The 57,671-nt window shown below is 66.8% G+C and carries 35 protein-coding genes (1 of these 35 running past the window's edge); 9 read left to right on the plus strand and 26 right to left on the minus strand.

The window, feature by feature from the left end; all coding sequences use genetic code 11:
* Window positions 1–302: 302 nt before the first annotated feature.
* The 4 genes from ACFXIV_RS27125 to ACFXIV_RS27140 form a co-directional block, all read right to left on the minus strand.
* Window positions 303–989, minus strand: a complete 687-nt coding sequence (locus tag ACFXIV_RS27125; RefSeq protein ID WP_379404166.1) for a DUF6875 domain-containing protein — start codon at window positions 987–989, stop codon at window positions 303–305.
* On the minus strand, window positions 986–18,133 hold the full coding sequence (locus ACFXIV_RS27130; protein WP_379404165.1) for an amino acid adenylation domain-containing protein: 17,148 nt from the start codon (window positions 18,131–18,133) through the stop codon (window positions 986–988). The genes ACFXIV_RS27125 and ACFXIV_RS27130 overlap by 4 nt, the downstream gene beginning before the upstream one ends.
* A gap of 375 nt (window positions 18,134–18,508) precedes the next feature.
* A complete protein-coding gene (locus ACFXIV_RS27135) occupies window positions 18,509–19,378 on the minus strand; it encodes an SDR family NAD(P)-dependent oxidoreductase (protein WP_379404164.1) in 870 nt (289 codons plus the stop codon).
* 30 nt (window positions 19,379–19,408) lie between these two features.
* The gene (locus tag ACFXIV_RS27140; protein ID WP_379404168.1) at window positions 19,409–21,043 is read right to left on the minus strand and encodes a GMC oxidoreductase; all 1,635 of its coding nucleotides are present in this window, start codon (window positions 21,041–21,043) and stop codon (window positions 19,409–19,411) included.
* A gap of 107 nt (window positions 21,044–21,150) precedes the next feature.
* Between ACFXIV_RS27140 and ACFXIV_RS27145 the strand changes: the two genes are divergently transcribed.
* The 6 genes from ACFXIV_RS27145 to ACFXIV_RS27170 all read left to right on the plus strand — a co-directional run bounded on the left by ACFXIV_RS27145 (window position 21,151) and on the right by ACFXIV_RS27170 (window position 31,990).
* Complete coding sequence (locus tag ACFXIV_RS27145) at window positions 21,151–22,434, plus strand: cytochrome P450 (protein ID WP_379404163.1); 1,284 nt, start codon at window positions 21,151–21,153, stop codon at window positions 22,432–22,434.
* Between the two features lie 166 nt (window positions 22,435–22,600).
* On the plus strand, window positions 22,601–24,346 hold the full coding sequence (locus ACFXIV_RS27150) for a fatty acyl-AMP ligase (RefSeq protein WP_379404162.1): 1,746 nt from the start codon (window positions 22,601–22,603) through the stop codon (window positions 24,344–24,346).
* 33 nt (window positions 24,347–24,379) lie between these two features.
* Window positions 24,380–24,661 carry an acyl carrier protein gene (locus ACFXIV_RS27155; RefSeq protein WP_379404161.1) on the plus strand — a complete coding sequence of 94 codons (282 nt, stop codon included), beginning with the start codon at window positions 24,380–24,382 and terminating at the stop codon, window positions 24,659–24,661.
* 71 nt (window positions 24,662–24,732) lie between these two features.
* Complete coding sequence (locus tag ACFXIV_RS27160; protein ID WP_379404167.1) at window positions 24,733–28,980, plus strand: type I polyketide synthase; 4,248 nt, start codon at window positions 24,733–24,735, stop codon at window positions 28,978–28,980.
* Complete coding sequence (locus ACFXIV_RS27165; RefSeq protein WP_379404160.1) at window positions 28,977–29,735, plus strand: thioesterase II family protein; 759 nt, start codon at window positions 28,977–28,979, stop codon at window positions 29,733–29,735. Before ACFXIV_RS27160 ends, ACFXIV_RS27165 begins: the two co-directional genes overlap by 4 nt.
* Window positions 29,732–31,990 (plus strand): MMPL family transporter, encoded by a 2,259-nt coding sequence (locus tag ACFXIV_RS27170; protein ID WP_379404159.1) that lies wholly within the window; start codon window positions 29,732–29,734, stop codon window positions 31,988–31,990. Before ACFXIV_RS27165 ends, ACFXIV_RS27170 begins: the two co-directional genes overlap by 4 nt.
* A gap of 288 nt (window positions 31,991–32,278) precedes the next feature.
* Here ACFXIV_RS27170 and ACFXIV_RS27175 read toward each other — a convergent pair whose 3' ends face one another.
* From ACFXIV_RS27175 to ACFXIV_RS27200, 6 genes are all read right to left on the minus strand, one after another.
* Entirely contained in the window at window positions 32,279–34,033 is a 1,755-nt protein-coding gene (locus ACFXIV_RS27175) for an MFS transporter (protein WP_379404158.1), read from the minus strand.
* An 11-nt stretch (window positions 34,034–34,044) separates the two neighbouring features.
* Entirely contained in the window at window positions 34,045–34,965 is a 921-nt protein-coding gene (locus tag ACFXIV_RS27180) for a class I SAM-dependent methyltransferase (RefSeq protein ID WP_379421340.1), read from the minus strand.
* A 139-nt stretch (window positions 34,966–35,104) separates the two neighbouring features.
* Window positions 35,105–36,367: a beta-ketoacyl-[acyl-carrier-protein] synthase family protein gene (locus tag ACFXIV_RS27185; protein ID WP_379405789.1), complete on the minus strand. Its 1,263-nt coding sequence runs from the start codon at window positions 36,365–36,367 to the stop codon at window positions 35,105–35,107.
* Entirely contained in the window at window positions 36,364–37,251 is an 888-nt protein-coding gene (locus ACFXIV_RS27190; protein ID WP_379405787.1) for a cupin domain-containing protein, read from the minus strand. The genes ACFXIV_RS27185 and ACFXIV_RS27190 overlap by 4 nt, the downstream gene beginning before the upstream one ends.
* Complete coding sequence (locus ACFXIV_RS27195) at window positions 37,251–37,508, minus strand: acyl carrier protein (protein WP_379405785.1); 258 nt, start codon at window positions 37,506–37,508, stop codon at window positions 37,251–37,253. The genes ACFXIV_RS27190 and ACFXIV_RS27195 overlap by 1 nt, the downstream gene beginning before the upstream one ends.
* Window positions 37,509–37,892: a TcmI family type II polyketide cyclase gene (locus tag ACFXIV_RS27200; protein WP_379421341.1), complete on the minus strand. Its 384-nt coding sequence runs from the start codon at window positions 37,890–37,892 to the stop codon at window positions 37,509–37,511.
* A gap of 191 nt (window positions 37,893–38,083) precedes the next feature.
* On the opposite strand from ACFXIV_RS27200, the gene ACFXIV_RS27205 reads away from it, so the two are divergent.
* Entirely contained in the window at window positions 38,084–38,368 is a 285-nt protein-coding gene (locus tag ACFXIV_RS27205; protein ID WP_379405781.1) for a zinc-ribbon domain-containing protein, read from the plus strand.
* On the opposite strand, the gene ACFXIV_RS27210 is transcribed toward ACFXIV_RS27205, so the two are convergent.
* The 9 genes from ACFXIV_RS27210 to ACFXIV_RS27250 form a co-directional block, all read right to left on the minus strand.
* Window positions 38,300–38,647 carry a hypothetical protein gene (locus ACFXIV_RS27210; RefSeq protein WP_379405779.1) on the minus strand — a complete coding sequence of 116 codons (348 nt, stop codon included), beginning with the start codon at window positions 38,645–38,647 and terminating at the stop codon, window positions 38,300–38,302. The two genes, ACFXIV_RS27205 and ACFXIV_RS27210, sit on opposite strands and share 69 nt — an antisense overlap.
* A gap of 88 nt (window positions 38,648–38,735) precedes the next feature.
* The gene (locus ACFXIV_RS27215) at window positions 38,736–39,656 is read right to left on the minus strand and encodes a class I SAM-dependent methyltransferase (RefSeq protein WP_379421342.1); all 921 of its coding nucleotides are present in this window, start codon (window positions 39,654–39,656) and stop codon (window positions 38,736–38,738) included.
* A 45-nt stretch (window positions 39,657–39,701) separates the two neighbouring features.
* Window positions 39,702–40,418: a class I SAM-dependent methyltransferase gene (locus ACFXIV_RS27220; RefSeq protein ID WP_379399246.1), complete on the minus strand. Its 717-nt coding sequence runs from the start codon at window positions 40,416–40,418 to the stop codon at window positions 39,702–39,704.
* Window positions 40,419–40,482: 64 nt separating this feature from the next.
* The gene (locus tag ACFXIV_RS27225) at window positions 40,483–40,842 is read right to left on the minus strand and encodes an antibiotic biosynthesis monooxygenase family protein (RefSeq protein WP_379399038.1); all 360 of its coding nucleotides are present in this window, start codon (window positions 40,840–40,842) and stop codon (window positions 40,483–40,485) included.
* Window positions 40,839–42,092: a beta-ketoacyl synthase N-terminal-like domain-containing protein gene (locus tag ACFXIV_RS27230; RefSeq protein WP_379399039.1), complete on the minus strand. Its 1,254-nt coding sequence runs from the start codon at window positions 42,090–42,092 to the stop codon at window positions 40,839–40,841. The genes ACFXIV_RS27225 and ACFXIV_RS27230 overlap by 4 nt, the downstream gene beginning before the upstream one ends.
* Window positions 42,089–42,508, minus strand: a complete 420-nt coding sequence (locus ACFXIV_RS27235; protein ID WP_379399040.1) for a cupin domain-containing protein — start codon at window positions 42,506–42,508, stop codon at window positions 42,089–42,091. Before ACFXIV_RS27235 ends, ACFXIV_RS27230 begins: the two co-directional genes overlap by 4 nt.
* Before the next feature lie 63 nt (window positions 42,509–42,571).
* A complete protein-coding gene (locus tag ACFXIV_RS27240; protein ID WP_379399041.1) occupies window positions 42,572–43,039 on the minus strand; it encodes an SRPBCC family protein in 468 nt (155 codons plus the stop codon).
* The gene (locus ACFXIV_RS27245) at window positions 43,039–43,296 is read right to left on the minus strand and encodes an acyl carrier protein (protein ID WP_379399042.1); all 258 of its coding nucleotides are present in this window, start codon (window positions 43,294–43,296) and stop codon (window positions 43,039–43,041) included. The genes ACFXIV_RS27240 and ACFXIV_RS27245 overlap by 1 nt, the downstream gene beginning before the upstream one ends.
* The gene (locus ACFXIV_RS27250; protein WP_379399247.1) at window positions 43,297–43,800 is read right to left on the minus strand and encodes a TcmI family type II polyketide cyclase; all 504 of its coding nucleotides are present in this window, start codon (window positions 43,798–43,800) and stop codon (window positions 43,297–43,299) included.
* A gap of 177 nt (window positions 43,801–43,977) precedes the next feature.
* Here ACFXIV_RS27250 and ACFXIV_RS27255 point away from each other — a divergent pair, with 177 nt between their 5' ends.
* Window positions 43,978–49,446 (plus strand): biotin carboxylase N-terminal domain-containing protein, encoded by a 5,469-nt coding sequence (locus tag ACFXIV_RS27255; protein ID WP_379399043.1) that lies wholly within the window; start codon window positions 43,978–43,980, stop codon window positions 49,444–49,446.
* Window positions 49,447–49,465: 19 nt separating this feature from the next.
* Here the strand turns inward: ACFXIV_RS27255 and ACFXIV_RS27260 are convergent, their stop codons facing one another.
* The 3 genes from ACFXIV_RS27260 to ACFXIV_RS27270 all read right to left on the minus strand — a co-directional run bounded on the left by ACFXIV_RS27260 (window position 49,466) and on the right by ACFXIV_RS27270 (window position 54,079).
* Complete coding sequence (locus tag ACFXIV_RS27260) at window positions 49,466–51,736, minus strand: serine/threonine-protein kinase (protein WP_379421343.1); 2,271 nt, start codon at window positions 51,734–51,736, stop codon at window positions 49,466–49,468.
* Between the two features lie 156 nt (window positions 51,737–51,892).
* Window positions 51,893–52,852 carry an amidohydrolase family protein gene (locus ACFXIV_RS27265; protein WP_379399045.1) on the minus strand — a complete coding sequence of 320 codons (960 nt, stop codon included), beginning with the start codon at window positions 52,850–52,852 and terminating at the stop codon, window positions 51,893–51,895.
* Between the two features lie 78 nt (window positions 52,853–52,930).
* Window positions 52,931–54,079, minus strand: a complete 1,149-nt coding sequence (locus ACFXIV_RS27270; protein ID WP_379399046.1) for an amidohydrolase family protein — start codon at window positions 54,077–54,079, stop codon at window positions 52,931–52,933.
* Between the two features lie 99 nt (window positions 54,080–54,178).
* Here ACFXIV_RS27270 and ACFXIV_RS27275 point away from each other — a divergent pair, with 99 nt between their 5' ends.
* Window positions 54,179–54,826: a TetR/AcrR family transcriptional regulator gene (locus tag ACFXIV_RS27275; protein ID WP_379399047.1), complete on the plus strand. Its 648-nt coding sequence runs from the start codon at window positions 54,179–54,181 to the stop codon at window positions 54,824–54,826.
* A gap of 2 nt (window positions 54,827–54,828) precedes the next feature.
* Here ACFXIV_RS27275 and dmpG read toward each other — a convergent pair whose 3' ends face one another.
* The 4 genes in view from dmpG to ACFXIV_RS27295 are tightly spaced (each overlapping or abutting the next) and all read right to left on the minus strand, a layout consistent with a single transcriptional unit that may run on beyond the window.
* Window positions 54,829–55,842 (minus strand): 4-hydroxy-2-oxovalerate aldolase, encoded by a 1,014-nt coding sequence (gene dmpG, locus ACFXIV_RS27280; RefSeq protein ID WP_379399048.1) that lies wholly within the window; start codon window positions 55,840–55,842, stop codon window positions 54,829–54,831.
* On the minus strand, window positions 55,839–56,786 hold the full coding sequence (locus ACFXIV_RS27285; RefSeq protein ID WP_379399049.1) for an acetaldehyde dehydrogenase (acetylating): 948 nt from the start codon (window positions 56,784–56,786) through the stop codon (window positions 55,839–55,841). Before ACFXIV_RS27285 ends, dmpG begins: the two co-directional genes overlap by 4 nt.
* Window positions 56,783–57,601: a 2-keto-4-pentenoate hydratase gene (locus tag ACFXIV_RS27290; protein WP_379399050.1), complete on the minus strand. Its 819-nt coding sequence runs from the start codon at window positions 57,599–57,601 to the stop codon at window positions 56,783–56,785. Before ACFXIV_RS27290 ends, ACFXIV_RS27285 begins: the two co-directional genes overlap by 4 nt.
* Window positions 57,598–57,671, minus strand: the 3' portion of a protein-coding gene (locus ACFXIV_RS27295; protein ID WP_379399051.1) for a bifunctional 3-(3-hydroxy-phenyl)propionate/3-hydroxycinnamic acid hydroxylase. It continues 1,684 nt past the right edge of the window; 74 of the gene's 1,758 nt are visible here — the last part of the coding sequence; its start codon lies off the right edge, out of view — the gene reads right to left on this strand; the stop codon is at window positions 57,598–57,600. Before ACFXIV_RS27295 ends, ACFXIV_RS27290 begins: the two co-directional genes overlap by 4 nt.

Below are 57,671 nucleotides of genomic sequence, written 5' to 3' on the forward strand. Positions count from 1 at the left end.
GCTGGGCAGACCAGCAGCTACCGGCCACCCAAAACCCCGCTGTCCGCGCGCCGCAGGCGCCCGGACAGCGCAGAAACCTCATCTGTGGATCAAGGCTAAGAGCTGCTCCTTTACTTCATCATCAGCTCATAGAGCCGGTCTTCGGACCGGCTCTACTTGTATCTGTACCGGGTACCGAACGTCTTCTCTCAATCACGTTCGCGGGTCCAGACGGGCCGGATCTGCGATGGCGGTGCGTTCTCCCGATTCGGTTGCAGCCAAACCTTTTTCGCACCACACAAGTCGGCGGTTGCAAGGGTCCGTCACCGGCCGTCCGGACCGAGGTCGGGTGGGGCGTCTGGGGTTACGACGAGTCGGTTGGACATGGCGGTGGCGATGAACTTGGGGATGGCGGGGGCGAAGATTTTTAGATAGAAGTTCATCCATTCGTGGCGGGAGCTGAGGAAGGGGAAGTCGGTGGGGGCCATGTAGCGGATGGCGAGCATGGGGAGGGGGGCGTCGAGCGCAGGGAAGGACGGGTTGTGGAGGCCGGGGACGGTGCAGCCGGGGTAGAACTGGCCGAGCATCAGGCCCTGTTCGACGAATTTGGTTTTCTGGTCGTGCTGAACGGTGTCGATGTCGGCGTATTCGGCGAGGTCGGGGAAGACCGCGATGACGGCCTTGAGTTTGGAATCGGGTTCGGTCCGGGGTGGCAGGGTGGGAAACAGGTCGTAGAGGTCGGCGACTATTGCGGTGATGCGCGAGCGGTCGATATCACGACCGGGGATGAATGCGGCCCACAGGGATCGCAGTGCGATGGCGTGGCTGGTGTAGGGGCAGACATTGCCGGGCCGGCCCAGGTCGGGGTGGGATTGGCACAGGTAATCGACCATCCATCGGCGCAGTTCGGCAAGGTGAGGGTGCATGCCGTTACCTGCTGCCACATCGGGGGCGAACAGGTTGACTGGCTCGACGCCGGAACGGGTTCCGACGATTCGGTCGGTGTTCATGATCGGCTTGTCCTTGCTGGGGTTTGTGACTCCGTGGGGGCGGCGTGGATGGACCGGAAGTGCTCGGTGAGGACGAAACCGATGGTGCGGAGCGCATCCTGATCGGTCATCCGTTCGTGCTGGACGGGAATCCGGTGCTCGCTGATGCGACCGGTGATGTGGTCGTTCCAGGCATGCGCAGGAGAGGACCCGTCGACGTGGTGGTCGGCGGCGCTGAAGTAGATCAGATCACCGTCGAACAGTCCCGGCCGGTGGTTCCAGGTGAGGTCGATGAGCCGGGTGTAGTCGCGTTGCAAGCTCACGAGATGCTCGGAGGTCACCTCGGTGAAGAGTCCGCCTTGCCGGTGCAGCAACTCGGTCGCGGCCTCGACGGTCAGCTCGGTGTGGCCGTCCGGAACGGCGAAACCGCCGAACTCGGCGAGCATCGTCGCCACCGAGGGTGTGGGACCCCGGAAGCTGTCGGCCGTGACGATGCGGGTGTCCATCATGGCCAGGGTGGCGACGGAGTCGCCGCCGCGGCGGAGCTGGACCGCGATCGCGTGCGCGATGGTGCCGCCCAGCGAGTAGCCGAGCAGATGGTAGGGGCCGTGCGGTTGGACGGACCGGATCTCCTGCACATAGCGGGCGACGAGTTCGTCGAGGGTGTCGAACCGCACGGTGGGGTCGGACAGCGCGGGAGATTGCAGCCCGCAGACAGGACGGTCGGGATCGAGGTACTGCACGAGTCCGCTGAAACCCCAAGCCAATCCGACCGCCGGGTGGATACAGAACAGTGGCGGATCGGTCCCGGCAGCGCGCAGCGGCAGCATCACAGCGAGCGCCCCTGCGAGATCCTGTCCGTCGACGTCCTGCCCTGCGAGACCGTCGCGGCGGCTCTCGATGCGGCGGGCCAGCGACTGCGGCGTCGGATCGGTGAACAGCCACTGCAGCGGCACCGTGACGCCGGTGGACTCCGCGAGCCGCGCCACCAGTTGGGTGGCGGCCAGCGAGTTGCCGCCGAGAGCGAAGAAGCCGTCGTCGACTCCGACTCGTTCGATGTCGAGGGTTTGGCCGAAGGCTTCGCACACGGTGGCCTCGAGCGGGGTGGACGGCGCCCGGAACCGAGCCCGACCGCGCAGGTCGGGTGCGGGCAGGGCGTTGCGATCGAGTTTGCCTGTGGTCGTGAGCGGTATCCGGTCGAGCGCCACGATGGCGGTCGGGATCATGTGGGTGGGCAATCGGGTAGCGAGGTGCCTGGTCAGCGCCGCGACATCCGGTGTGGTGTGCGGGGCGGGCACCACATAGCCCGTGAGCTGGTCGACACCGTCGAGCCGGGTGTGGACCGCGACGGCGGCACCGGAGACGTCGGGATGGCTGCACAACGCGGTTTCGATGTCGCCGGGTTCGATGCGATGGCCGTTGACCTTGATCTGCAGATCGCTGCGGCCCAGGTATTGCAGTCTCCGGTCGCTGGTCCAGGTGACCAGATCGCCGGTGCGGTACATGCGGGTCCCGGCCGGCCCGTACGGGTCGGGGATGAATCGTGCTGCCGTGAGCGCGGGTTGCCCGTGGTAGCCGCGGGCGATGCCCGGTCCGGACAGGTACAGTTCGCCGACCACTCCGGGCGGGACCGGGCGCAGTCTGCGGTCGAGCACGACGGCGGAGAACCCGCGCGCCGGGCCGCCGATCGGCGGTGGACCGTCGGCGGTTGTGGTCAGGAGGACGTCGGTGCAGCTCTGGATGGTGGTCTCGGTCGTCCCGTAAGCGTTGATCAACGTGCGGTCCGGGGCCCATCGGGTTGCCAGATCCGGTGAGCATGTCTCGCCGCCGAGGATCAGGGTGTGGAGGGTATCGAGTCCGTCCGGGCGCAGCGATGCGAGCACGGTCGGAGTGACGGCCGCATGGGTGACCTGTGTGGCCCCGATCAGCTCGGCCAGTTCGGCGCCGGCGACCACACGCTCCGGTGCGAGCACCAGGGTGCCTCCGGCGGCGACAGCGCTGAGCCATTCGAGGATCGACACGTCGAAGGTCGGCGAGGCCGCGGCCAGCATTCGAGAGGACGAGGTGAGGCCCAACTGTTCCCGCGCTTCGGCGGCCAGATTCGCAATCCCGGTATGGGTGACCACGACGCCCTTGGGGGTCCCGGTCGAGCCCGAGGTGTAGATCAGGTAGGCGGGATGCTCCGGCCGGAGCGTGTCCGTGCGCTCGGAATCGTCGATCGCGTTGGCGGACAACGACATTGCCTTCGCGGCGAATCCGGGACTGTCGAGGCTGAGCCACGTGGTGTTGTCCGGCAGCCGGTCTCGATAGGTCTCGGCGGTCAGCCCGGCGATGGCACCGGCATCGGCGAGAATGCCGCTGATTCGGTCTTCGGGCTGGGTGGGGTCGATCTGCACGAACGCGGCGCCGGTCTTGGCGACCGCCCAGACGGCGATCATGGCGTCGATGGAGCGCGGTAACGCCACGGCCACAAACGATTCCGGTCCTGCTCCGGCGTCGATCAGTATCCGCGCCCACCGGTTCGAAACTTCGTCGAGTTCGCGGTAGGACAACCGTTCACCGTCACAGACCAACGCGTCCGCGTCGGACCTCGCTGCGGCCGCGAACACCTGCGGCAACGTCGATGTCGCCACGCTGGGCCCACCGCGAACGGGTGCGAGGGTGGCCAGCTCATCCGACGACAGCAGTTGGACGCGCAGCAGTGAGAGATCGATGTCATCGGTGATGGCGTCGAGCACGCGCAGCACCCGGCCGGCGAGGGCGTCGATCTCGTCTGGCGAGAAAAGTCCGGGCTGGTATTCGAAGGTCAGCTCCAGCCGGGTACCGAGATGGACGATCAGGCCGAGCGGGTAGTGCGCGGCGTCTCGTCCCTGCACGTCGAGGACATGCATCCCGGCGATGTCGGTGTCTGCGGACAACCCGGCCGTGTCGACCGGGTAGGACTCGAAGACGGTCACGGTGTCGAACATCGCGCCGAACCCGGTCACTCGCTGGATCCGGGCGAGTCCGAGGTGGTCGTGGTCGAGCAGCGCTGCTTGTTCGGCCTGGATTCGCCGCAGCAGCTGAGCGAGACTTTCGCCGTAGTCGAGCCGGACCCGGACGGGCACGGTGTTGACGAACAGGCCGATCATCGATTCGATGCCGGGTAGCTGCGGGGGGCGTCCGGAGATGGTGGTGCCGAAGACGACGTCCTCGCGCGCGGTCGCGCTCGCGAGCACGATCGCCCAGGCGGCTTGGACGACGGTGTTGAGGGTGCTCTCCTGCTGGTGAGCCACCGTGACCAGGGCCGCGGTGCGGTGCTCGCTCAACCCCACCCGGACTTCGCGCGCGGCGGCGGTGTGCTGGCGGCCGCGGTCCGCATGCGCCAGCAGAGTCGGCTCGGTGACGCCCTCGAGTGTCCGTGCCCACGCCGCTTCGGCCGCATCCTGATCCTGGGCCTGCAGCCACATCAGGTAGTCGCGGTAGGGACGCACCGGGGGCAGTGCACCGGGGTCACTGTCGCCGGCGTAGAGGATCAGCAGTTCCCGGATCAGCAGTGGGGTGGACCAGCCGTCGATCAGAATGTGATGCATGCTCAGCAGCAGTGTGTACCGCTGGGGGGCCGTGCTGATCAGTGTCAGTCGCAGCAGCGGTGCCGCGGTCATGTCGAAGTGCCGGTCGGCGGCCATGATTTGATCGAGCGCGGCCGCGGTGTCGGCGCCTTCTGCGAGGTCGATCCGGGTGAACGGCACGTCGACACGGCGGTGTACCACCTGGACGGGCTCGCCGGTGCCGTCTTGAACGAACACGGTCCGCAGGTTCGGATGCCGTCCGATGAGAGTCTGTGCGGCGCGGCGTAATCGGTCCGCGTCGATGCGCCCACCGAGTTCCATCCGGAGTTGCACGATGTAGTCGTCGCGGGTGCCGTCGGCGAGCTGGGCGTGGAACAACAGCCCCGCCTGGAGCGGCGTCAGCGGCCAGATATCGTCCAGCTCCGGGTATTTGGCCTCGAGCCGGTCGATCGCGGCCTGGTCGAGGTCGACGAGGCCGACATCGGAGGGCGTCAGCCCGCCCGCGCCGGGCCGGGACGCGTGGGCCGCGAGAGCCGTCACCGCGTCGCGCCACAGTTCCGCGAGGTCGGTGACCTCGGCGGCGGTGATCAGGCCGGCCGGGTAGTCCCAGGTCGCGGTCAGGGCAGGTCCGTCCGGCGTGTCCTCGGTGGCCGCGTTGATGCCGAGGACGGCCGCCGCGGATGCATCGGGGTGCTGGGTGCCGCCCGCGGCATCGTCACCGGCGGGCAGCCACCCGGTGTCGCGCAACGCATCGGGAATCGTGTCGAATCGGCCGAGATAGTTGAAACTCACCTGGGGGTCGGGCAGCGCGCCCAGGATGCGGGCGGTATCGGTGTTGAGGTAGCGCAGCAGCCCGTAGCCGATCCCGTGGCCGGGGACCCGCCGGAGTTGTTCCTTGACCGATTTGACGACCGCCCCCGCGGCGGCGCCGGCGTCGAACGCGTCATCGATGTCGATATCGGACAGGTCGAGCCGCACCGGGGAGGTGGTGGTGAACCATCCGACAGTGCGGGTGAGGTCGGCACCGGGGAGAACCGTGTCGTCGCGCCCGTGGCCTTCGAGAGTGAGCAGCGTGTCGGTGACGTCGTCGCCGTGGCGGCGCCGCCACCGGGTCAGCGCCAGTGCGAGCCCCGCGATGAGGGCATCGTCCACATTGCCGCGGAACGCCCGGGGCAGGGTGGTGAGTACTGCGCGGGTCACCGCGGTGGGCAGCGTCACCCGAACGGTGGCAACGGTGGCCTGCAGGTCCACGACCGGGTCGAGCGGGCGCGTCCCGATCGGCGGATCGGCGGCGGCGAGTGTGGAACGCCACCAGTCGAGTTCATCGAGGTTCGTGGCAGCGGTCTCGAGGCCGTGCGCCCAGCGTCGCATCGACGTACCGACGGGCATGAGCTGCGGCCGTTGCCCGGCGCTCACCTGGGCGCCGGCGACAGCAAGGTCGGGAACGAGGATCCGCCACGACACGCCGTCCACCACCAGGTGGTGTGCGACGACCAGGAGCCGGCCCGGCCCGCCTGCGCAGTCGAACCAGACCAGCTGGAGCATGACTCCCGCGGCGGGGTCGAGGCGTTCGGCGGCCGCGCGTGCCTCGGCGTCGGCAATCGCGGCGAACGCGCTGCTGTCCGGTGCCGCATCGACAGACACCTGCCGGATCAGTCCGGCGGCGGATACCCCGGTCGGCTGCACCTGCACTGCCCAGCCCGATGGATGTGCGGGGTCCGGTTGTAACCGGGCCCGCAGCATGTCGTGATGATCGACCACCGCTTGCACGGTCGCCGCGATGGCAGATTGCTCGATGCCGGCCGGCAGCGTGAGCATCACCCACTGGCAGAAGCGGTCGAATTCGCCACGCTCGAACATCCAGCACATGATCGGCGTCAACGGCATCGGACCCACACCCCCGCCGGGCAGTTCTGCCGGGAGGGAGGCTGCCGCGGCGCTGTCGCGGACCGCGATCTGGGCCAGTCCGGCGACCGTTCTACGCTCGAACACCTCACGCACGGACAGCACCAGACCCGCCGCCTTGGCCCGGGTCACCAGCTGGATCGACATGATGCTGTCTCCGCCGAGGGCGAAGAACGAGTCATCGAGCCCGATCGTGTCGACCCCGAGTACCTCGGCGAACAGTCTCGCGAGCGTCGTCTCCGTCTCGGTGACCGGCGCCCTGAATTCGGTTCGGCCCGTGCTGAAGTCGGGCTCGGGCAGCGCCAGGCGGTCGATCTTGCCCGTCTCCGTCGTCGGCAGCGCGTCGAGCACCATCACGGCCGCCGGCACCATGTGCGGGGCCGATCGCTGCCCGGCGAACGCGAGGATCGCGACCGGATCCAGGTCGGCGCCGGGCTCGGGCACCACGTACCCGATCAACCGATCGCTGGTGGCCGAGCCGCGGTGCACGGTCGCCACCGCACCAGCCACTCCCGGGTAGGCCAGCAAGCCCGCTTCGACCTCACCGAGTTCGATGCGGAAGCCACGGATCTTGACCTGGAAGTCCGCCCGGCCGACATAGTCGAGGGTCAGACCTCCTTCCGGTAGCCGCAGCCACCGCACCAGGTCCCCGGTCCGATACATGCGCTGCCCGGGGCCCGCGAACGGATCGGCGACGAACCGCGACGCTGTCAGACCCGTCCGGTTGCGGTAGCCGCGAGCCAGTCCGGGACCGGTGAGATACAACTCGCCGACGACGCCGAGCGGCACCGGACGCAACCACGCGTCGAGCACGACCTCACCGACGCCGCGGATCGGTCCGCCGATGGTCGCGGCCTCACCCGGCACCATCGGCGCACCGGCATCGGTCTGGATCGTGGCCTCCGCGGGACCGTAGGTGTTGAACAGTTTCCGGCCCGGCGCCCACCGTGACACCAGTTGTGGTGGGGGCTCCTCGCCTCCGATCACGACGGTCCCGAGGTTCCGCAGCCCGGCCGGGTCGACCGTGCTCAGGGCCGTGGGTGTCAGCGCGGCGTGGGTCACCGAGTTCTGCGAAATGATCTGCGCCAGTTCGATTCCGCCGAGAACGGTCGGCGGCGCGATCACCAGCCGCCCGCCGGACGCGAACGCCCAGAGCAGTTCCAGGACCGCCGCGTCGAAACTGGGAGACGCGGCATGCAGTACCCGCGCGCCCGGCCCGAGGTCGAACCGCGTGCACTGCTCGGCCACCAGGTTCGCCAGCCCCCGGTGCGAGACCACCACGCCCTTCGGCACACCCGTCGAGCCGGACGTGTAGATCATGTACGCGGCGTGATCGACCCGCACCGGCCGAATTCGCTCGGCATCGGTCACCGGCACCGCCGGCAACCCCGCCGCCTCCGCTTCGAGCGCCGGCTCGTCGAGGACCAGCCACCGCACCGATCCGGGCAGTCGATTCCTCCACTCCGACAGCGTGATTCCTGTCGCGACGCCCGAATCGCTGAGCATGTGCTGGATCCGGTCCCCCGGATTGCGCGGATCCACCGGGACGAATGCCGCCCCCGACTTCGCCACCGCCCACACTGCGAGAACTGACTCGTAGGAGCGCGGCAACGCAACCGCGACACTCGTCTCCGGCCCGGCACCTCGGCCGATCAGCAAGCGCGCCAGCCGATTCGACTCGGCATCGAGCTCGCCATAGGTCCACTGCCGGTCTCCGCACACCACCGCCACCGCCCCCGGATCCCGGGCCACCGTCGCCGCGAAGAGCTCCGGCAACATCCGCTCCGGTATCGCGGGATCACCTGATACCGGCGCCAATTCGCGGTATTCCCGCGGCGAGAGCAGATTCAGCCGGGTCAGCGGCAGATCCGGGTCTGCGGCAATGTCGCCCAGCACGCCCACGAACCGCCGCAGGGTCGCCGCGATGGTGTCGTGGTCGAAGAACTCGGGCAGGTACTTGATCTCGAGGTGTAGTCGCGAGTCGACGCGCCCGACGACGCCCAGCGGATAGTGCGCCGCGTCGGCGCCGGTCACGTCGACCAGCCGCATGCCGGCGATGTCGGTGTCCGCGGTCAACCCGTGGCGGTCGACCGGGAAGGACTCGAACACCGTCACCGTGTCGAATGCCGCCCCCGGCCCGGCCGCCCGTTCGATGTCGGCCAGACCGATGAACTGATGATCGAGCAGCGTGGCCTGCTCGGCCTGGATGCGGTCGAGCAGTTGCCCGAGGGTCTCGGTGGCGTCGAGACGGACGCGCACCGGGACCGTGTTGATGAACAGCCCGATCATCGATTCGATACCCGCGATCTGCGGGGCCCGTCCGGAGACCACGGCACCGAACGTCACGTCCTGCCGGGATGTCAACGTGCCCAGCACGATTGCCCATGCCGCCTGGATCATGGTGTTGAGCGTGATTCCGCGGGATCGTGCGCGGCCGGTCAACTCCGCGGTCTGCGCCTCGGTGAGTTCGCCGAGCACCGCACGCGATTCGGTGTAGTGACGGCGAGGATCGGCCGCAGCCACCAGGGTCGGCTCGTCGGCGCCGTCGAACGCCCGGGCCCAGGCGTCGAGCGACGGGGCCGGGTCCTGCCGGGCGACCCAGGTCAGGAAGTCCCGGTAGGGGCGCACCTGCGGCAGCATCGTGGCGTCGCAGTCGGTGGCGTAGAGCACCAGCAGCTCCTGCAGGAGCAGCGGCGTCGACCAGCCGTCGAGCAGCAGGTGATGATTGGTCAGCGCCAGCCGGTACTGCTCCGGCCCGGTGGTGACCAGCATCCAGCGGAGCAGCGGGGCACGCGCCGGGTCGAACCGGGTGGTGCGGTCCGTGGCCATGAGCCGCTTCCACTCGTGTTCGCGTGCACCATCATCCAGCCCGGACAGATCCAGCTCCGTCCATGGCGCCTCGGCGTCGTCGTCGACCACCTGTACCGGTCCGGCGTCGGTGACGAAGGCGGCGCGCAGATTCGCATGCCGGTCGAGCAGCATGTGCACGGCTCGGCGCAGCCGCGGTGGATCGACCCGGCCGCGCAGCTCGAGGACTAGCTGCGTGATGTAGGCATCCACCGACTGCTCGGACACCAGCGCATGGAACAGCAGCCCCTGTTGCAGTGGAGCCAAGGGCCAGACGTCGCTCAAGGCCGGATATCGGTCCTCGAGCTGCTCGATCTCGGATTGGCCGAGCCCGGCCAGCGCCAGATCCGACGGCGTCCGTCCCCCGCTCCCGGCACGGCGGACGTGCGCCGCCAGCGCGGTCAGTACCGAGTGCCACGACTCCGCCATCTCGCGCACCGCATCAGCGCTGAGCACCCCGGTGGGATACGACCAGATCACTTGCAGCCGTGGCCCGTTCGCGTCGTCCATGACGAGGGCATTGATGTCGAGCACCGCCGGCACCGGCATATCCGGAGGCTGTGTACCGGCGAGCTCTGCCGCACCCGAGGCATCGCCGACGTCCACCGGCACCCATCCGGCCGCCGGAATCGCTTCGGCGCCAAGATAGTTGAACGCGATCTGCGGCGGCGCAGTGGCGAGGATCGGTCCGGCGTCCTCGTCGAGATACCGCAGCAGGCCGTAGCCGATCCCGTGGTCCGGGACGGCTAGGAGCTGTTCCTTGACGGATTTGACCGCTGTCCCCAGCGCCGGCCCGCCCGCGTACGCGTCGTCGAGATCGATGCCCGAAAGATCCAGGCGCATCGGGAAACTCGTGGCGAACCAGCCGACCGTCCGTGCCGGATCCGAGCCCGGGACAATGCCTACCGCGCGGCCGTTTCCTTCGAGACGGATCGCCACGTCCGCGGAAGTCGCTGTGTCGTGCTCGCGCCGCCACCTCGCGATCGTCACCGCCAACGCGGCCAGCAGCCCGTCGTCCACACTGCCGTGGAAAGCCGCGGGCACCGTGGTCAGCAGGGCCTCGGTCGTCTCGGGGTCGATGTCGACCTGGACCGTGCGGGCGGTCGCGACCACGTCGATCGCGGGGTCGAGGGGCCGTGACCCGAGCATCGGATCGTTCCCGGCGGTCATCGCCTGCCACAATGCGAGCTCGGCGGCGCGCTCCGGGCGTTGGGCCGCGTCGACCAGCCCGTGCGCCCAGCTGCGCATCGATGTGCCGGTCGGGGCCGAATCGGGTGGCTCGCCGGAGGCGCTCCGCGTCCACGCGGCCGTGAGATCCGGGACCAGCACGCGCCAGGAGACGCGATCGATCGCCGACCGATGCACCACCACCAGCACCGTGCCCGGATCCGCCGTGTTCACCGGGTCGAACCAGACCACCTGCGTCACGATCCCGGCTCCCGGATCGAGCCGGTCCGCAGCGGCATCCAGCTCGGCCGCCGCCAACGCACGGAACTCGCCGCGCCCCGCTTCCATCGGCACCCGCACGAGAACGTCGTCGGCGCGAATCATTCCGGCCGGCAACACCTCCCACGCCCACTGCCCGTCGGTACCCGGGGTCAGTTGCGAACGCAGCATGTCGTGGCGATCGAGTACCGCCTGTACGGCGTCGGTCAGCTGCCGCCGGTCGATCCCCGCCGGCAGGCCCAGCATCATCGCCTGCGAGTAGCGGCCGCAGGTCGGCCCCGCCCGCTCGAGCAACTCTCGCATGATCGGCGTCAGCGGTAGCGGGCCCACGCCTGCGCCGGGCGGTTCGGCCGGAAGGGATGTCTCCGCAGCGCCCTCGTGGATGGCGACCTGGGCGAGTCCGGCAACCGTCTTGCGCTCGAACACGTCGCGTGGGGAGAACACCACGCCTGCGGCTCTGGCCCGATTCACCAGCTGGATCGACATGATGCTGTCCCCGCCGAGGGCGAAGAAGGAGTCGTCGATACCGATGGCGTCCAGGTGGAGCACACCGGCGAATGCATCGGCGATGAGGTGCTCGATCGAAGTTCGGGGCGCCCGGTACGGTTTGTTGTCGGCGAATACCGGTTCGGGCAACGCCTTACGATCGATCTTGCCCGCCGGTGTCAACGGAATCCGGTCCAACACCACGATCGAGGACGGAACCATGTACGACGGAACACGATCGGCGACATACTCCGCCAAAAGCGCGGTATCGATCGAATACCCCGGCGCGGCAACAACATACGAGACCAGCGACTGAGCTCCCGAGTCGGCGCGATAGCCGATCGTGACGGCTTGACCAACACACTCGTGCGCCGCCAGCGCCGAATCGATCTCACCCAACTCGATACGAAGACCCCGGATCTTCACCTGGAAATCGGACCGGCCCAGATACTCGATCGCACCATCGGCCGACCAGCGAACCACATCACCGGTCCGATACATCCGCTCACCCGGCAACCACGGACACGCCACGAAGCGCTCCGCCGTCAGACCCGCCCGGCGCAGATACCCACGCGCCAATAGACCACCGGCGATATACAACTCACCCGCCACACCGACCGGCACCGGCTGCAATCGCTGATCCAGTATCCATGTCGAGGCGCCCGGCACCGGTCCACCGATCGTGACCGGCTCCCCCGCTACCAGGGGGGAACTCACTGTCGCGGTGATGGTGGTCTCGGTGGGCCCGTAGTCGATCGTCAGCCGAAGATTCCCACTCCACCGCTCGACCAGTTCGGTGCGACAGCTCTCGCCACCGACGATCACATGCCTCAAATCCGGCAATGGCCAGCGGGTGTGGTCGATCGTGGACAAGACAGAGGGTGTAATACACACGTGGCTGACGTGTTCGCGGTCGAGGAGTTCGGCGAGTTCGTCGCCGCCCACGGCGTCGCCGGGTGCGATGATCATCGCCGCGCCCGAACCCAACGGCAACAGCAGCTCGAGAACCGCGACATCGAAGCTCGGGGAGGCCAGATGCAGTATGCGGCTATGGGTTTCGATACTCAGGGCGGCGTGACGTTCAGTGGTGGAGTTGTTCAGTCCCCGATGGGTCACAGCGACGCCCTTGGGCAGCCCGGTCGATCCGGAGGTATAGATGACATAGGCGATATCGTCGACATGCACCGGACGCACCCGATCATCGTCGGTGACCGGCCGATCATCGCCCTCATCAAGGTAATCCGCTGTCAGCCAATCGATGTCATCCGGTAGCCGTGCACGCGCGGAGGCCACGGTCAGGCCGACAGCCGCCCTCGAATCGGTCACCAGATGGGCGACGCGGTCGGCCGGATTGCTCGGATCGATCGGCAGGAAAGCGGCTCCCGTTTTGGCCACCGCCCACATCGCCAGCACCGAATCCGCGGAACGCGGGATGCCGATCGCGACAACATCTTCCGGACCTATCCCCTGGCGAATGAGCTGCCGGGCCCACCGATTCGAACGCTCGTCCACCTCCCGGTAACTCAGCTGCCGTCCTCCGGCCACGATCGCTGTCGCATCAGGATCCAATCCAACTGCGGCGGCGAACAGGTCGGGCATGGTGACCGGCGCGACCGGAGGTGCACCGTGACGGGTGAGCAAGTCGGCTCGCTCGGCGGGCTCGAGCACCTCGATCGCCCCGACCGGAACCGTCGGGTCGGCGGCCACCGACTCCAGAATCCGGATCCACCGGCGGGTAAGAGAGTCGATCGTCGCGGCATCGAACAAGTCCGTGGCGAAGGTGAGCGCGACGGTCATGTCGCCGCTGTCGTGGTCCTGCGAGAGTATGAATTGCAGGTCGAAGCGGGCGACGTTGTTGGGCAGGTCGACCACCGACAGTTCGAGATCGGGCAGCTTCAGCTGCACCGGTTCCAGGTTCTGGAATGCCAGCATCACCTGGAACAGCGGATGGCGAGCCTGGGATCGGTGCGTGACCAGCTGATCCACCACTTGCTCGAACGGGACATCGGCATGGTCGAAGGCATCCAGGTCGACCCGCCGCACCCGGCCGAGCAGATCGGCGAACGACTCTCCCGGATCAACCTGGGTCCGCAGCACCAACGTATTGACGAACATCCCGACCATATCGTCGAGCTCCGCCACACCTCGACCCGCAACCGGCGTGCCGACCGGAATATCGGCGGACCCGCTCATCCGGGCGAGCAACACCGCCAATGCACCATGAATCATCATGAACAGAGAAGAATTCTGCTGCCGCGCAGCATCTTCCAACGCACGAACCAACTCCGCACCCAACGAGAAATTCGCCGTCGCACCCCGATTCGACATCACCGCCGGACGCGGCCTGTCGAACGGCAGATAGAGCTCGTCGGGAACTCCGTCCAATGCTTCGGTCCAGTATCGAATCTGCTGCGTGCACAGCGATTCCGGTTCGTCCAGCGAGCCGAGGGTAGCTCGCTGCCACAGGGCATAGTCCGCGTACTGGACGGGCAGCGGTGTCCACGACGGCGCCTCACCGCGGAGCCGGGCGACATAAGCGTTCGTCACGTCACGAGCCAGCGGTGCCATCGAGAAGCCGTCCGCGGCAATGTGATGCACCACGACGGCCAGCACGTGTTCCGATTCCTCCGCATCGGCCACGCGGAACAGCTGGGCACGCACCGGCACCCGGGTGCTCACGTCGAAGCCTTCGGTCACGAATTCGGTTATCACCGGGACCAATTGGCTGAACGAGACCGTCGTCAGAGTGGGTTCCCGGTCGACGTGGTCGACGGATTCGATGACCTGGATCAGCATTCCGTCGTGATCCGGGTACCGCGTTCGCAAGGATTCGTGTCTGGCCAGCACGTCGATCAGGGCCAGCCGCAGGGCATCGACGTTCAATTCGCCACGCAGCCGAAGGGCGATCGGCATGTTGTATGCCCCGGAGGCGGTGTCGTATTGGTTGAAGAACCACATTCGTTGTTGCGCAGGCGCCAACGGCACGAGATCGGGGCGCGGACCTGCGATCAGTGGCGGGCGGGGTCGCCGCCCCGTCAGTGCCTCCTGCTCCATCCGGGTGGCCAGTTCCGCGGTCGTGGCCGCATCGAACAGCAGCCGCACCGGAATTTCGATATTCAGCGCAGCCCCGAGGCGCGCTGCGACCCGGGTCGCGACCAAGCTGTCCGCGCCCAGGGCGAAGAAGGAGTCGTCGATACCGATGGTGTCCAGGTGGAGCACATCGGCGATTGTCTCGGCGATGAGATGCTCGATCGGTGTTCGCGGTGCCCGGTACGGTTTGTCGTCGGTGAACACCGGTTCGGGCAGCGCCTTGCGATCGAGCTTGCCCGTGGGTGTCAACGGGATCCGGTCCAACGCCACGATCGCGGATGGAACCATGTACGACGGAACACGATCGGCGACATACTCCGCCAAAAGCGCGGGATCGATCGAATACCCCGGCGCGGCAACGACATACGAGACCAGCGACTGAGCTCCCGAATCGGCGCGATAGCCGATCGTGGCGGCATAACCGACACTCGCGTGACCCGCGAGCACGGAATCGATCTCACCGAGCTCGATCCGAAGACCGCGAATCTTGACCTGGAAGTCGGACCGGCCGAGATACTCGATCGCACCATCGGGCGACCACCGGACCACATCACCGGTCCGATACATGCGCTCACCCGGCAACCACGGACACGCTACGAACCGCTCCGCCGTCAATCCCGCCCGGCGGTAGTACCCACGCGCCAATAGGCCACCGGCGACATACAATTCACCCGCCACACCGACCGGCACCGGCTGCAATCGCTGGTCGAGGATCCAGGTCGAAACGCCGCGGATCGGACGGCCGATCGTGACCAGCTCCCCTGCCGCCAGCGAGGTCAGCGTGACCGCGATCGTGGTCTCGGTGGGCCCGTATTCGTTGAGCAGTTCACGATCACCACTCCACCGTTCGATCAGGTCGATGCCGATGCCTTCGCCACCGACGATCAGATGCCCCAAATCCGGTAACAGCCAACGGGTGTGGTCGATGGTCGACAGTGCCGAGGGTGTAATACACACGTGGCTGACGTGTTCGCGGTCGAGGAGTTCGCCGAGTTCGTCGCCGCCGAAGCTGTCGCCGGGTGCGACAACCATCGTCGCGCCCGCGCACAGCGACAACAGCAGTTCCAGGACCGAGACATCGAAGCTCGGTGAAGCCAGATGCAGTGTGCGGGATCGGTTTCCGATGCCGATGGCATCACGATGCATGGTGGCGCAGTTGTTCAGTCCCCGATGGGTGACAGCGACGCCCTTGGGCAGCCCGGTCGATCCAGAGGTGTAGATGACATACGCGATATCGTCGACACGCAACCGACGCACCCGATCACCGTCGGTGACCGGCCGATCATCGCCTTCATCGAGGAAATCCGCTGTCAGCCAATCGATGTCATCCGGTAGCCGTGCACGCGCGGAGGCCACCGTCAGGCCGACCGCCGCCCTCGAATCGGTCACCAGATGGGCGACGCGCTCGACCGGATAGCCCAGATCGATCGGCAGGAAGGCAGCCCCCGACTTGGCAACCGCCCACACCGCCAGCACCGAATCCGCCGAACGCGGCATACCGATCGCGACAACATCTTCCGGACCGATACCCCGCTCGATCAGCTGCCGAGCCCACCGATTCGAACGCTCGTCCACCTCCCGGTAACTCAACTCCCGGCCGCCGGACACGATCGCCGCCGCATCAGGATCCACCGCAACCGCGGTAGCCAGCAGCTCGGCCAGGGTGACCGGCGCCATCGCGGATGCACCGTGACGCGCCAGCAGCTCGGCGCGCTCGGCGGGCTCGAGCACGTCGATCGCCCCGACCGGAACGGTCGGATCGGCTGCCACGGACTCCAGAATCCGGATCCACCGACGTGCAAGAGAATCGATCGTCGCGGCATCGAACACATCCGTGGCGAAGGTAACCGCGGCGGTCATGTCGCCGCCGCCGGGGTCTGCCGACAGGACGAATTGCAGGTCGAAGCAGGATATTTCGCTGGAGAGGCCGACCGCCGGGAGTTCGAGGTCGAGTAGTGCCGGTTCGACAGGTTCCGCGTTCCGGAATGCCAGCATCACTTGGCACAAGGGGTGTCGCGATAGAGATAGCTGGTCCACCACTTGCTCGAACGGGACATCGGCATGATCGAACGCATCCAGATCGACCTGCCGGACCCGCCCGAGCAGATCAGCGAAGGACTCCCCCGGATCGATCTCGGTCCGCAACACCAAGGTATGTGCGAACATCCCGATCGCATCGTCGACCGCTGTGCCGACCGGAATATCGGTGCCACCACTCATCCGCGCAAGCAATACCGCCAACGCACCATGCACAACCGTGAACAACGAAGAATCATGCCGCCGCGCACAATCCTCCAACCCCCGAACCAACCCCGCATCCAACGAAAAACCCGCAGTCGCACCACGATTCGACATCACCACCGGCCGCGGCCTGTCGAACGGCAGACGAAGCTCCTCGGGAAGATCCGCGAGGGCATCCCGCCAGAACGCCAGGTTCTCGCGGCGGCGGCGGATCCCGGCGCTTTCGGCCAGGCTGCCGGGGTGGACCTGTCCGAGCTCGGTGTCCGCTGCGGCGGCGGCGAATTCGTCGATGAACTCCGCGAATGCGGCGCTGTGCGCCGACAGTTCGAGGTCGGTGTAGAGGTTGGGATTCGCCAGGAACTGGAGGAGCGTCCGCGGCGGATCCCCGGTCCGATACACGTCGACCAGCACATCCTCGACCGGGCCGGAGCTGAGGATATGGAATTCGCCGGTCACCGACCCGAGTTGGAGCTTCTGGTCGAAGAGCATGACATTCACAACGGGGCCCGCGAAGCGGCGCTCGGCGCCACGCGACCCGGCGGCGGCGCGAATATCGGGGAGGCCGCACCGCTGGTGCCGCAACACACCCACCAGATCGGACTGCACCCGCAACGCCAGCGTCGCGACGGTGTCCCGTGGATCGAGGACGATCGGAAGCGGTGCCACATTGACGAACACCCCCGCGGATCGCCGCAGCACCGCGGTTGTGCGACCCGACACGGGGATGTTGACCAGGACCTCGTCGCGGCCGGTCTTACGACCCAAATAACAGCCGAATGCGGCGATCACCACCGCGGCCGGGCTCGCCCCCACTGCTTTCGCCGAGTGCTCGATCCGCTCCACCGTCGCCGCCGACAGTTCGGTGATTGCCACAACACTGTCCGCGCACGCGGGCGCCTGCCCGGCGGCCAGGCTGGACTCCTCGCCGACGTCGGCGAGCCTGTTCACCCAATATGCCTGGTCGTCGGTGAACCGCTTCGACTCCCGGTAGCTGCGCTCGGCCTCGTAGAGGGCGCGGATGTCTGCCGGCCGAGTGGGCTCTGCGGTGTTGCCCTGCACCGCCGCCGTGTACAACTCGGCAATCCGGTTCACCATCATCATCGCGCCGTAGCCGTCCAGTGCGACGTGGTGACTCCGGCAGTACAGCAGATAATGCCGATCCCCCACCTGCACAATCGCCGTTGCGACCAACAGATCCCGGGTCATGTCCAGCGGCGCTGTGTACTCCCGGCGCATCCATTCCAAGCCGGCTGCGACGGGATCCGATGCACCACGGACATCGATCACCGGTCCCGTCATGTTCAGCGACGGGTCGTACCGCTGATACGGCTCACCGTCGGCCTCAACCAATCGCAGATACCCCGACTGGAACTCGTGGCCGGCTCGAATCGCCGCCTTGCGCAGCAGATCACCGTCGAGGTCGCCATGCAACTCGACATACTGTGCCTCGGATATCGGCACATCCGGAGTCAATTTCTGCGCCAGCCACAACCCCTGCTGCCCGGCAGACAGCGGTATCAACTCTGTGGTCGACGCGCCCGGCTCGGCATTTCCGCTCGATCCTCGGCCAGGGTCGGGCTGCGGTCGCGGTGCAGTCATTACATCCCTCTAACCCTGGACCGCGCTTTATTCGCGCCTTAATTTCCTGCAACCCCGACCGCGGCCAGTATAAGCCGATCGGTACGTTCGTGTACACCGCCGCACACTGGGATAGTTTCCATATCCACTAGGAAGGTGCGCAGTGCACTGGGTATTCCACGAGGGCTTCACCGGGAACACCGCAGCGGTCGAACAGCAACGATTCAGATACTTCTCATGTTCGATTCGACGACCAAATGTCTCTTTATTCCTGCATTTGCGCCGGTCGGCCTTCGAAATTATTCGGCGCGATGCAATCGCTATACCTTTGCCATAAGAATGTCGCCGAAAAGTAATGGGGACGACACGCTGGCGCGGCCCGCCGCGGTCCGGTCTTCAGCGATGGAACCTGCGTTCCATCAAGCGCTGGACCTGGTCACGGTGGACGGCGGACCAGGCTTGGACCCGGACTGCCCACCATGGGGCGACGTCGCGGGGTTTGGCGGTGACGGCGTGCGTGACGAGGTCGGAGGCTTCGTCGACGGTCAGGCCGGGCATCCGGCCGAAGTCGGTGGGGGCGCTCATTCTGGTGTGTACCAGTGGCATGTAGACCGAGGTGGTGGTGACGTCGTCACCGGCGATTTCGGCGGCGACGCTGCGCAGCCAGACGTCGAAGGCCGCCTTCGAGGCACCGTAGGCCGACCAGCGCGGGCTCGGCGGCATGAGCACACCCCAGGTGGAGACGTTCACGATGTGCCCCTGCCCGCGTGCGCGCATATCGGGCAGCAGAGTCAGCAGCAGCCGCACCGGGCCGAGATAGTTGATGTCGATGGTGCGGGTGAAATCGTGGAAGCGGTCGTAGGACTCGGCGATGGGACGTCGAATCGACTTGCCCGCGTTGCTGATCACCACATCGATGTGCCCGTACTCGGCCAGCAGCGTCCGGCCGAGCCGGTCGACGGCATCCGGGTCGGTCAGGTCGGCCGGGTAGGCGTGGGCGACACCGCCGGCGGCCGTGATGTCGGCGGCCAGCCGTTCCAATTCGGTCCGGGAACGCGCCACCAGCAGCACCACCGCCCCCGCCGCGGCCAGCTTCCGCGCACTGGCCTTGCCGATACCGTGCGAGGCTCCGGTCACCAGCACCACTTTGCCGGCGACGGCCTCCCGTAAGGACTCCGCGGTGGGCCGGAATGTCGGGTACAGCAGCCGGATCGCCACTCGCTCGGCGAGCGACCGCCGACGGTGTGCGACCGGAGTCTCGTCCACAGCTCTCGACTGTATCGCTGGACTATTCCACTACCCGCCAGAACGAATGATCTGTTCGATATTGCGCTCGGCCAGCGCGCTGATCGTCAAAGCGGGGTTCACCGTTCCGGTGCTACCGGGCACCCCCGCCCCGTCCATCACATAGAGGTTCCGGTAACCACGCACCCGGCCGTACTCGTCCGTCGCGCGTCCGAGCACTGCGCCGCCCAGCGGATGGGCGGTGAACGACGCGTCCGCGTCCAGGCCCGAAAGAGTAAAAGCCTGACCGTTATCGATCATGGTGTCGTTGACTTCGCGCGCTCGCGCGAGATAACCGGCGGTGCCGCCGGTTGGCCACAGCAGGTCCACGCGCCCGTCGGCCGGATCCCAGACGAACCGGCCGCGGGTGTCGTCGAGCACGATGCCAAGCGATCCGAGCAGGCCGATATCGAAGGGCGTAGTGCCGGGGATGAACCAGCTCTCCAGCGTCACGGGTGCGCCCGCCTCGTCCAGAATCCGGCTCGCTGACGGCGCACCCTGCGTGCCCACATCGAGCGAGGTGAGCGGCCGGGCCAGGGCGACGTCGCCATTGCTGCCCCAGCCATCGCCGATGTACTCGTTCAGGTTCGGCAGTGTGCCGGTCGCCTGCGCGCGCACCAACAGCTCGGAGGTGCCGAGGGAGCCCGCGGCCAGGAACAGCATGTCGCAGGTCAGCGTCCGGGTGCGGAGCACCTCGCCGGTCGGGGCGAGTTTGGTCACGGCGACGGCATAGCGACCCGGCGCTCCCGGCTCCTCGGCGATGGTGTCCACGCGATGGCCCGGGTAGATCCGGGCGCGGCCGGTGCCCTCGGCACCGAGCAGATAGTTCTGGTTCAGATCGAACTTCGCGCCGTTGGAATTGCCGAGGTCCGAACAGCCCACCGTCGCCGACGCCTTCGATCGCCCGGCCAGCTCGTCGCGGATGACGTCCCACCTCCAGATGCCGTCGATGGGCTGCGGCGTGAATCCGGCCGCGCGGACCTGTTCGTCCCAGGCGCGGGAGTGTGTGAACGCGGAGGAGTTGTAGATGTCGTCCGGTATCGGGCTGAGCCGCAACATCTTTCGGACCCTGGGGTAATAGACATCATGCATCTCGCGATAGTCGACCACGCCGCGGAAGACGTGATCGAAGAACCGTTGCTCCGGCTCGATCATCACCCCGGTGAACACGACCGAGCCACCGCCGACACACGCGGCGCGCCACACGTCGATGCCCGGGTAGCTGCAGACATCGAGGACCCCGCCGAACGGATCGAAAGCAAGCGGGATCCTGTTCACCCCGGTGAAGGTGGTGCGATGCCAGAAGCCGCGGCCATCCGGAACCGTGTCGACGGTGAAGATGTTGCGCCACGGATCATTCGGCCAGCGCGATCCGCGCTCGAGCACTGCGACGTCCATCCCGGACTGCGCCAGGCGCAGCGCGGTGACCGACGCCCCGAACCCTGATCCGACGACGATCGCCGGTACATGATCGGCGGGATCCGGCAGGGGTTCGAAGATCTCCGGCACCAGCGTGCGATATTCCGGCGCACTCGGGCTCTGGTCGAGATCGTCGGCCCGTGCGACAGATGTGGCCGCGCCTACGCTCGCAAAGCCCAGGGTCGCCGCAGCCGCGCCGACGCCCTTTATGAAACCGCGCCTGTCCATGGCGGGCCCCTCGCCCGATCCGAACGTCACTCCATCACCCTCGAGCAGCTGCGACAGCCCATAGCGAATCACTATCATAGGGAGCGGGTCGAGGGTGAGAGGTGACGATGTTGACTCGCACATGGACTCGGTGGCTGCTCATGCACGGCTTCCTGCGGACCTACCTCCGGTGGTCGGCGCGTCGTGGTGAGCCGCTGGGGAATCTCGCCCTCTATCCGGACAGCTTGCTCGGCTCATCGCCGTATATCGAGGACATCCGGCGGCAGGGCCGGATTCCCCAGATGTCGGGGGTACGCATCACCGCAGATTACGAAATCTGCCGACTCGTCCTCCGAGACCGGCGCTTCGGCGTGGTCTCGCCCAACCATCCAGCCCTGCCGAAGCCGATCCGCTGGATGCTGGCCAAGACGGATCCGGGACTTCCCAACCTCGGAGAACCGCCCTCGATGCTGGTGACCGATCCGCCGGATCACACCCGGTACCGGCGCATGGTCGGGCACGCATTCGGCCCGAAGGCGATCGCGACGCTGGAGGAGCGAGTTGCCGAAGTGGCCGATGAGCTGGTCGACCGCCTGGATTCGAATCCTCGACCCGATCTGATCAGCGACTTTTCCGCGCAGATGCCGGTCACGATCATCGCCGAAATTCTCGGGCTGCCGGAGGACATGCATTCGACCCTGCTGAAATGGGGAGACTCGGGTGCGCCGCTGCTCGAACGAGGCCTGGCCTGGACCACCTATCGCGACGCCGTCAAAGACCTGGCCGAAGTCAAACAGTACTTCGACCAGCACCTCGATCGGCTCACCGCCGAGCCGCGCGATGACGTGCTCAGCATGCTGGTGGCGAATGACGAACTCACCCGCCGCGAGCAGGAGGCCAATGCGGCCCTGCTCCTGGATGCCGGATTCTTGACGACGGTGAACATGCTCGGCAACGGAATCGCCTTGCTGACAAGCCATCCGGACCAGCTGGAACTGCTGGCCGCAAGGCCGGAGCTGTGGCCGAACGCGGTCGAGGAAGTCCTGCGCTACGACGGTCCCGTGCGGATGACCGGCCGGGTCGCGAACTGTGACGTCGATATCGATAATCAGCACATCAGATCGGGTTCCCTGGTCCTGCTGTCATTGGCCGGAGCCAACCACGATCCCACGGTCTTCCCCGACCCCGAGCAATTCGATGTGACCAGGGACAACGCCGCGGAGCATCTCGCGTTCAGCAGCGGGATACACGGCTGTCTGGGAGCCCGGCTCGCCCGGCTGGAAGGCGCCATCGCGCTGCGAGCCCTTTTCGAGCGGTACCCGGATCTGCGCCTGGACGGTCCACCGATCCCGCACCCCCTGCGAAACCTGCACGCCTACCGCTCCATGCCCGCCAAGGTATCTGCCGACTAGCAGTCCCCCTCCAGCGGGAATGCGGCCCCAGGGGGTGCAGGTGGTCTCCACCTTTGGTGGCTATTCGACGTAACCGCCGACCCGGAAGATTCTTTCCAAGTAGTGCGACAAATGCCCAGCAAATCTGTCGCACCTGGTGCACGAATCAAATCCCGGGAGTTCACGAATGCAGTCCACCTTCGTCGCGCACATTCGCGAGCAGGCCGCCACCTATGGCGACACTCGGCGCTACACGTATCTGCGCGAGCAGGGCCGCGAATTGATCGAGCAGCCGGCGAGCTATCGCGAACTCGACCGCGATGCCCGGGCGATGGCGGTCTGGCTGTCACAACGCCCGGAGGCCGACCGGCCGGTGCTGCTGCTGTATCCCCCCGGACTCGAATTCCTGCGGGCCTTCCTCGGCTGCCTGTATGCGGGCGTGATCGCGGTACCTGCCCCGGTACCGCACGATGCGCGCAGCATGCAGCGGGTGGCGGGGATGTTCACGGACACCGGGACCGGTTTGGTGCTGACGACCGGTGAATACCGGGATCCGCTCGCCGCCTGGGCCCGGGAAGCGAGCGTGCCGGTGTCGGTCGCCGCGACCGATACCGCCGAGCTCGGTGATCCGGAGACCTGGGTGATGCCCGAGATCGATTCCGGCACAGTCGCATTCCTGCAATACACCTCCGGCTCCACCAGTTCGCCCAAGGGTGTGGTGGTCACCCACCGCAATCTCGTGCACAACGCGGCTGCCACCAGCACGGCCCTCGGCGCGACCGATCTCGACACCACGGTCGGATGGCTGCCGCACTTCCACGACATGGGATTGATCGGCATGCTGCTGCAGCCGATGTACCACGGCGCGAACTTGGTGTTCATGTCACCGATGACGTTCCTCAAGCGACCGGTGAGCCTGCTCGAGGCCATCCACCGCTACCGCGCCCGCGCCACTGTCGCGCCGAACTTCGCCTACGACCTGATCGCCCGGCGCGTGAGCGACGCGCAGCTGGCGGAGCTCGACCTGTCGTCGCTGCGGGGGGCGCTCGTCGGCGCCGAACCGATCCGGCCACGGACCCTCGAGGCGGTGATCGAGCGGCTGGGTCCGGCGGGATTCGCCGCCGACATCTTCGCCCCCGGCTACGGCATGGCCGAGGCGACGCTGATCGGGTCCATCAGCCCGCCCGGGCGCCCGCCCGAGTATCTGACCGTCGATCCGGCTCAGCTCGAAGCCCACCGGCTGGTGCCGGCCGAGCACGGAATCCGCCTGGTCGGTAACGGGCCGGCAGTAGCGGGAATGGCGATCCGGATCGTGGATCCGCACACGCTGCAGGCGCTGCCCGATGGTCGGGTCGGCGAGATATGGATCGCCGGAGGCAGTGTGGCACAAGGCTATTGGAACCGACCGGAAGAAACACGCGAGAAGTTCGGTGCGCGCATCGCCGGGCAGGGACCGTACCTGCGCACCGGCGACCTCGGCGCGATCCATCACGGCGAAGTCTTCGTGACCGGCCGGCTGAAGGACCTGATCATCGTCAACGGCCGCAATCTGTACCCCCACGACATCGAGGAAGCCGTCCGCGCGGAGCACCCGGCACTCACCGACTCACTGGGAGTCGCACTGGCCGTGGAAACCGGCCGGCAGGAGCGGTTGCTGGTGATCCAGGGCGTGCGGACCACCGCATTGGGCGAATCGACCCCCGCCGAACTGGCAACCCGCATCCGCGCCACCGTGGCCGCGGCGTTCGACCTGCCGGCGCCGAATGTGGTGCTGGTGGAGCACCGCAGCGTGCACCGCACGACCAGCGGCAAGGTGCAGCGCGGCTCCATGCGAGCGGCCTTCTTCGACAACACCATCGACGCGGTGCTGCACGAACAGGTCGAACCGTCCGTCCAGCGGCTGCGCACCCGCGCCCTGGCCACCCTCGGCTGATCCGACAGCCGAAACCATAAGGGGATCACCACGATGCACACGCACACGGCTGCCGGTGCGGCAGCGCCCATCATCGAGTGGCTCGTCGAGCGGGTCGCCGACTATCTGGACCAACCCGCGTACAGCGTCGACACCATGCTGCCGCTGGCCGAACTCGGCCTGGACTCCGTATCCGCGGTGAGCCTGTGCGGCGAGGTCGAGGACGAGTGGGATCTCGAGCTCGACGCCACCGTCGTGTTCGACTATCCGACGATCGCCGAACTGGCCGGATTCATCGCGAACGAGGCCGGCCTGCACCGTGAGTCGGCGGCATGAGCGGTCAAGGCTCGGAGGCGGCAGCGCAGCGTAACCACGCAGAGTCGCCGCGCATGCCCGATCGGCACAGCATGACCGATATCGCGATCGTCGGCCTCGACTGCCGGTTCCCGCAGGCGCCGAATGCCGAAGCGTTGTGGGCGTTGCTTATGGCCGGCGCCGATGCCGTCACCGAGGTGCCCGAGCAGCGCTGGCGGGCAGCCGAATTCCACGATCCGGCGGGCGGACCGGGATCGGTCAACAACCGCAGTGGCGGATTCCTTTGCGATGCCGACGCATTCGACCACGAGTTCTTCGGCATCGCTCCGCGCGAGGCGCAGGCGATGGATCCGCAGCAGCGGCTGCTGCTGCAGGCCGCCTGGCGGGCGTTCGAGGACGCCACCCTCGACCCCCGCCGCCATTCCGGGTCGAACACCGGTGTCTTCGTCGGCGTCATGGCCAACGAGTGGGCGACCGTGCACATGCGCGACCACGCGCGCATCACGCCCCAAATGGGTTCGGGTAACGGCTATTTCATGACCGCGAATCGGATCTCCTATCAGCTGGACCTGAAGGGCCCGAGTCTGGCCATCGACACCGCCTGCTCGTCCTCGCTGGTCGCGGTGCACCAGGCGTGTGTCGCACTGTCGGCAGGGGAATGCGATCAGGCTCTCGCCGCCGGGGTGAACATCACCGTCACGCCCGCACTCAATGTCTTCTACACCCAGGCCGGCCTGTCGGCCCCGGACGGGCGGTGCAAGCCGTTCAGCGGCAAGGCCGACGGCATCGGCCGCGGCGAGGGCGTCGCGGTGGTGGTGCTACGGCGGCTCGCCGATGCCCTGGCCGAGGGTCTGCCGATCCACGCGGTGATCAAGGGCAGTGCGGTGAACAACGACGGGCGCAGCAACGGCATCACCGCGCCCAACCGCTGGGCACAGCAGCAGGTGATTGCCGAGGCCTACCGGCGCGCCGGCGTGTCCGCGGAGCAGGTCGCCTTCGTCGAGGCACACGGCACGGGAACGGTTCTCGGCGACATGATCGAGGCCAAGGCGCTGGGCGCGGTGCACGCGGTCGAGCGGCCGCGGCCGTGCGCGATCGGGTCGATCAAGGGCAACCTCGGCCACACCGAGGGCGCGGCCGGCATCGCGGGTCTGATCAAGGTGGCGCTCAGCCTGCGCCACCGTGTCGTCCCGCCCACCAGGTTCGCCGCCGACGAGAATCCGCGGCTGGGGCTGGCCGCCCACGGGCTGCGACTGCTGCACGAGCCGATGCCGTTGCCGGACGGCCCGATTCACGGCGCCGTCAGCAGCTTCGGTATGGGCGGGACCAATGCGCACATGCTGCTGGCCGGCGCTCCCGCGACCAGCGTTCCGGCGGCGACCGGCGGTGGCGGCGTGCTCACCGTCTCCTCGAACGACCGGGATGGTCTGCGGCGCAACGCCGCCCGGCTCGCCGAGCACATCGACCACGATCCCGCCGCGCTGAATCGGCTGTGCTGGTCGAGCAATCTGGTGAAGTCCTCCGGTCGGCATCGACTGGCGTTCGCGGTCGGCGACCGGACGGAGGCGGTGTCGGCGCTGCGGGCGTTCGCCTCGGGCACGGGGCCCGAATCCGGTGTCGCGCAGCCGTTGTCGATCGGCTGGCTGTTCACCGGCCAGGGCTCGCAGTATCCCGGGATGTCGCGCGCGCTGCACGAGCGCAGTCCTGCCTACCGGCGGGCGCTCGCGGAGGTGGACGCACAGCTGGCACCGCACCTGCACCGCTCGGTGACCGAACTGCTGCTCGGCGGAAGCGAACTCGTGCACCGGACCGAGTTCGCGCAGCCGGCGATCTTCGCGGTCGAGTACGCGCTGGCCCGGGTGCTGACCGACCTCGGCGTCGAGCCGGCCTGGCTGCTCGGCCACAGCGTCGGCGAATACGCGGCCGCCGCGGTCGCCGGAGTCTTCGGCCTGGACGACGCGTGCCGGCTGGTCTGTGCCCGCGGCCGGCTCATGCAGCAGCTGCCCGACGGTGGAACGATGCTCGCGGTCCGCGGCACGACCTCCGAGCTCGCCGAGTTGATCGCCGCCGAGCCCCGTGTCGCGGTGGCCGCGGTGAACGGTCCACGGGAGCTGGTGCTGTCCGGTGCCGCCGATGGCGTCGGACGGATCGGTGCGGTGCTCACCGACCTCGGGGTCACCGCGCGCCCGCTCACCGTCTCGCACGGATTCCACTCGCCGCTGATGCAGCCGATGCTCGACGCCTTCGCCGAGGTGGCCGGCGAATGCCACTACCGCCGGCCCGAAATCCCGGTCTATTCGAGCGTGCGCGGACGCCTGCTCGACGCCGACGAGCCGATGGACGCCGCCTACTGGGTGGAACACGTCGAGGCCACGGTGCGGTTCGCCGATGCCGCGGCGGCCGCGCTGCGGGCCGAGCCCACCCACCTCGTGGAAGTGGGTCCCCGGCGCACGCTGGCCCCGATGGTCGGCCGCGCCCACGCCGAGCTCGACCTGCCGATCCAGGTGCCCTGCCCCGGACCGAATGCGACCGGTCACGAGCTCGACTCGACGGTCGCGGCGCTGTATCGCGACGGTCTGAACCCGGACTGGGACGTCCTCTACGAACCCGCCGCCCGGGTGCGGCACCGCATCGGCGGCTACGAGTTCGCCACCACCCACCGCTTCTGGACGCAGGTGGAGGCCCCCGCGCCCAGCACCGAAACACCCACTCCGACCACACGGCACACGACGGACACCACCATGGATCAACTGATCGAGCTCTTCCGCGAGCAGGCCGCCGTCCTCGCGGCCGCGGCCCGGAACACTTCGGCCACACCGGAAATGCGGGTGCAGCCCACCCCTGCTGAGCAGGGTCCGGCCATCTCGGCTGCCGTCCGCGCCGAAGTCGCTCGGGTCAGCGGGTTTCCGGCAGACAAGGTGAGCACCATCCAAACCCTGGGCGGCGACCTGGGATTCGACTCGATCATGATCGCCGACCTGTTCGGCGGCCTCGCCAGGAAGTTCCCGGGACTGGTCATCGAGCCGAATTGGTACACCCCCGCAACGACTCTCGGCGATGTGGCCGCACTCGTCGCCCGTCACCGCGGCGAGCACGTCGTACCCGAACCCGTCGCCGAACCACGACCGGCCGTCGAACCCCAGCATCGCATCGCGGATTTCCCCGAGGTCAAGGCGATCTCGGAGCGCATCGCGCTGGCCGAGTCCCTGGGCATGTCCAACCCCTACTTCCTCGTCAATGACGGAGTCACCCGGGACACGTCGGTGATCGAAGGCCGCGAGGTGCTGAACTTCTCCAGCTACAACTACCTAGGCCTGTCGGGGCATCCCGCCGTCGTGTCGGCGGTCCAGGATGCGGTCGCGCGGTACGGCAGCTCGTGCTCGGCCAGCCGGCTGCTCTCCGGCGAGAAACCGATTCATGCCGAACTCGAGCGGGAACTCTCCGCCCTGCTGGGCACCGAGGATGCGCTCGCGATGGTCAGCGGGCACGCCACCAATGTGACGGTGATCGGGCACATCGTCGGGGAGGGCGACCTGATCGTGCACGACAGCGTGGCGCACGACAGTATTCTGCAGGGCTGCAAGCTCTCCGGCGCCACCCGGCGGCCGTTCCCGCACAACGACCACGAGGCACTCGACCGCCTGCTCACCGAGATTCGGCATCAATACCGGCGAGTGCTCATCGTCATCGAGGGCGTGTACAGCCAGGACGGTGACATCCCGGACCTGCCCGCGCTCATCGCGGTGAAGAAGAAGCACCGCGCGCTGCTCATGATCGACGAGGCGCACAGCATCGGGGTGCTCGGCGCGACCGGTGCCGGCATCGGCGAGCATTTCGGCGTCGACCGTGCCGATGTGGAGCTGTGGTCGGGCACCATGTCCAAGGCGCTCGCCGGGTGCGGTGGGTACGTGGCGGGTAGCGCCGAGCTCATCCGATTCCTCAAATACACCACGCCCGGATTCATCTACAGCGTCGGCATCACCCCGCCCAATGCGGCGGCATCGCTGGCGGCGCTGCGGCAGCTGCGGTCCCGGCCCGCGCTGCTCGAGCAGCTGCGGACCCGGTCGGAGCTGTTCCTGAAACTGGCCAGGAATGCCGGTGTCGACACCGGCGACAGCTTCGCCACGCCGGTGATCCCGTGCATCGTCGGTGATTCGATGAAGACGCTGGCACTGTCGAATGCGTTGCTGCGGCGCGGAATCAACGTCAATCCGATCCTGTATCCGGCCGTGCCCGAGAATCTGGCCCGGCTGCGGTTCTTCGTCACGGTGTGCCACACCGAGGAGCAGATCCGGCACACGGTGCGGGTGCTGGGCGAGGAATTGGCCGCGTTGCCATGACCCGGTATCTGATTCGGCCCGGCGACGAGCAGGGCCTGAGGTTGTTCTGTTTCCATCACGCCGGGGGCGGCGCCTCGCTGTTCCACGGATGGCAGCGCGCGCTGCACCCGCACGCGACGGTCTGGCCGGTGCTGCTGCCCGGCCGCGAGCGCCGCGCCGGAGAGGCCCGCTTCACCGATATCGAGGCACTGCTCGCGGAGCTCGACGATCAGCTGGACGAGTTCCTCACCGAACCGCACCTGTTCTTCGGGCACAGCATGGGCGCTCTGATCGCCTACCGGTTGGCCTGCCGCCGCCATCGCAGTGGGCGAACCGCTCCCCGGGCGCTGCTGCTGTCCGGGTGTGCCGCTCCCCCGCTGCCGATGGCGTTGTCGCTGACCGACACCCTCGACGACGCGGCACTGATCCGGCTGCTCACCGACCTCGGCGGGCTGCCCGCAGAACTGCTCGAATTTCCCGCGCTACTGGGCGATCTGCTCGCGACGACCCGTGACGATCTGCATCTGTGCGCAAGCGACCCCCAGGCCGCCGAGCCACCGTTGCCCTGCCCGATCCACGTCTTCGGCGGCGACGCCGATCCGCTGGCCGGCGAACTCGACCTGGCCGCCTGGGCGGGGTGCACCACCGACTTCCACGAGGTGCGGATCCTTCCGGGCGATCACTTCTACCTCACCGAACACAAGGAACTTCTGTTCCGCCACCTACGGCAGCTGCTGCGCCGATATACCCGATCCGAAGCGAGCCTGCCATCTTGAGACGCCTTGCCACCGCCACCGTCGCACACCCCCGGCTGGTCCTCGCCCTCACCACCGTCGTCCTCGTGCTCACGGGGCTGATGGGGGCCGGGGTGTCCCAGCATTTGAAGGTCGGCGGATTCGACGATCCGCACTCGGAGTCCGCCCATGTCCAGGACGTCCTCGACACCCGGTTCGGCGGCTCCCCTGATCTGATCCTGCAGGTGACCGCGCGCTACGGCGATGTCGGCAGCCCCGAAGTGGCAACGGCCGCACAGCGATTGACACAGAAGATCGCTGCCGAACCGGACGTGGCGGTCGTGGGCTCGTACTGGTCCACCGGCACGCCGGAGCTGCGTAGCGCGGACGGCCGGTCCGGATTGGTGTTGCTGCATCCGAACGGCAGCCCGGAAGCGGCGGCCCAGATCACCAAGCGGATCGTCGATGACCTGCCCACCGACGACCCGGCGATCGAGGTGCGGGCGGGCGGCAAGCTCGGCCTGACCAACGACATCGAGAGCCGGGTGCACCGCGATCTCGTCGTCTCCGAATCGATCGCACTGCCCGCGACCCTGCTCCTGCTGATCGTGGTGTTCGGCAGCGTGATGGCCGCGCTGCTGCCGCTGACGGTGGGCGTCGTCTCGATCGTGTCCACCACCGGGGTGCTCTTCTGGCTGGCCCATGTCACCGAGGTGTCGGTGTATGCGCTCACCGTCGCCACCGCCTTCGGACTCGGGCTCGCAATCGATTTCGGCCTGCTGACGGTGTCGAGATTCCGCGAGGAGCGACAACGCGGTCACGAGCCGGAACAGGCTGTCGTGGAGGCTGTCACGACAGCCGGGCGCACGATCCTGTTCAGTGCGGCCACCGTCACCGTCGCCATGGCCGGAATGCTGGTGTTCCCCACGTCTTTCCTGCGGTCGGTCGGTATCGCCGCGATCGTGGTGGTGCTGCTGGCCGCGCTGGCCGCGGTCGTCGTCCTGCCGGCGCTGATGAGCCTGCTCGGATCCCGCGTCGATGCCCTGGCATTGCGCCGCCGCCGGGATCGGCTGGCGCAGCCGTCGCGATTCTGGCGGCGCACCGCGATGGCCGTCACTCACCGGCCGCTGCGGGCCGCGCTGGGAGTCATGGCGCTGCTGCTCCTGATGGGAATCCCGTTCGCGCACGCACAGTTCGCGACATCGGACGAGCGGGCGCTGCCGGCCGACTCCGCTGCCCGGCAGGTCACGACATCGATCCGCGACGACTACCCGGCGGACATGTCCAACGCCGTCACCGTGCTGTCCGATCACGACCCGCAAACGCTGGAACCGCTCGCCCGGCAGGTCTCGACCATGCCCGGCGTCCGCCATGTCGACGGCGCCTTCGGCCGGTACGAGGGTGGCGTGCTGGTGACCGCACCCCGGCCGGCTGCCACCCGATTCCTCTCGGGGACAACCGGATTCGTAGAGGTACAGCCGTCGACGACCGTTCAGAGCCCGGCTTCGCAGGCTTTGGTGCGCGCGATTCGCGCACTACCGGGGGACCATTCGGTGGGCGGGCCGACGGCGTCGCTGATCGACAGCCGCGCCGCGATCACCGGCCGGCTGGCACCGGCGCTGGCGATCATGGCGGGAGCGACACTGGTGCTGCTGTTCCTGTTCACCGGGAGCATCGTGGTGCCCATCAAGGCGCTGGTGCTGAACATCTTCATGCTCTCGGCCGTGCTGGGCGCCCTGGTCTGGGTGTTCCAGGACGGTCACCTGGCCGGGCTGCTCGGTTTCACTCCGGCACCGCTCAATATCGCGATGGTGGTGCTGCTGTGCTGCATCGCATTCAGCCTCTCGGTGGACTACGAGATCTTTCTGCTCGGCCGCATCAAGGAGGCACACGACGCGGGCGCGGACACCACCGCGGCCACCATCGAGGGCCTCGGCCGCGTCGGCCGCATCGTCAGCAGCGCGGCGGCCCTGCTCACCGTGACACTGCTGTCGTTCGCGACCGGCCTGTCGTTCATGCAGATGTTCGGTATCGGGACCGCACTGGCGGTCCTCGTCGACGCCACCTTGATCCGTGGCGTCCTGGTCCCGGCCTTCATGCGGATCGCCGGCGACCTGAACTGGTGGGCGCCACGACCATTGCGCCGGCTGCACGCGCGCATCGGGTGCAAGGAATCGTCGACGGTCCCCAGCCCGCGGGTGCGGACACCGATGGTCGCCGAAGTGATCGCCATCGACAGGCCGTCGAGCACAGGTGCGGCGACAGGTTGTTCGGTCGCAGGACAACTCGCGGGATGATGCCCCTTCGCGCGGCACTCGGCCGACAGAGGTCGTGCGGCCACACTCCCGATAGGTTGGTGTCGGCGGCCGAAACACCAACGGTTTCGCCCACACCGGCGCCGCATCGATCACCGCCCGCGACCAGTCGATCAAGCCTTGGGCAGTTCGTCGAGCACCACCAGCCGGCGCGACAACTCGTCGATCACGGCCGGACATCATGCCGCGCAACCGAATCCGGCACGCGGCGAACGAATCACGGCGACATGAGACACCGTCTGAGCCCGCTGCCACAAGGAAGTTCGATAGTCAGAGATCGTTCGGATCGTGGTGTTCTGCACGGCGCGGCACCGCGAAGAATCCCACGAAGACGGCGGCGAGAATTCCTACGCCCCACCACAGTGTGAGCCCGAACGTGCGGGAGAAGTTCTCGGCGTTGGCCTTTTTGCCTGCGTCGCTGAGGATTTCGGTGACCCGATCGGGCTTTCCAGACTGGGTGGACGGACCCTGGACAGCCTGGCAGCTCGCAGGGGTCTCGGCGGGGTTGGTGCCGGCCGATCTGTCCTGCACGCATGCCCGGAAGCCGGAGAGGATCTGCGTCTGCGCTTGTGTGTTCAGGCCGGCCGCAGTGAATTCGGTGCGGACCTGGGGTGCGACCACGTCGACGCCGCGGCCGGAACCACTGTCGAGCTGGGCGAAGAAGACCACGCCGGCGAGTGCGACCCCGAGTGCGATGCCGAGCTGCTGAGCGGTGTTCAACAGACCGGACGCCGAACCGGCATCGTCCCCGGGGACCTCCGTCAGCACGAAATCGATGGTCGGCGAGACGATAAGGCCGAAGCCGAGACCCGAAATGGCCAGCGGCGCAATCATTTCCCACGAGGTGATCGCGGGACCAAAGTGCCACGCGGCCCACACGTAGCCGGCGAAGCCCGTCGCATTGAACAGTGCCCCCGCCATCAGCACTCGCCGCCCGTACCGGGGTACGAGCACCTCCACGGAAATGCCTGCCGCCGCCGCAGCGCCGGCAGCGAACACGCCGAAGGTCAGACCGGCCCGCAGCGGCGACCAGCCGAGGCCGACCTGCATGTAGAGCGTCCAGACGAGGAAGAAGCCGCCGAGCGCGATCCAGAAGATCAGCCAGAGCACACTGCCGATCGAGAACGACCGCCGCCGGAACAATCCGAGCACGATCAGCGGTGAACCGACCGTCCGGGCTCGCCGGTTCTCGTGGACGACAAGGACCGCAAGCATCGCGGCCGCGCCCGCCATCATGACGAAAGTCCAGGCCGGCCAGCCGAATCGGCGTCCCTCCGTGAGCGGGTACACAAGCATCGCGATCGCGGCCGTGGCGAGGGTGGCGCCGACGAGGTCGAGCTTCGGAGCGGTCGCGGACCTCGATTCGCGCACCACGAACAGGGCCGCCACGACGGCCGCGATACCGACCGGGACGTTGACCAGAAAGATCGGCCGCCACTGGAGGTCGAACACATTCCAGTCGACGAGCACACCACCGACGGTCGGCCCGACCACTGCCGCCGATCCGACCACGGCACCGAAGATGCCCAACACCCGGCCGCGCTCTTCGCGCGGGAATGTGACGTGGATGATCGCGAGGATCTGCGGCACCATCAGCCCCGCGCTTCCGCCCTGCAGAAACCGCGAGACGATGAGCATGCCGGGGCTGACGGCGATGCCGCACAGCGCCGAGGCGATGGTGAACCCTGCAACGCCCGTCAGGAACACCCGGCGGCGGCCGTAGATATCGCCGAGCCTGCCACCGGTGATGAGGACAGCCGCGAACGCCAGCACGTATCCCGCGACGATCCATTCGAGCTGCGCATACTGCGCCCCGAGGTCACGTTGGATGCTCGGCACCGCGACATTGACGATGGTGGAATCCAGCAGATCGATGAACCCCGCGACGAGGACCACGGCGAGCGCGATCCAACGTCTGCGGTCCGGCGGCGTGCTGGGTGCGGAGTGGTCGCGGCCGGGTGAATCCGCATCGTCACGGTTGTGTTGTAGGGCGGCACATCGGCCGTCCGGTCGGGCTTGCGGCATCGCGGCGTGGGTTATTTCCGTACGGTGGCGAGACTCATCAGAGACGGGTCGAAATGCCCCACCGGCCCCTTGCCGGCGGGTACGGCGCGCCCCAGGGATGTCAGGTAGTCGACCAGACCGGTAGCGGCACCGCTCCAGCCATGAGGCAGGAACCATTGCACCGCTTGGGTTTTGCCTTCGTTGTAGATGAGGCCGGCCCACTGCGCGCCGCGACCCTGGTCGTAGCTGTCGGGATCGGTCGACGGAGTGGTCATAGCCGCGTACACACCGGAATCGATCGTCGCCATCTCTTCGACGCCGAGCCAGCTGCCGGGAGCGGAGAGCGCGTTCAGGGTTTCGAACAGTTGATTCTGGGCATCGGGGGTGAGGTAGATGACCAGACCCTCGACGAGCCACGCCGTCGGAACCGACGGATCGAAACCGTTCTCACGCAACGCACTCGCCCAATCATCACGAAGATCGACCGCGACCTCGTGACGCTCGGCGGTCGCCTGCGCACCGGCATCGGCAAGCACATCACGCTTGAAATCGAGCACCTGCGAGCGGTCGAGTTCGTACACGACCGTGCCGTCCGGCCACGCCAGGCGGTACGCGCGAGAATCCAGGCCGGCGGCGACGATCACGACCTGACGCACACCCGCATCCGCGGCCGAACACAGATAGTCATCGAAATACCGCGTCCGCGCTGCTTGGAAATCCTGAAACAGCGGTCCGAAACCGGGAGCGCGCAGGGGATGATTCTTCGTCTGCTCCGCATCGGCGCCGAACAACGCGGCCCACTCGTCGCCCGCGGCACGACAGAACACTTCCGCGAACTGATCCACAGCCAATGCCTGCGGATGCCGAGCCGCCAGGCCACGAGCCGCCGCGACGAACAACGCGGTAGCGCCGACACTCGTCTTGATGTCCCAGGAATCGTTGTCATTACGCATAATCAACACTTTTCTCCGGCCAATACCGGGCTGATCTTTCGGTGGGGATGAAATTCAATGAGGTTGTGTCGGTGAAACATTCACGCATCGGCCCGACGAGTGCTCGGTGTTCACCGCCCGGTGATCACTGCGCGGCGGTTCATCGCAACTCCGCCGGTCGTGTGAAGACCATCGCGGACTGGAAACCGCCGAACCCACTGCCGACCGACAGAGCCGTATCGACGGTGGCGGTGCGCGCGATGTTCGGGACGTAGTCCAGATCGCATTCGGGGTCTCGGTTACTCCAGTTGGCGGTCGGCGGGATCACCCCGGTATCGATCGCCAATGCGCAGGCCGCCATCTCGATCGCGCCGATCGCGCCGAGCGAGTGCCCGATCATCGACTTGATCGAGCTGATCGGAACCTCGTACGCGGCGGCACCCAGCGCCTTCTTGAAGGCCGCCGTTTCATGGCGGTCGTTCTGCTTCGTGCCCGAGCCGTGAGCACTGATGTACCCGAGCGCGTCGGGGTTGAGCCGTGATTGGTTCATCGCATCCGTGATGGCCATGCTCATCTCCAGCCCGTCCGGGCGCAGTCCGGTCATGTGGAAGCCGTTGCAGCGCGAGGCATACCCGCCGATCTCGCAGTAGATGTGGGCGCCCCGAGCCAGGGCGTGGTCGAGCTTCTCCAACATCAGCACCGCCGCACCCTCCCCCAGCACGAAACCGGCGCGCGTCAGATCGAAAGGCCGCGAGGCGTGCACGGGGTCGTCATTGTCATCGGTGGTCGCGCGGATCGCGTCGAATGCCGCGACGGAGATCGGCGAGATCGGCGCGTCCGATGCGCCCGCGAGGACGAAGTCGGCGTCGCCGTCTTCGATCAAGTGCAGTGCGTGACCGATCGAGTCGATCCCGGACGTGCAGCCCGTCGAGACAACCGTTGCCGGACCGTGCAATTCGAAGTTTGCCGACACCTCGGCGGCCATACTGCTGGGGACGAGGGCCTGATACAGGTAGGGCTGCACGGAGCCCTCGTCGACCAGCCAATCCCGGCCACTGTCGCTCGCGATCACGTAGTCGTTCTCCAGGGTGATGGTCGCGCCGACCGCTGAGCCGAGCGACACCCCGAACATGTCGCGCGCGGCGTCGGACAGCTCCAGACCGCTGTCCTCGACCGCCTCACGGGCGGCGACGAGAGCGAACTGCGTCATCCGATCGAAGCGGCGCACCTGCCTCGGCGACAACCCGGCCGTCTGCGGATCGAAATCGCATTCCGCCGCCACCTGGGAGCGGAAACCCGTCGGATCGAAGGACCTGATCCGGCGGGTCGCTGTGCGCCCGGACGACAGGCAGTCCCAGAACGACGTGCGTCCGATCCCGCCCGGAGCAACGACGCCGACCCCCGTGACGGCGACCCGGGTCATCGTGCTTTCTCCGCGGTGCCGGGGGCAGCCGAGGATAGTTCCGTGTCCACATGGCCGAGTTCGGGTCGCGGGGCGAGCGGTCCGAGGTGGAAGACGATGTTTGCGGTCTCGGTCCCGGTATTGCGCACCCGGTGCCGGACGCCGATCGGTACGAACAGTCCCTGCCCCGTTGCCAGCGACCACTGCTCATCGTCGAGGTCGACGGTGAGGTCTCCCTGCACGCAATACAGGAACTCCTCCGAATACGGGTGGTAATGCTCGGCGATACGCTCACCCGGCTCGAGGGTGGCAACGCCGGTGAAACCGGACGTGCTGCCAACGGTTTTCGGGCTCAGCACGGTCCTGATTTCACCGCCGCGGCGGCGGTCGGCGGGCAGGTCGGAAACATCGACGCGGCCCGGCCGAATGCTCGGCGTGGCGATCGTCTCGGCCGCGGCGTTGTGGCGCTTTTCGACCTTTTCTTTGATGAGCTGCATCTGGATCACGCTGTTGGTGTTGATGCGATCGGTCATCCCGGCGTCGTCGATCGGCGCGCCCGGACGCATGTGAAAGTCCTGAACCCAGGTCATCCGCGTACCCGATCCGGACTCGGCATAGTGCCAGTGGATCTGCATGTACTCGAACGGCCCGGTCTCCACCCGATGCGCGTCCACGGTCCGGTTGACCGGATCAACGGTCCGCTCGCTGACCCAGCTCCACACCTGCCCCGCCCCGTCCGGGTGCATCGTGAGCCGGAACCGGACGGTATCGCCGTCCTCCGCGAGAACATCGACGGCAGCGTATTCGGAGAACAGATCCGGCCAGACCCGCACGTCGTTGGTCGAATCCCACACCAGCTCGAGGGGCGCGTCGATGAGGATCGAGTTTTCTGTGTGTCCCGACATCACGCGGCCTCCCCGATGAATGCGAGCTCGACGAACCGAACCACGTCACCACCGGTCATCCCGAGCAGCTGGGCAGGCAACCTGACGTCGAAATCACGTTCCACAACACTCTGAATCTCGAAGACCGCCAACGAATCCACACCGATCTCCTCCAGAGTCAGCGCGTCCGCCCTCTCCAACTCCTCCGGACCGATGTCGACCCCGACATGCTCGTCCAGGATCGCGCGCAGCGTTTCGATGGTGAACGTGTCGAACATTTACTTCTCTTCCTTCCCTCGTGTGGTGAGACCGGAACCCAGTGAAGGACCGGTCTGTGGTGTCCAGCTGTAGAACATGCGCGCCCGCGCATCCTCCGGAGACAGCCAATTCGCGAGATAGGGCGAGACGAACTCGCGCAACCGGGCACTCACCCGGGCGAACTCTGGATGCCGCGCAGCCCTACCGATCGCGGCACCACCGGGCTCCTCGGTCTCCACCAAGTGCACATACAGATCATCCAGAGCCCACAGCTCACGCCGGGTCACACCCGCAATCGCCGGCAGATCCGTCAACGAATCGGACTCAGCGAAAATCTCGCCAACGTTGAAAATAGCGTCCGGACGTACATGAGCAACGATCAGCGAACGATGTGGAATCACCATCGACCTTCTCCTACTTGAGCTTTGGTGGGGAACATGGAACCCGATATCTGTCTTTTCGGGGTACAACAAACCTACGAGTTCAGACCAGTCGGTATCCATAACCGTGCGGTTGTCCATCCGTCCGCCTGGGGTGAAGACAATCAACACCTAGGTGGCACCCGACGGTGAGGCGACAGTTGACGACTTTCACGATGCCGTTGCGCAGCACATTCAGCCGATCTCACCAATTTTGTTGCGCCGCTGACGATTCGACCATTTTCGAGGCCGCCCCAACAAAGAACAAGGACCTCAGCCCGGCTGAGGTCCTTCCCGGTAGTGGCGCGAAAGCCCGGCGGCTTTGCAGGAAATGCAATTTTGAATGGGAGACGAACGTATTCCCTCGGCGATGCCCGATCTCGCAGACCAGCTCAGTGCCAGAGCACGGCCACGCACACGTTGGCGATCGCCAGCGAGCCGGCCGCATGCGCCGACCATGAAATCACCTTGTCGCGCTTGGCATAGTGGCCGAGTTCGGCCAGGCCCGCCACCGAGACCCCGATCGCCAGCTTGACCACGATCTTGGACATGAGCAGATGCTTGTCCAGCGAATGGATGAAGTGGGCCATGAGGACCATCACCAGGCCCGTGACGACAAGCGCCCGTGCACCCCACAACATCCACTCCGACACCTTCGGCCGTGCGAGGGCATAACCGCCGATGACCGCCGCCATACAGAGCAGATGGACGACGACCACCAGGTTGTAGACGAATGTCATGGCTCCACAGGCTAGACGCCCGGTGGTTCGTTCAGGGTTTGCCATGCGGTCGGGTCGTTGAGGTAGAGGCCGCACATCGCGGCGTGGGTTATTTCCGTACGGTGGCGAGACTCATCAGAGACGGGTCGAAATGCCCCACCGGCCCCTTCCCGGCAGGCACGGCGCGCCCCAGGGATGTCAGGTAGTCGACCAGACCGGTAGCGGCACCGCTCCAGCCATGAGGCAGGAACCATTGCACCGCTTGGGTTTTGCCCTCGTTGTAGATGAGGCCGGCCCACTGCGCGCCGCGACCCTGGTCGTAACTGTCGGGATCGGTCGACGGAGTGGTCATAGCCGCATACACACCGGAATCGATCGTCGCCATCTCTTCGACGCCCAGCCAACTACCGGGAGCGGAGAGCGCGTTCAGGGTTTCGAACAGTTGATTCTGGGCATCGGGGGTGAGATAGATGACCAGACCCTCGACGAGCCACGCCGTCGGAACCGACGGATCGAAACCGTTCTCACGCAACGCACTCGCCCAATCATCACGAAGATCGACCGCGACCTCGTGACGCTCGGCGGTCGCCTGCACGCCGGCATCGGCAAGCACATCACGCTTGAAATCGAGCACCTGCGAGCGGTCGAGTTCGTACACGACCGTGCCGTCCGGCCACGCCAGGCGGTACGCGCGAGAATCCAGGCCGGCGGCGACGATCACGACCTGACGCACACCCGCATCCGCGGCCGAACACAGATAGTCATCGAAATACCGCGTCCGCGCTGCTTGGAAATCCTGAAACAGCGGTCCGAAACCGGGAGCGCGCAGGGGATGATTCTTCGTCTGCTCCGCATCGGCGCCGAACAACGCGGCCCACTCGTCGCCCGCGGCACGACAGAACACTTCCGCGAACTGATCCACAGCCAATGCCTGCGGATGCCGAGCCGCCAGGCCACGAGCCGCCGCGACGAACAACGCGGTAGCGCCGACACTCGTCTTGATGTCCCAGGAATCGTTGTCATTACGCATAATCAACACTTTTCTCCGGCCAAAGCCGGGCTGATCTTTCGGTCGTCAAGCTCGATGCGGATCGCGCGCGGAGAAGAGACAGACGACACCTGACTGCTGGATATGTACCTCGGCGAAACGCGACTTCAACTCGTGCGAGATCGACTCGATGCTGTCCTCGCTGTTGCCGAATACCTTTTCTCGATTCAGGTAACGCATCAGTGTGCGCGACCAGGGGGTATGCTCGCCACTTTCGCCCAGAATAGTACTTCCGAATACCCGGGCACCGGGCGCGAGATGAGGTATCACATGGTCGAAGACCACCGATTTCTGCCGGACCGAACCGGGCAAGCAGTGCAAGAGAAAGTTCATCCCGACAGAATCGAACTGTGCGGCAGGATAGAGGTTCAGTGGTTCGAAAACATTGCTCTGGCAGGTGGTGGGGTGATAGCGCTCGATGCGTCTCGCGGCGGTGTCGAGCACTACATCGTTCAGATCCAGCAATGTAATCGACGGATTCGGCGGGAGTTGACTATGGTCCAGAAACCATCCCGTTCCCGGGCCGATGTCGAGATGGCGACCGGCGATATTGGCGTCATAGTGCGCCAACATTCTTGTGCGTGGACATCGCCAGATCCAGCGACTCACCGTCCCTAATACCATCCGGTCATACACGGCCAACTCCGACCGATTATAGTGCTCGGCGCCGGCGCGAATGCGTGCGGCAGTTGGTGCCGAGATGTCTTCTTCAGATTTGTTCGATGCGACTTTAGAAATGCGCATGATGATCACTTCTCCGACCGTGTCGGGTTGATGTTTCGGTGGTGATGGGGCAGCCCGGCCGGATCTACCAGGCCGTCTCGCGGGCTGCGGCGGTCGTGGCCGCCACGATGGTGAACTTCAATGACCTTGCGGCGGTGAAACATTCACGCATCGGACCGACGAGCGTGCGGTGTTCCGGCGTGGCCTCCCAGTCGTAGAAGTCCTGGAGGTCCTGCCACTCGCTCGTGATCAACCATTGCTCGGGATCGGTCGCCGATTGGCAGACCTGGTCGGCGATATGCCCGGGAACGCCCTCGGCGACGACGTGCCGGATGTCCTCGTAGGCAGCGAGGAACTCGTTTTGCCGTTCCAGTGGCACGGTGATCAAGAAGACGACACGACCGCGCCCGAGGCGGCTGCCGTTAATGCTCTCGTTGTCGTTCACTGTGAGACTCCTTCGGGTCGGCGCAGAACCAGCGCACTGTTGAAGCCGTCGTATCCGCGTGCGGCGACGGCGGCGATGTCGACGGTTGCTCGCTGCGGAGCAGCGACGAAATCGAGTTCGCACCCCGGGGCCGGGTTGGGCAACGCCCCGAACGCGGGCAGCGTTCGTTCCCGCATGGCCAGCACAGCGGTTGCGACGTCGAGCGCGGAGCTGCCCTGGGAAGCTCTGCCCAGCAGTCCTTTCTGACCGGTGACGGGTACCCCGCCGGGGAAGACGGTGCGGATCGCGTCGGCTTCGGCCCGGTCGGCAGCCGGCACACCGACCGCGTCGGCGAACACGACATCTGTGTGCCCTGGCGCGGCCTGCGCCCGGTCCAGTGCTCGCTGCAATGCGGCGGCAAGGTACCTCGACGGCTGCTCGGCTGTGGTGTCGCCCCAGGGGCGGGAGGTACGACCGTCCTGGGTGGCCGCATACCCGGCGACCTCCGCGTACACGTACGGTGCGCCGCGCCGTAGTGCGTGCTGCTCTTCTTCCACGACGAAGATGGCGCCGCCCTCGGCGGGGACATATCCGGCGGCATCGGCGTCGAAGGGCAGATATGCGCGTTCGGGGTCCGTCTGCCGACTCATCCATCCGCTGCGGCGCGAGGCGGTGAGCGCGTAAGGGCACAGTGGCGCCTCGGTGCCGCCGGCCAGGACGACGTCGGCGGCGCCGCGACCGATCGCGCGCGCGGCGTATCCGAGGCTGTCCAGGCCGCCCGCCGCTTCGGCGACGAGCACGCTCGACGGACCCTTCATCTGATGCAGAATGGAGGTTTGCCCAGCGCTTGCCGCATAGAACCAGGCGATCGATTGATAGGTGCCGACGGTGCGCGTCGATCCTGACCACAGCCGCTGCATCTCCCGCTGGCCGAACTGATTTCCGCCCGTCGAGGCCGCCAGGGCCACCGACTGCCGGTACGGATCGACGGTGGACGGATCGAGCTCGGCATCGGTCAAGGCCTGTGCTGTCGCCGCCAGCGACATCCACGTCCACCGGTCGGTCTGCACGATCAGACGACGATCCAGGTACTCCTCCGGCACGAAGTCACGGACCTCTCCGGCCAGCGTGGTCGAGTACGCGGAGGCATCGAAATGCGTGACCGGTGCGATCCGATTCTCGCCTGCCACAACGGTTTTCCAGTGTTCGCTCGCCGAGTTTCCACTCGGGGCGACGACACCGATCCCGGTGATCACTGCGCGGCGGTTCATCGCGCTCTCTGCGCGGTCGCGGCGCCATCCGTAGACGCTTCCGTGTCCACATGACCGAGTTCGGGTCGCGGGGCGAGCGGTCCGAGATGAAAGACGATGCTCGCGGGCTCGGTCCCGGTATTACGAGTGCGATGCCGGACACCGATCGGCACGAACAATCCCTGCCCCGCGGACAACGACCACTGCTCATCGTCGAGGTCGACGGTGAGGTCTCCCTGCACGCAATACAGGAACTCCTCCGAATACGGGTGATAGTGCTCGGCGATACGCTCCCCCGGCTCCAGCGTGGCAACTCCGGTGAAACCGGACGTGCTGCCAACGGTTTTCGGACTCAGCACAGTCCTGATTTCACCGCCCCGGCGACGGTCGGCGGGCAGGTCGGAGACATCGATGCGAGCCGGCGGTAACTTCGTCATAGTCAAAATTCCTCTCGATGAGTGATGCGGCATGGTGGCTTCGGGGGCCTCTTGGTGTGGCGGTCAGGCGAGCGGCCGTGCGGCAGCGAGATGTCCTTCGACCTTTTCCTTGATGAGCTGCATCTGGATCACGCTGTTGGTATTGATGCGATCGGTCATCCCGGCGTCGTCGATCGGCGCACCCGGACGCATATGAAAGTCCTGAACCCAGGTCATCCGCGTACCCGATCCGGACTGGGCATAACTCCAATGGATCTGCATGTACTCGAACGGCCCGGTCTCCACCCGATGCGCGTCCACGGTCCGATTCACCCGATCAACGGTCCGCTCACTGACCCAGCTCCACACCTGCCCCGCCCCGTCCGGATGCATCGTGAGCCGGAACCGGACGGTATCGCCGTCCTCCGCGAGAACATCGACCGCGGCATACTCGGAGAACAAATCCGGCCAGGACCGAACATCATTGGTCGAATCCCACACCACCTCGAGCGGCGCATCGATCAGGATCGAATTCTCTGTATGACCCGACATCACGCGGCCTCCTTGATAAAAGCGAACTCGACGAACCGAACCACGTCACCACCGGTCATCCCGAGCAGCTGGGCAGGCAACCTGACATCGAAATCACGTTCCACAACACTCTGAATCTCGAAGACCGCCAACGAATCCACACCGATCTCCTCCAGAGTCAGCGCGTCCGCCCTCTCCAACTCCTCCGGACCGATGTCGACCCCGACATGCTCGTCCAAGACCGCGCGCAACGTCTCGATGGTGAATACATCCGACATTTACTTCTCTTCCTTCCCTCGTGTAGTGAAACCCGAAGCCGATCGGTTCGGGATCTCCAGCCTCGGACCGGATTCCGGTGTCCAGCTGTAGAACATGCGAGCCCGCGCATCCTCCGGCGATTGCCAGTTCGGGAGGTAGGGCGAGACGAACTCGCGCAACCGGGCACTCACCCGGGCGAACTCCGGATGCCGCGCAGCCCTGCCAATCGCAGCGCCGCCGGGCTCCTCGGTCTCCACCAGGTGCACATACAGATCATCCAGAGCCCACAGCTCACGCCGGGCCACACCCGCAATCGCCGGAAGATCCGTCAACGAATCGGATTCCGCGAAGATCTCGCCAACGTTGGAAATAGCATCCGGACGCACGTGAGCCACGATCAGCGAACGATGTGGTTGAAATACCATCGGCCTTCTCCTACTTGAGCTTTGGTGGGGAACATGGAACCCGATATCTGTCTTTCCGGGATACAACGAACCTACGAGTTGAGACCGGTCGGTATCCATCACCCTCGAGGCCCTCCGACTCGTCCCCAGGGTGAAGACAATCAACACCTGAGGTGACGTCCGGCGGTGGGACACTTTTTGATGACTCTCTCGGTGCCGTTGCGCGCCACACCGTCGAAGCGGTGTTAACAATGAATGCCGACGACGCGATTCGCCGACACGAGAATGGACGGAGAAATGATCCAGCGGATTGCCATAGTCAATAGAGGCGAACCAGCAGTGCGTCTGATCCGGGCTGTCCGCGAGCTCAATGCCGAGTACGACCACGGGATCCGCACCATCGCCCTGCACACCCATGCCGAGCGGCGTGCGCTGTTCGTTCGCCAGGCCGACGAGACCGTCACGCTGCGGCGCAACGGCGCCACCAATCCCTACCTCGACCACGCCGAGCTCGAGCGCGCGTTGATCGAGGCCGCGGCCGACGCGGTCTGGGTGGGCTGGGGCTTCGTGGCCGAGGACCCGATGTTCGCCGATCTCGTCAGCAAGCTCGGCATCACCTTCATCGGTCCGTCCTCGCACGCCATGCGATTGCTCGGCGACAAGATCGAGGCCAAACTGCTGGCCGAGAAGGTCGGGGTCCCGGTCGCGCCCTGGTCCGGTGGCCCGGTCGAGACCGGCGCCGACGCGCGCCGGCACGCACACGCCATCGGCTATCCGCTGATCGTCAAGGCCCGCTCGGGCGGCGGCGGCCGCGGCATCCGCAAGGTGTACGCCGAGGACGAACTGGATCTCGCACTCGAGCGCACCCAGCGCGAGGCCGAACGTTCCTTCGGCGACCCCGTCGTATTCCTGGAACGCCTGGTCACCGGCGCCCGCCACATCGAGGTCCAGGTGATCGCGGACAGCCACGGCACGGTGTGGGCGCCCGGCGTGCGGGACTGTTCCATCCAGCGCAAGAACCAGAAGGTAATCGAGGAATCCTCGTCTCCGGTGGTGACCAAGGACGAGGCCGATCACCTGCGCAAGGTGTCCGCCGACCTGGTGAAGGCGGCCGGCTACTGCGGCGCCGCCACCGTCGAATATCTCTACCAGCCCGACGAGCGACGCTTCACCTTCCTCGAGGTGAACACCCGCCTCCAGGTCGAGCACCCGATTACGGAGACCACCACCGGCCTCGACCTGGTCAAGCTGCAGATCCACGTGGCGTCCGGTGGCACGCTCGACGGCGAATGCCCGACGGAGTTCGGCCACGCGATCGAGGCCCGGCTCAATGCCGAGGACGCCGACAACGGTTTTGCTCCGGCACCCGGCCGGCTGCAACTGCTCAGGTTCCCGCTGGGCTCGGGCCTGCGGGTGGACACCGGCATCGCCGAGGGCGACGTGATCCCGCCGGACTACGACTCGATGGTGGCCAAGGTGATCGCGTGGGGCCGCGACCGCGACGAGGCGCTCGCCCGGCTGCGCACCGGGCTGCGCGAGACCACGGTCGTCGTCGAGGGTGGCACCACCACCAAGTCATTCCTGCTGGACCTGCTGAGCCGCCCCGAGTTGATCTCCGGCGAGGCCGATACCGGCTGGCTGGATCGCACCGGCGCGGGCACCGCGGACGGCCCGACCGCGGTCGCCGATGTCGCGCTGCTGGCCGCCGCCATCGACACCTACGACACCGAGGAAGCGCACGAGCGTGCCGCCTTCCTCTCCTCCGCACGCGGCGGCCGCCCACGGGCCAGGCACGCCATCGGGCGGACGGTGGAGCTGTCCTATCGCAACCAGCCCTACACCCTGGTGGTCGGCCAGGTGGGCCCGCGGCGCTACCAGGTGAGCGGCGATTCCGGTGATCTGGAGGTCGTCGTCGATCGGCTGAGCGCCTTCGAAAGCCGCTACGCGATCGCTCACCGCCGCCATCACGTCGTCTCGGTGGCCGGGCCGACCGGCTACCTGGTCGAGGTGGATGGCGTCGGCCATCAGATCAGTCAGGACGAGGCCGGCATTGTGCGGGCGCCCGCGCCCGCCGTCGTGGTCGCGGTTCCGGTCGCCGTCGGCGACGAGGTCGAGGCCGGCGCCACCCTGGTGGTGCTGGAATCCATGAAGATGGAGACCGCGGTCCGCGCCCCCGGTCCGGGACGGGTCCGGGAACTCAACGCCGTGGTGAACTCGCAGGTGGATGCCGGTGCGCCGCTACTGCGGGTGGACGCCATCGATACCGGTGACGCCCTCGGGAGCGCCGCCGAGAGCCGCCGCGTGGAGTTCGCACCGCTCGAGCAGATCCGCGGCGACGCCCGCTCCGAGGCCTTCGCGCGGCTCGACGCCCTGAGCACCCTGCTCACGGGTTACGACGTCAGCGCCGCCCGAGCCCGCACGCTGCTCGAGGAGTACAACGAGCTGCGCAACGAGCTGTCGGAGGACGACCCGGAGCTGACCGGGGCGGAACTGGCGATCCTGACCACCTTCGCCGACGTCTGCGAGCTGTCCCGCAACCGCCCGACCATCGGCGAGAGCGAGGTGGCCGACCCCGTCCACAGCCCGCGCGAGCACTTCCACTCGTTCCTGCAGTCACTCGATGTGGATGTGCAGGGATTGCCGGAGTCCTTCCGCGCCAGGCTTTCTCGTGCGTTGGGACACTACGATGTGACCTCGCTCGACCGCACGCCCGAACTGGAGGAGGCGGTCTATCGCCTGTTCCTGGCCCTGCAACGGATGGACAACCAGGTACCGGTGATCGCCGGGGAACTCGAGCGCTGGCTGGCCAATGCCGACGAGCGCACCGCGGAGGTGCCCGAGCTCAGGGAGGTGCTCGACCGGCTCATCCTGGCCACGCAGTTGCGTTACCCGCTGATCGGCGACGTGGCACGCACCCTGCGCTTCCGGGTATTCGACGAGCCGCTGATCCGCGTGGCCCGCGAGGATGTGTACGACAAGGTGCGCGGCAGCCTCGCCTACTTGGTCCGGCGGCCCGGCGCCTCCTTCTACGCGCGGCGCGTCGCGGCCATGGTCGACGCCCCGGAACCGTTGACCGGCCTACTGGGGCAATATATCTCGGATCCGAACCCACTGCTCGAGGTGATCACCCGGCAGTACTACCGGATCCACGACCTCGACGATGTGATGGCCTTCGACCGCTCGGGCCGGCACCTGGTGACCGGCACGTTCGAGCTCGCCGGGGAGCGGCTGCACCTGGTCTCCACGGTTGCCGAACATGCCGACCTGCCGGCCACGCTCGATGTCGTGGCCGACGTGGCGGGGCCGAATGTGCCGAATCTGGTTGTCGACGTGTATATTTCGTGGCCCGATGCACCGGCCGACGGGGACGAGCTGTCGGCGGCGCTGCGCACCGAACTGGAAGCGCATCCGCAATCGGGCACTTGGCGGCGTATCTCGGTGGCGGTCCTGGACGGCGACACCGCCGACGTCCGGCACGTCACCTTCCGCCGCACGAAATCCGGTCTCTCCGAAGACCTCATCATCCGCGACATGCATCCGCTCACCGGGCAGCGCCTGGACCTGTGGCGGTTGAAGAACTTCAACGGCACCCGTCTGCCCGCGCCGTCCGGCATCTATCTGTATCACTCTGTCGCCAAGCACAATCCGGCCGACGAGCGGTTCATCGCACTTGCCGAGGTACGCGACTTTTCCGCCAAGCGTGACGAGAACGGCGAGATCGTGACCGTACCGGCGATCGAGCGCAAGATCGCGGCGTGCCTCGACGGCATCCGCCGGGCGCAGACGCAGCGTGAGCCGAAGCGGTTGGACCACAACCGGATTGCGCTGTTCGTCTGGCCGGTGATGGAGATCCCGCCCGACCGCATCGAGGTGATCGCGCGCACCATCGCGCCACTGACCCTGGGCGCCGGACTGGAGGAGATCACCGTCATCGGCCGCCTCTCGACGGGCCCCGACGACACGATCCGTGATGTGGCGCTGCGCTTCTCGTATCATTCGAGCGACGAGATCAGTTTCGCGATCACCGAGCCGCCCACCGATCCGCTGCGCCCCCTCGACGAGTACGCCCAGCGGGTGCAGCGTGCCAGGGCTCGCGGCGCCGTCTATCCGTACGAACTGATCCCGCTGCTGACCCGCGGTCTCGGCAGCTTCACCGAGCTCGACCTCGACTCGTCCGGAAAGCTGGTGCCGGTGGACCGCCCGTACGGCCGCAATACGGCCGGCGTGATCGTGGGGCAGGTGACCACGATCACCGACCGTTATCCCGAGGGCATGACCCGTATCGCCCTGTTCGGCGACCCGACCAAGGCGCTGGGAACCGTCGCCGGGAACGAATGCGCACGCGTGGTCGCCGCCATCGATCTCGCGGAAAGCCTTGGCGTGCCGGTGGAATGGTTCACGCTGTCCTCCGGTGCCACCATCTCGATGGACAGCGGCACCGAGAACATGGACTGGGTGTCGCGCGCATTGCGCCGGATCATCACGTTCACCCAGGGCGGCGGCGAGATCAACATCATCGTCGCGGGCATCAATGTTGGCGCCCAGCCGTATTGGAACGCCGAGGCGACCATGCTGGCGCACACCAAGGGCATTCTGGTGATGACTCCGGACAGCGCGATGGTGCTCACCGGCAAGCAGTCGCTGGACTACTCCGGTGGTGTCTCGGCCGAGGACAACTTCGGCATCGGCGGCTACGACCGGGTGATGGGCCCGAACGGCGAGGCGCAGTACTGGGCGCCGAACCTGACCGCCGCCTGCGACATCCTCTTCGCGCACTACGAGCACGCGTATGTCGCTCCGGGCGAACGTTTCCCGCGTCGGGCGGTCACCACCGATCCGGTCGACCGCGATGTGCGCAGCTATCCGCACGTGCACCGCTCCAGCGACTTCAGCGTCGTCGGCGACATCTTCTCCGCCGAGCAGAACCCGGAGCGCAAGAAGCCGTTCGATATCCGCACGGTGATGCGGTCGGTGGTCGACCAGGACCACACGGTGTTGGAGCGGTGGGCGGACATGGCCGGCGCCGACACCGCGGTGGTGTTCGACGCCCATCTGGCCGGCTATCCGGTGACCGTGGTGGGCTTCGAATCTCGCACGATCCAGCGCAAGGGCTGGGTCCCGGCCGACGGCCCGGACACCTGGACCTCGGGAACCCTCTTCCCGCAGTCGTCGAAGAAGACTGCCCGCGCGATCAACGCCGCCAGCGGCAACCGGCCCGTGGTGATTCTGGCGAATCTCTCCGGTTTCGACGGCTCGCCCGAATCACTGCGCAACATCCAACTGGAATACGGCGCCGAAATCGGCCGCGCGATCGTCAATTTCGACGGCCCGATCGTGTTCTGCGTGATCTCGCGCTACCACGGCGGAGCGTTCGTGGTCTTTTCCGGCGCACTCAACGACAATATGGAGGTGCTCGCGGTCGAAGGCTCGTTCGCCTCCGTGATCGGCGGCGCACCCGCGGCGGCGGTCGTGTTCTCCCGCGAGGTGAACGACCGCACCGCGGCGGACCCGGAAGTGCGCGCGCTCGAGCAGCGGATCGCCGCCGACGGCGCCGAAAGGGCCCGGCTGCGAGTCGAACTGGCCGCCCGGCAGGCCGCGGTGCGGTCGGACAAGCTGGGCGAGGTCGCCGCCGAGTTCGAGGCGATCCACACCATCGCCCGCGCCCGCGAGGTCGGTTCGGTGCACTCGATCATCCCCGCGGCGGCGCTACGCCCGCAGATCGTCGCGGCGATCGAGCGTGGCATGGCCGGCGCAGCGGCCTCCTAGCGTCCCGCGCCGGGAGTTGTCAGGCATCCTCGATGCCCGATCGCTTCTCGACGACCCGCTCGAGGGCGCGCAGGTCGGCCTCCAGCTTTCGGAACAGCCAATAGATGGCCACGAACGCGAGCCCGGTGATCACGCACAACCACAGCACCGAATCCATGATGCGCGCACGCTCGTCCTGCCCGAGGAAGCTCAATCCGGTAACCACGGCGACCAGGGGCACCGATGCGGCTATGCCGAGGTACACCGTGCTTCTGCGGCGCAGTGCGCGCAGGTGGGCGGCATCGCGAGCCGTCGTGCGGCCATGGCGCAAATAGATCGGGTACACGCAACGGACGATGTAGAACGCCTGCACGAAGAACGTGTAGGAAACCGCGAAGGCCGCACATACCAGCACGAACTCCGCCGAATGCACCAGCAGCCGCGGCGGAAGGCGGACCACCGTGCCGAGCAGGGCCACGAACACCCCCGCACCGATCGTCCAGAACACCAGGGTGAACATCACGTCGAAGTCGGCCCAGAACAGGGTGAACGACCGGACCCGCGCCAGCAGCGCCTCGTCGTAACGTCTGCCCTTGCGCAGGCCGCGTGGCACCGCGATCAGATGCCGACAGATGTAGAACCAGCTCACGAGGGCCAGGGGCCAGGCGATCAGGTGGAAGATGTTCGTCAACCGTAAGAGCTCCGAGCGGGTGGGACCACCGGGCAAGAGCCCGCTGCCGAACTGCATGGTTTGCCCGTACAGGTAGCCCGCCGCCAGGCCGTCGGCGACCAATGCGATGAGCCACAGGATCGGGACGTAGTGAGGCGAAAGCCGTGCCCGCCAACTATTCTCCGGCGGATAGACGAGGTCACGGGCCCGCTCGTCGAGGCACAGATCGAACTGCAGCGCCAATTCCGATCCGCTGCCATACCGGTGCTCGCGGTCCGGTGACAGGCAGGCCAGCAGCACCTGCCGCAGCGCCGCAGGGCAATCGGAGGGAACCTCGGACAGGTACTGCGGATCGATGGGCCGGCGGCGTAGTTCGAGCATGCGGCCCAGCGATGTCTCCGACATGCCGGCGAATTCCTCGTCGGCGAACGGGACGCGGCCGGTGAGCAACGCCCACAGCATGACGGCCAACGCGTAGATGTCGCTGCGCGTGTCGAGGTCGGCAGCCGTCGCCGGCAGCTCCGGATGACACGCTTCGAGCTGTTCGGGTGACATGTAGGCCAGCGATCCGCCGAAGTACGCCAGGGGGCTGGTGCCCCGGATGTGCTGGCTGAAGCTGACATTGAAATCGGCGAGCTTGGGTATGCCGTCGGCGCTCAGCAGCACGTTCGCCGGTTTGATGTCGCGATGCAGCACCCCGCGTCCGGCGGCGTGCCCGAGCGCGTCGGCGAGTCGACGCCCCAGCCAGGCAACCGTTTCCGGCCACGTCATCGCCGCGATCCGGGCCCGCACCACCGTATCGGCAGCACGAACCTCACCCTTGTCCTCGAGTACCCCGTCCACGGCATCGAGCAGCACCTGCCCACTGCGCGCCTGCACGGGGGTCGATCGCAGCCGATTCAGCACATCGAGCAGCGTGCCGCCCGGCAGGTACTGCATATACAGCAGCTTGAGCTCGCCGTCGGCGATCAGTCGCTGGTCGAAGATCCGCACGATGTACTCGTGGTCCAACTGGGCCAGGGTCTCCGGCTCGGTGCCGTGGTTGTGCGAGATCTTGACCGCGACCAGCCGCTGCATCGAGCGTTGCCGCGCGAGATACACGCGAGCGAACGCACCCTCCCCGATCATCGTCAGCAGGTCGAAGTCCCCGACCCGGTCCCCCGGATTGATGGCCCCGAGAGCGACCTGCGCGCTCGGGCGAGCAACCATCGTGCTGCGATATTCGGTGGTGTCCAGCTGGACCGGAGGCCGGCCGATCTCCGTGGCTTCGGGCTCGGCAGCCCTGGCTTCGGTCGGCTCCTCCCCCGCAACCGGCTGCGAGCCGCGACGCAGGGCGTGGTATTCCTCGTAGACCAAATCCGCCGGCGGTGGGCCGCTCCGCAGTTCGGCGTACTGCTCGCAATACTCGGCGAGGCGTTTGGGAAAGTGATGCCGAACCCACCGGTTCTCGAGGTCGATCTTGATGAGTTCCACCAGTACCGCACGCCGCTCGGTATCGGCGTCGGGCAGGTACGCCGACAGGTCAGGAGGACACCCCGACGCCGCCCACGCCTGCTCGAACCGGGCCGCGGCCCCGGCGAGCGCCGTACGGCTCCGTTCGGCCGGATCGATGATCAGATCCTCGAAGGGCTCATGCACCACATCGGCACCCCGAAACGTGAATCCCCGAGGTGTGGCCCCACGCGACGATCGACAACCACACCTGAATATCCGACACAGCTTCGGTGCCATCCACCCTGACCGGCACCTCCAAAGCCTATCGCGCAACCATCGAGCACACACCGATACGCGAAGCCCTCAAGCCTTCAACCGGGGGAACAACGCCTCCGCGTTGCCACGGTCGATGGCCGCGCGCAAGGAATCGTCCAGCGGGTAGTTCTCGTATTCGTGGTTGATGAAGTCGACCGCGGCGGGCGGCGCGAAGGGGAAGTCGCTGCCGTAGGTGATGTGGTCGGGTTCGGCGACCGCCAGCAGGCTCGGTAGTGCCGCGGGAGAGGCGGACAGGGCGACGTCGTAGTAGAACCGCTTCAGCACGGTCGGGTCGACGTCGGTAGCGTCGGCCGGAAGTGGCTGCTGCGCAGATGTTTTCGCGATGAACATCGCCAAGAGGATCCGAGAGGCGATGTAGGGGACGAATCCGCCGGCGTGGGCGAGAATGAATTTGATGCCGGGATACCGGTACATGGCGCCGGACAGGATGAGACTGAGCGCCGTGCGGGTGGTGTCGAGCAGGAAGTCGGCCGCGAAGCTCGGGATGCCCGGCACCGGCGCGGCCGGCAATTCGCCCGGGTGAATGAAGACCACGCTCTCGCGCTCGTGCAGCAGTTCCAGCAGTGGCGTGAACTCCGGATCCCCGAGGTATCGGCCATCATTGTTCGCCAGCAGCACGATACCGTCGGCGTGCAGGGTGTCGAGCGCGTATTCGGCCTCGGCCAGCGCGCCGTCCACGTCCGGCAGCGTCAGCGTGGCGAACAGCCCGAACCGGTCGGGTCGCCGCCGCACGATCTCCGCGCCGTATTCGTTCACCTCACGGGCCCAGGTCCGGGCTTCGGCCGTGTCTCCCAGGCAGACTCCCGGTGTGGACAGCGACAGGATGCCGGTCCGGATGCCGCGGCGATCCATGAAATCCACGGCTTCGGATTCCGACCACTGTGGTAGATCGATGCCGCCGGGACGAATTCCCCTGGCGTGCAGCAAGTCCGCGTATTTCGGCGGCACGATGTGTTGATGGGTGTCGATGCGGTTCCCGTGTCCCACGGTTGTCCTCCTTCAGAGGGACGATTCACAGTCGGCGAAATATTCGGCTCGCCGCGCAGTGCGGGCCGAAGCTACGGGTCACCCGTCCACTGCCTGTGCGAGCCGGGGAAGCTGTCGTAGCGGGTTGAGCCGTTCGACCTCCATACGCTGATCGGTATCGAAGATATCGCTCAGCCCCGGGGCAGGATCGTGGGTCCCCGATTGCGGGAGTGTCATGGCACTGAACGGCCAATCCGAGCCGAAGACGATGTGGTCGCGAGCGGTGACCGCGAGCACGCTCGACATGGCCGCGGCCGAGCCGCTCAGCGCCGTGTCGTAGTAGAAGTTCGAGATCTGCCCTGCGGTATCCAGCAGCGAGGGCTTCGGCCACCCCTGCGGCCACATCTGCCCCACCACGGTTTCCGAGGCCACCCCGACCCGCCAGGACAGGAAGGGCAGGGTGCCTCCGGCGTGGGCGAGTTGGAAGCGAACATTCGGGTACCGCTGGGTCACCCCGGTGAGCATCATCATGGTGGCGGCACGGGTGGTGTCGAAGGTGAATTCCTCGAGGAAATCCGGCAGCGGCAGCGCAGGTTTCGCGGTTCCGGGGATGGCCGCGGGATGGACGAAGACATACGCGCGGCGTTGTTCGAGCGCGATCATCAGCGGTTCGAAACGCGGATCGCCGAGGTAGACGCCGTCGTAGGCCGACAGCAGGATGACCCCGTCCAGATGCAGGTCGTCCAAGGCGTGGATCGCCTCCTCGATGGCGGCCGGGATGTCGGGCATCGGCAGTACCGCGAACGCGCCGAAGCGGGTCGGGTCGGATTTGAAAAGCCCTGCCGCATAGGTGTTGCAGTAGCGGGCCATGTCGGCGGCTTCCTTGCCGGACAGGAACGATACGCCCGGGTCGGACACCGAAAGCGCTTGCGCCTGAATGCCGTAGTAGTCCATGAACGCGATCGCGGCTTCCGGCGACCACTCGGGCGTCGGGTAGCCACCGATGGTGAGGTGCCCGTGCTCGAGCAGTGCGGCGCGGTAGTCCGGCGGCAGGAAATGCGCATGCAGATCGATGCGGTAGGTGCCGGTGGGCGCGGGCTGCTGGGCGCGGACAGGAACCGCCAGGTCGATCGGCACGGCCGCAGCGGTTGCCGCGGCGCCGAGCGTACCGGCGACAACGCCGCCCAGAACCCGGCGGCGGCTCATCGTCGCCGGCGGCTGCGGGAAGGATTCGCGCACTTCGTTCATCGCTTTCTGAATGGGGAATTGCGGGGTGGGAGGGCGAAATCGTGTCTGATGGATTTCTCAGATATGATTCGCGTACCGTTTTCGACCGGAAGTGAGACCATGGCAGCCGAACCCGTCACTCGGAATCGCGTCGACCGGCGGCGCGAGCGCACTCGCAATGCGCTGCTCGGCGCAGCACGGAAGTTCTTGTCGGAGGGGCGATCCGCGGTCAGCATTCAAGAGATCACCGACGCGGCCGATGTCGGTTTCGGATCCTTCTACAACCACTTCGACTCCAAGGAACAGCTCTTCGACGAGGCGGTGCGCTCGGCCCTGCAGGTCTACGCCGAGCTGCGTGACGGCATCGTGGAGCTCTACGACGACCCGGCCGAGGTGTTCGCGGTCAGCTTCCGGATGACCGGGCGGCTGCAGCGGCAGATGCCGGAAATGGTGAAGGTGATCCTGCATTCCGGCATGTCGATCCTGCTGCGCGAGGAGGGCCTGGCCCCGCGCGCCCGCCGCGACATTCTCGCCGCGCAGGAGGCGGGCCGCTTCGAGCCGATGGATGCGGATATGGCGATCATGGCCGCCGGCGGTGCCCTGCTGGGCCTGCTGCAGCTGCTGGACGCCCAGCCCGACGCCGACGCCGACGCCCGCACCGACGAGATGACCTTCCACATGCTGCGCATGTTCGGCATGAACAAGCGAGCCGCGCAGAAGCTCACCAGCAGTCCGCTGCCGCAGTTGCCGCAGCTGCCGCAATCCTGAGGTCACCCCGCCCGGCCGCCGATCAGGTCGAGGGCGATATCGACGATCATGTCCTCCTGCCCGCCCACCAGGCCACGGCGACCGGCCTCGGTCAGCAGGTCGCGGACATCGACTCCATAAGTGGCGGAAGCCTTTTCGGCATGCCGCAGGAAGCTCGAGTACACGCCCGCGTAGCCCAGGGTGAGCGTCTCGCGGTCGACCTGCACGGGCCGGTCCAGCAGCGGGCGGATCAGATCGTCCGCCGCGTCGGTCAGCTGGTTCAGCGCCGCCCGGTGTTTCCAGCCGCTGAGCTCGGCGACGGCCGCGAACGCCTCCAGCGGCGTATTGCCCGCTCCCGCACCGAGACCCGCCAGCGACGCGTCGACGCGAACAGCGCCCTCTTCCACGGCGACCACGCTGTTGGCAACGGACAGCGAGAGATTCTGGTGCGCGTGGATGCCGATCTCGGTGGCCGGCTCCAGCACGTCGCGATAGGCCCGCACCCGGTCACGGACCCCGGCCATGGTCAGCCTGCCACCGGAGTCGGTGACGTAAACACAGTGCGCGCCAAACGATTCCATGAGCTTCGCTTGGTCCGCGAGGCCGGCCGGGGTGTTCATGTGGCTCATCATCAGGAAGCCGGACACGTCCATGCCCAGATCGCGGGCGTAGGCGATGTGCTGGGCCGCGATATCGGCCTCGGTGCAGTGGGTGGCCACCCGCACCGAGCGCACGCCGAGGTCGTGGGCGCGGCGCAGATCGTCGATGGTGCCGATACCGGGCAGCAGCAGCGTGGTGAGCCGGGCGCGGGTGAGCGCACCGGCCGCCGCTTCCAGCCACTCCCAGTCGGTGTGGCTGCCAGGACCGTAGGTCAGGCTGCCGCCGTGCAGGCCGTCGCCGTGCGCGACCTCCACCGCGTCGACACCGGCGGCATCCAGTGCAGCTGCGACGGCGGCGACGGTTTTCGGCGTGATGCGGTGCCGCAGGGCATGCATGCCGTCCCGCAGCGTCACGTCCTGGAGGAAAATCTCTGTCATCGGACACTCTCCAGGGTGGTGGCGGCGATGCGTTCGGCGACGCGCACGGCGGCCGAGGTCATGATGTCGAGGTTGCCCGCGTAGGCGGGCAGATAGTGTGCGGCGCCTTCGACTTCGAGGAATACCGAAACCTGGTGGGTGACAACGGCGTCACCGACCAGAGTGTGCAGGGGCGCCCCCGGGGCGACCGGCGTGATCTGCACGGCCTGCTTCAGCCGGTAACCCGGCACGTACGCGGCGACATCGGCGATCATGCGCTCGATCGAATACCGCACGGCCGCATGGGTTCCCGGATCCGGGTCGCCGATCAGCGCCAGCACGGTGTCGCGCATGATCAGCGGCGGTTCGGCCGGATTGAGGACGATGATGGCCCGCCCGCCGGTCGCCCCGCCGACGGCTTCGATGGCGTGCGAGGTGGTCTCGGTGAACTCGTCGATATTGGCGCGAGTGCCCGGACCCGCCGACTTCGAGGCGATGGACGCGACGATCTCGGCATACGGCACCTCGGTGACGCGGGCGATGGCGGCGACGATCGGAATCGTGGCCTGTCCCCCGCAGGTCACCATGTTCACGTTGGGCGCGTCCAGGTGCTGGTCGATATTGACCGCGGGCACGACGAACGGGCCGATCGCGGCCGGAGTCAGGTCGATCAGCCGCTTGCCGTACGGTTCGAGCGCGCCGGCGTTGGCGCGATGTGCACCGGCGGACGTAGCGTCGAAAACGATCTCGATCTCGTCGAAGTGCGGCATGGCGATGAGTCCTTCGACGCCCCTGGCCGTCGTGGGCACGCCCATCCGGTCTGCGCGGGCCAGACCGTCGGAGGCCGGATCGATGCCGACCATGGCGGCCATGTCCAGCGTCTCGGAGTGCCGCAGTACCTTGATCATCAGATCGGTGCCGATATTGCCCGGGCCGATGACGGCGACTTTGGTCCGGTGACTCATTGTTCCTCCTCCAGCGTGAATTCGACGGTGCCGAGTGTTCTTGCGCCGCTGGACAGTTCGGAGTGCACCCGGGCGCCCGGACGCAGCGGCGCCATCGGTCCGAGCGCGCCGGAGAGCACGATCTCCCCGGCCCGCAGCGGGTCGCCGAAGTCGCGGGCGGTGCGGGCCAGCCAGGCGAGCGCGTTCAACGGGTCACCGAGGCAGGCGGAGCCCGTTCCGGTCGAGACGATCTCGCCGTCGATCGCCATGGTCATCTCGACTTCCCACGGATCGAACTCGTCCAGGGAAAGCCGATCGGGGCCGAGCGCGAACCATCCGCTGGAGGCGTTGTCGGCAACGGTATCGGCGAAGGATATGTCCCAGTCGGCGATTCGGCTGTCGACGATCTCGAGCGCTGGGACCGCGTATGCCACGGCTCCCCGCACGGTGAGCGCGTCGAGCTGGTCGAGATCGAGATCCGCGTCGAGCACGAAGGCCAGTTCGGCTTCGACCTTGGGTTGCAGCAGCCGAGGACGTTGCGGCGCAGGGGTTTCGGCGACATTCATGTCATCGAACAAGACGCCGAAGTCCGGCTGATTCACCCCGAGCTGCTGCTGAACGGCGGGCGAGGTGAGGCCGATCTTGCGGCCGACGATGCGCGCACCGGATTCGACGCGGCGACTGGTGCCTATGCGTTGCACCGCGTAGGCCAGCTCCACATCGTCGGGGCCGATGACGTCACGGACGGCCGGAACCGGTATCCCGGTCCGTGTCGCGGCGGACAACCGCTCCGCCGCGATGAGGACCGCGGATGGATGGGTCGCAATGGATGTCATCGAGCCTCCTCGAGGTGGCGGTCCTGTGCCGTGAGGGGACCGAAGTGTGTTGGCGCCAATCCGATTCGAC

This window comes from Nocardia sp. NPDC059236 (assembly GCF_042754085.1).
In the GTDB taxonomy this organism is placed as follows: Bacteria; Actinomycetota; Actinomycetes; order Mycobacteriales; family Mycobacteriaceae; genus Nocardia.

What these genes read in the sequence shown, in the direction of transcription:
- ACFXIV_RS27125 (WP_379404166.1), bottom strand. Translation starts at nt 989, where the DNA reads ATGAACACCGACCGAATCGTCGGAACCCGTTCCGGCGTCGAGCCAGTC.
- ACFXIV_RS27130 (WP_379404165.1), bottom strand. Translation starts at nt 18,133, where the DNA reads ATGACTGCACCGCGACCGCAGCCCGACCCTGGCCGAGGATCGAGCGGA.
- ACFXIV_RS27140 (WP_379404168.1), bottom strand. Translation starts at nt 21,043, where the DNA reads ATGGACAGGCGCGGTTTCATAAAGGGCGTCGGCGCGGCTGCGGCGACC.
- ACFXIV_RS27145 (WP_379404163.1), top strand. Translation starts at nt 21,151, where the DNA reads ATGTTGACTCGCACATGGACTCGGTGGCTGCTCATGCACGGCTTCCTG.
- ACFXIV_RS27150 (WP_379404162.1), top strand. Translation starts at nt 22,601, where the DNA reads ATGCAGTCCACCTTCGTCGCGCACATTCGCGAGCAGGCCGCCACCTAT.
- ACFXIV_RS27155 (WP_379404161.1), top strand. Translation starts at nt 24,380, where the DNA reads ATGCACACGCACACGGCTGCCGGTGCGGCAGCGCCCATCATCGAGTGG.
- ACFXIV_RS27160 (WP_379404167.1), top strand. Translation starts at nt 24,733, where the DNA reads ATGACCGATATCGCGATCGTCGGCCTCGACTGCCGGTTCCCGCAGGCG.
- ACFXIV_RS27165 (WP_379404160.1), top strand. Translation starts at nt 28,977, where the DNA reads ATGACCCGGTATCTGATTCGGCCCGGCGACGAGCAGGGCCTGAGGTTG.
- ACFXIV_RS27175 (WP_379404158.1), bottom strand. Translation starts at nt 34,033, where the DNA reads ATGCCGCAAGCCCGACCGGACGGCCGATGTGCCGCCCTACAACACAAC.
- ACFXIV_RS27180 (WP_379421340.1), bottom strand. Translation starts at nt 34,965, where the DNA reads ATGCGTAATGACAACGATTCCTGGGACATCAAGACGAGTGTCGGCGCT.
- ACFXIV_RS27185 (WP_379405789.1), bottom strand. Translation starts at nt 36,367, where the DNA reads ATGACCCGGGTCGCCGTCACGGGGGTCGGCGTCGTTGCTCCGGGCGGG.
- ACFXIV_RS27190 (WP_379405787.1), bottom strand. Translation starts at nt 37,251, where the DNA reads ATGTCGGGACACACAGAAAACTCGATCCTCATCGACGCGCCCCTCGAG.
- ACFXIV_RS27195 (WP_379405785.1), bottom strand. Translation starts at nt 37,508, where the DNA reads ATGTTCGACACGTTCACCATCGAAACGCTGCGCGCGATCCTGGACGAG.
- ACFXIV_RS27200 (WP_379421341.1), bottom strand. Translation starts at nt 37,892, where the DNA reads ATGGTGATTCCACATCGTTCGCTGATCGTTGCTCATGTACGTCCGGAC.
- ACFXIV_RS27205 (WP_379405781.1), top strand. Translation starts at nt 38,084, where the DNA reads ATGCCGTTGCGCAGCACATTCAGCCGATCTCACCAATTTTGTTGCGCC.
- ACFXIV_RS27210 (WP_379405779.1), bottom strand. Translation starts at nt 38,647, where the DNA reads ATGACATTCGTCTACAACCTGGTGGTCGTCGTCCATCTGCTCTGTATG.
- ACFXIV_RS27215 (WP_379421342.1), bottom strand. Translation starts at nt 39,656, where the DNA reads ATGCGTAATGACAACGATTCCTGGGACATCAAGACGAGTGTCGGCGCT.
- ACFXIV_RS27220 (WP_379399246.1), bottom strand. Translation starts at nt 40,418, where the DNA reads ATGCGCATTTCTAAAGTCGCATCGAACAAATCTGAAGAAGACATCTCG.
- ACFXIV_RS27230 (WP_379399039.1), bottom strand. Translation starts at nt 42,092, where the DNA reads ATGAACCGCCGCGCAGTGATCACCGGGATCGGTGTCGTCGCCCCGAGT.
- ACFXIV_RS27235 (WP_379399040.1), bottom strand. Translation starts at nt 42,508, where the DNA reads ATGACGAAGTTACCGCCGGCTCGCATCGATGTCTCCGACCTGCCCGCC.
- ACFXIV_RS27240 (WP_379399041.1), bottom strand. Translation starts at nt 43,039, where the DNA reads ATGTCGGGTCATACAGAGAATTCGATCCTGATCGATGCGCCGCTCGAG.
- ACFXIV_RS27245 (WP_379399042.1), bottom strand. Translation starts at nt 43,296, where the DNA reads ATGTCGGATGTATTCACCATCGAGACGTTGCGCGCGGTCTTGGACGAG.
- ACFXIV_RS27250 (WP_379399247.1), bottom strand. Translation starts at nt 43,800, where the DNA reads ATGGATACCGACCGGTCTCAACTCGTAGGTTCGTTGTATCCCGGAAAG.
- ACFXIV_RS27255 (WP_379399043.1), top strand. Translation starts at nt 43,978, where the DNA reads ATGATCCAGCGGATTGCCATAGTCAATAGAGGCGAACCAGCAGTGCGT.
- ACFXIV_RS27270 (WP_379399046.1), bottom strand. Translation starts at nt 54,079, where the DNA reads ATGAACGAAGTGCGCGAATCCTTCCCGCAGCCGCCGGCGACGATGAGC.
- ACFXIV_RS27275 (WP_379399047.1), top strand. Translation starts at nt 54,179, where the DNA reads ATGGCAGCCGAACCCGTCACTCGGAATCGCGTCGACCGGCGGCGCGAG.
- dmpG (WP_379399048.1), bottom strand. Translation starts at nt 55,842, where the DNA reads ATGACAGAGATTTTCCTCCAGGACGTGACGCTGCGGGACGGCATGCAT.
- ACFXIV_RS27285 (WP_379399049.1), bottom strand. Translation starts at nt 56,786, where the DNA reads ATGAGTCACCGGACCAAAGTCGCCGTCATCGGCCCGGGCAATATCGGC.
- ACFXIV_RS27290 (WP_379399050.1), bottom strand. Translation starts at nt 57,601, where the DNA reads ATGACATCCATTGCGACCCATCCATCCGCGGTCCTCATCGCGGCGGAG.